Source organism: Kitasatospora sp. NPDC034023 (assembly GCF_055575795.1).
This window is the reverse complement of sequence record NZ_JBVIRY010000004.1, coordinates 170,407-228,077: the sequence shown is the minus strand read 5'-3', so window position 1 is coordinate 228,077 and position 57,671 is coordinate 170,407. Positions and strand designations below refer to the sequence as shown.

The following is a 57,671-nucleotide window of genomic DNA, read 5'->3' as shown; positions in this document are numbered from 1 at the left end:
AGATAGGTCTGCCGCAACCCCAACCGGGGCCCGCCGATCCAGTGCGCCGCGCGTACCGGACTGCCGCGACGGCGCAACAGTTCCAGTGCGTGGTCAAGGGTCGGGTCGCCGGTCGGCCGTGCGAGCACGACAGCGATCCGGTCTCCCTCCGGTACGATCCGTCCGGCCAGGGACAGCTCGACGAGCTGCGCCCCGGCGAGTCCGAGGTCGAGGGTCTGCGGCTGCGCCGTGGTACCCGTGGTCGGGTCCAAAGCGAGCAGCAAGAGTTCCTCGGGAACAGTTCTGCGGCTCTTGCCCATCCAAGCCTCCCCGCGTGGATGAGAGACAGGGTGACGCCTCTCACACGGGCTTGTCGAGTACGCCTCCGAATCGTGACCTTGCGGTGAAGGCGCGGAACCGGCGGTCGCAGGCCCGGCGTCTGATCTGTGAACAGACCGTGGTGCGCCCGAGCGCCGGCAATAAGCGCCGGTCGGGCGGGGTGTGCGCGGTGGGAACGGCCGTCGGTGGCGGAGACTGTACAGGTACACGGGGCGGGGCGTCGGCTTCCCGAAATCGGGTTCGCAGGTGCCCCGCCGGGCGTTGAGGAGGCTGGGATACGTGGGCGAGTCCCCCGACAGGGTGCTGAGGGACGACGAGCGGGAGGGGGGCCGGGAACGCGAACGGACCGGTGCGACGGCCAGTGCGACGGCCGATGCCGCCGCAACGGCCGAGTCCACCGAGTCCGCCGAGGGCGGTTCCGGCACGGCTGCTGCCGGGGCGTCAGCCGAGGCCTCATCGGACGATTCCTTGGACAGCTCTGCGGAGACCTCCGGCCAGGCGCCCGCGAAGGCGTCTCCGAAGCCGTCCGTGAAGCCGTCCGTGAAACCGTCTCCGAAGGCGTCCGCGAAGGCGTCCGACGACGCTCCGGCGGCGGGGGCCAAGGGCGGCTCGACCGTACAGCTCCGCGTCCGGGATGTGGACAGCAAGACGACGATGCTGCGACTGCCGGTGGACAACAGGACCACCGCGCTGCGGCTCCCCGACGAGCTGGTGAAGGCCGCCGGTAACGGGAGTTCCGGTGGTGAGGGGGAGAAGAAGGAGACCCCTTCGGCACCCGCCGGGGAGAAGGAGCCCGCCGAGCGCCCGTCCGGCTCCGACCCGCGTCTCGCCATGCGGACGGGTGCGGCGGTGGCGGAGAAGTCGGCCGGCAAGGCGAAGGACAAGGCGAAGGACGAAGCGGTCGAGCCCGCCGAAGCCGCAGCCGAGCCCGAGGCCGTCGTGTCCGAGGCCGCGCCGACCGGGAAGGCCGACAAGGCCGACAAGACTGACAAGACTGACAAGACTGACAAGACTGACAAGACTGACAGGCCCGAAAAGACTGACAAGCCTGAGAAGGCCGCGAAGGCCGAAAGCACCGGAGCCACCAAAAGCGCCGAGGGCACCGAGGACGCCTCCGCCGAGGACTCTCCCGACGCCGACGCCGACGCCGACCCCGTCACGCTGACCGAGACCGGGCAGCCCGGTCAGAAGTCGGGGCAGGCCGAGAAGCCGGAGAAGCCCAAGCCGCCGCGCGCCCCCGCGGCCGCCTCGGCCGGCACAGTGCCCGAGCCGCCGGCGCCGCGCCCGCTGCCGGAGCCGGACCCCGTCCCGGAGCCCGAGCCGACCCCCGGCCCGGAGCCGCTGCCGAAGCCGGCCCCCAAGCCCGCGCCCGGCCCCGGGCCGGCCCCGAAGCCGCTGCCCGAGCCCGACCCGCGGCCGGTGCCGCCGGTCCCGCCGCTGCCCCGGCCCGAGCCGCTGCCTTCGCCGGAGCCGCTGCCCTCGCCCGAGAACACCGCGGAGGCGATGGAGGTCCTGGCCTCCCTCAACTCCCGCCCGGTCTCGCCGCTGCGCCGCGCCGTCAAGCGGGTGACCATCTGGACGGTCTTCCTCGCCGTCGTGCTCGGCGCGGTCGTGGTGGCCCAGCTGCTGCGGCCGCTGCCGGACGCCACGGTGAAGATGACCGCCACGGGCAGCTACACCTTCAACGGTGACCAGCTCGACCTCGCCTGGCCGGCCAAGGGCCAGTCCGTTGCCGAGGTGGTCGGCGTCGGCAGCCTCGGCAGTTCGGGCCAGGAGACGCCGGCCTCGATCGCCAGTGTCACCAAGGTGATGAACGCCTACCTGATCCTGCAGAAGTTCCCGCTGAAGAAGGGGGAGAGCGGCCCGAAGATCACCGTCGACAAGCAGGCCGCGCAGGAGTCCGGCAACCTCGACGAGTCCCGGGTGGCCCTCACCGAGGGCCAGGTGCTCACCGAGTACCAGGCGCTGGAACTGCTGATGCTGCCCTCGGCCAACAACGTGGCCCGGCTGCTCGCCCGCTACCACTCCGGCTCCGAGGACGCGTTCGTCAAGCTGATGAACGACACCGCGGCCAAGTTCGGGATGACCAACACCATCTACGCGGACCCGGCGGGCTACAACACGGACACCAAGTCCACCGCCAAGGACCAGCTGAAGCTGGCCGAGCAGGTCATGCAGGACGAGATCTTCCGGCAGATCGTCTCCACCCCGGAGACCAACCTCAACAACCTGAAGATCCTCAACACCAACAACCTGATCAACCCGAAGACCGGCGTCATCGGCGTCAAGACCGGCTCCAGCACCCCGGCCGGCGGCTGCTTGATGTGGGCCGCCTACAAGGAGATCGGCGGCGTGAAGCGGCTGATCCTCGGCGTCACCCTGGGCCAGCCGGCCACGGGGCCCAACAAGGGCGAAGACATCCTGTCGACCGTGCTGAAGGTCAGCGGCAAGCAGATCCAGGCCGCCCAGAACGGCCTGACCGGCCAGACCGTGGTGAAGCAGGGCGACGTCGTCGGCTCGGTGGACGACGGGCTCGGCGGCAAGGTCCAGGTCGTGGCGACCAAGGACCTGGTGGTGGCGGGCTTCCCCGGCATCTCCGGCACGGTCACCCTGGACGCGTCGAAGATCGGCCACACCGAGAAGGCGGGCAAGGAGGTCGGCGTGCTGCGGGTGGGCGCCGGCGAGGACAAGGTGGAGGTCCCGGTGGCCCTCCAGTCGGACCTCAACCCGGCGTCCATCCAGTCCCGCCTGCTGCGCACGCTGTGAGCCGCCGAGGCGCTGAGTTGCCGAGGCACTGAGCCGCTGAAGCAACGCCGAAGCCACGCCGAAGGGGAGCCGGTCCGTACCGGCTCCCCTTCGGCGTTCGTTCCCCCGGTCCCCGTAGCCCCGGGGCTACGGCCGCAGCCCGGTTACGTGTCGCGGTCGAGCAGCGCGAGCGTGAACCCGCCGAGCGGCGTCACCTGGTCCGGGTCGCCGTACTGCGTGCGGAGCACCTGTGCCTGGTCGGTCGGCATGGCGCCCAGCGGGTCCGCGGTATCGCCGAGGACCAGCAGCCAGATCCGGGACACCGGGCCCAGGCAGGCCTCCGGCTTCGGGCAGGGCGTCGGTGACAGGTCCTCCGCGTCGTCGGCGCTGCGCGCGACGAACACCGGGTACGGGTGGACGTCCGACGGCAGGTAGTAGCTGACGCCCGGCCAGACCATCGCCCAGGACTGGTCGCCCAGCGGGGCCGCCAGCCCGTCCCCGGAGTGGTAGCCGGCGGCGATCGTCCGGGCGGCCGCCCTGAACGGCTCCTCCGAGTGGTTGTGCGAGTCCGCGTACCGCACGGCGGGCTGCTTGGGCAGCGCCGCCACGGCCGGTACGGCGAGCAGCCCCACCGCCAGCAGCCCGGCCGCCGCGGCGGCCCTGCGGGGTGCCGGGCCGCGCCGCGCGAGGGCCGCCACCGCGCCGTACACCGCCCCGACCCCGCCCCCGGCCAGCACCGCCCAGGCGGGCACCGTGAACAGCAGGTACCGGTCGATGAAGTACGAGGTGTCGCCCAGGCGCGACACCAGCCAGACGCTCACCACCGGCAGCTCGGCGAGCAGCAGCACCTGCCAGGCCTGCAGTCGTCGGCCGGGCAGGGCCAGCGCCGGGATCGCCAGCAGCACGAAGGCGTAGAACACGATGTTCGAGCCGAACAGGTACTCGCCGAAGGTGGCCAGCCGGCGGAGGGAGGGGGTCAGTATCCAGCCCAGCTGCCGGTCCGACTGGCGGCTGCCCAGCAGCACCACCGGCAGTATCGGAACCGCGGCCACCGCGACCGCCAGCGGGTACCGCCACAGCAGCCGTCGGTCCGCGGCCTCCCGGGTGCGCCACAGGTGCAGCGCGACCAGGGCGACCTGCCCGGCCACCGTGCTGAACGAGATCAGGTGCCCCGCGCCCGCCAGCGCCATGGCCGCGCAGTACGGCGCCCAGCGCCGCCAGGTCGGCCGCTCCAGCGCCCGCAGCAGGAAGTAGGTGGCGGCGGCGATCGCGCAGGTCACCAGCGCGTACGAGCGAGCCTCCTGCGCGTACCGGGAGACCAGCGGCGGCACCGTGAACAGCAGGCCCGCGCCGATCGCCGCGACCCGGCCGCCGAACAGCCGCCGGGCGGTGAGCGCCACGAACACGGCGGCCCCCGCCATCGCGAGCACGGACGGTATGCGCAGCGCCACCGTCGAGTCGCCGAAGACCGCGGTCCAGCCGTGCATCAGCAGGTAGTACGCGCCGTTGCTGGCGTCTATGTGCTGGAGCAGTCGCAGCAGATCGCCCAGTGAGCGGGTGGCCACCGTCGAGGTCGCGATCTCGTCCCGCCACAGGTCCGGCGTCCCCAGCCGGTACCCGCCCACCGCCAGCATCACCACCGCGGGCCACAGCCACACCTGCCCCAGCAGTCGGACGACCGGGCGCACCGCAGGTCTCATCGGGTCTTTCGTCTCCTTCGCGCGGTGTGCCGGGGCGGATCAGGCACTTCTTGGCAGGCTACTTGACCCGTCCTGACACCCCGTCGGCACCCGCACCCCCGTCCGCACCCCGTCCACCACCCCCCTCCCCACCCCCGATCCGGTACGCTGTGACCGGCCTCGCCACAGCTGGGCCGCGCCTCAGTAGCTCAGGGGATAGAGCACGGCTCTCCTAAAGCCGGTGTCGCAGGTTCGAATCCTGCCTGGGGCACAACGAGCACACGGGTCACAGGCCCCCGCCCACTCCGGGTCGGGGGCCTGTCCCGTTCCCCGGGCCCTGACCGGCCTGACCGGCCTCGCCGCCGCCGTCCTCCCCGCCCGCCGGGTCAGCCGGGCCGGCAGCAGGTCTCAGGCGAGCTTCACGTGGGCCCGTTCCCCGGCTTCGGCGGCGAGGGCGAGGTCGGCGAGCAGGGTCTCGGTCTCTCGGGCGGTGCGCAGGACCGTGGGGTCGAGGTCGACGACGACGACCTCGCGCCGGTCCTCGCTCGCCTCGGCGATCAGGCGGCCGTCCGGGCCCCAGACCGCGCTGCCGCCGCAGGTGTGCCAGGGGCCGGTGTGGCCGATGTGGTTGGCGAGCACCGTGTAGAGGGTGTTGTCGAGCGCGCGGGCGGGGAACCAGGTGCGGGACTCGTGGTAGCCGTGGCCCCTGCTGAACAGCGCGCCGACCAGGTAGGCGTGGCAGCCGTCGAGCGCGGCGGCGCGGGCGTGCTCGGGGAAGCCGGAGTCGTAGCAGATGCCGAGGCCGAGCCGCCAGCCGTCCAGCTCCAGCGTGCAGCCGGCCGTCCCGGGGCGGTAGAGGTCGCGTTCGGCCTTGAACAGGTACTGCTTGTCGTAACGGGTGACGAAGCCGCCGTCGGCGCCGATGACGAGGGCGGAGATCCGCAGGTCGGCACCGTCCTGCACGGCGGCACCGACGACGGCGACGGCCCCCGTCTCGCGGCACGCTTCGGCGATCGGAGCGAGGCGCGGATCGCCGGGCTGGACGGTGTACTTGAGCGGGTCGGCGCGGATCAGCTCGGGCTCGTACCCGGAGAGGAACTTCTCGGTGAACAGCACCAGGCGGGCACCGGCGCCGGCGGCCTCGCGGATCAGCTCGGCGGCCTGGGCGGCGTTGGCGGATATGTCGCCGGCCACGGCCTGGGTCTGGACGGTGGCGATCCGCAGCGGCCGCTCGGGGTATCCGGCGGTGACGGTGGGGACGGCGGGGGCGGGGGCGGTGGCGGTGGTCACGGCGGTCACGCTAGCGGACGACCTCGGACCGGTGACGTGGTCTCAACTGGCTCTCTTGTGCGGCCGGTCGGCAGTGTTGCTCAGGGTGTCGTCGTCCCGAACGCGGTGGTCCGGGACGGTGTGGTCCGGGACGGCGTGGTCCGGAAAGCCGTCGTCCAGCGGTACGTCGTCGTCCAGTGGCACGCCGTCGCCCGGTGCGCCGTCGTCCAGCGGGTCGGTGGGGTGGGGCGACCGGATGGAAGGCACGATGACCCGCTGAACCCTGGGCCTGGTGCGCCAGTTGACCCGCCGTACGTCGCGGGCCAGCGCGCCGGGGCGCCAGAGCTCGATCACGGTGGTCACGGCGCCCAGCACGATCCCGGCGGCCAGCCAGCCGCCCAGTACGTCGCTGGGCCAGTGCACGCCGAGCGCGACCCGGGTCCAGCCGATGGTCAGCACCGTCGCCGCCGCCACCGCGCAGGCCGCGGTCCGGCCCCGGCGGCGGACCCGGTACCAGACCAGGCCGACCAGGACGGCGCAGGTGATCGCCGAGGCCATGGCGTGCCCGGAGGGGAAAGCCGGTCCGCCGGCGTGCGAGACCGGGTCGGGGAAACTGGGCCGCCTGCGGTCGAAGGCCAGCTTCAGTGCCCATTGGGCGCCCCAGCCGACCAGGGTCTGGGCGGCCACCCAGCCGGCCAGGACCCGCGCACCGATCAACCAGAGCCAGACGGCGGCGATTCCGAGGAGTGTACGCATGGTGACGGTGCCGCCGATGTCCGAGAGCGTCTGCACCGCGGCGGTCCAGATCCGGTGCTCCCGGGCGTAGGTGTGCAGTTCGCCGATCCACTCCTGGTCGAAGCGGATCAGCGGGCGCCAGTGGCCCGTCACCAGGGCCGCCAGGAGGCCGAAGAGCGCGGCACAAACCAACACGACCGAGGCGTCCCGAAGGAGACTGCGGTTACGCGCAGTGACGGTGGTCGTGCTGTTGGTCAGGTGCATGGCTGACACCTTCCCAGTGTCCTGCGCCGATCAGGAGCTGGAGCGATAGCGATTTGGCATCGTTTGTGAGGAGGTCCTGCGTGCGCCGGGGCGTGGGCGCGGGCGGAAACCGGGAGTGTGCGGGAACGCGCGCGGCCGTTCGCCTGTTCAACGGGTAGGCGGCCGGCGCGTGAGGGTCGAGTGAAGAAATCACTCCCGGAACGGTCGCCCGAGGGCACGGGATGTACCCGGGTGGTCACCGAGCGTCCAAAGTCGGGGTGAAAACCGGCAGGATACTGCATCACGGGGAAGAATCTGAGTGACTTGGGAATGTTGTCCGGAATCTGTTCGTTGGATCGTTACGTGTGAGCCCCGGGGCGGGGCCCGCACTTCTTGCCCTCGGGGCAGGCAGGCAGACCTCGGCAACACCAGCAAAGGGAGCAAGCATGGCCACCCGTGCCGTCGTTCGCGACAGGGCCGACCGGACTCGCGCGGCCCGCCCGACCAACCTTGAGGCCGACCGTGACCTGGTCGGCATGTACCTCGACGAGATCGCCAGGACGCCCCTGCTCGATGCCGCCGAGGAGGTCGAGCTCTCGCTGCGGATCGAGGCCGGGGTGTACGCCCAGCACCTGCTGGACGAGGAGGGGCTCCCCGACGGCGTCACGCGCGAGGAGCTGGAGACGATAGCCGCCGACGCCGAGCGCGCCAAGGACGTCTTCATCCGCTCCAACCTCCGGCTCGTGGTCGCGGTCGCCCGCCGGTACCCGCGCAGCGGCCTCCCGCTGCTGGACCTCATCCAGGAGGGCAACGCGGGCCTGGTGCGCGCCGTCGAGAAGTTCGACTACGCCAAGGGCTTCAAGTTCTCCACGTACGCGACGTGGTGGATCCGGCAGGCGATCACCCGGTCCATCGCCGACCAGTCCCGCACCATCCGGCTGCCCGTGCACCTGGTGGAGGAGCTGGGGCGGATCCGGCGGGTGCAGCGAGAGAAGTCCAAGGAGCTGGGGCGGGAGCCCGAGCCGGCCGAGATCGCGGCCGAGTTGGACACCACCGAGGCTCGGATCAAGGACGTCCTGGACTGGGCGCGCGACCCGGTCAGCCTCAACATGTCGGTCGACGACGAGGGCGAGACCCAGTTCGGCGACCTGGTCGAGGACACCGGGGCGACGTCCCCGGAGGACGCCGTGATGGTCATGCTCCGCCGTGAGGAACTGGACGATCTGATCGGGCGGTTGGACGACCGCACGGCCTCGATCATCCGGTCCCGCTACGGGATGGAGGACGGTCGCGAGCGCACCCTCACCGAGGTGGGCAAGCAGCACGGCCTCACCCGCGAGCGGATCCGCCAGATCGAGAAGCACGCGCTGGCCGAGCTGAAGAAGATCGCCGACCACGCGGGCTTCGAAGCCGCCTGACCGGAAGGCCTGTCGAGCCCCCGACCGGGTCCTGGTGCGGAGCGCTCCGCACCAGGACCCGAGGCGTGCCACGGGGCTCTTAGGCTGGAGGGGCAGGACGAGGCGAGCAACGGAGTGGACAGGGTGAGCGAGCAGGAACAGGACCGGCCGACGGACCAGGCTCAGGACCGCCAGGCGCAGGCCCAGGACGACCAGGCCCAGGACCGGGACCGCGAGGAGCAGGACCGCCAGGGCCGGGGCCAGGGCGGGGAGTCGCAGAAGAAGCCCGCGGCCAAGGCCCGGCTGGTCTTCCGGGACCCGTTGGACCAGCAGTCCCGGGACGACACCGACGCCGGCTGGGGCGGGCGCTCCGGGGCGGGGGAGAGCGGCGGGCGGGGGCTGGACTGGTACCTGAGCCAGCGCCCGCCCCACCACGGGGACTGAGGACGGGCGAGCGCGGTCAGCGCAGCGGCGTGACCAGCGCGTCGCGGATCTCGGTCAGCAGTTGGACCTCCTTGGCCTCTGCCTCCGCCGCCGCCTCGGTGAAGGACTTGCGGCGGGCCGCCATCCTGTTCATGGGCACGATCAGAACGAAGTAGACGACGGCCGCGGTGATCAGGAACTGCAGGGCGGCGCTGAGCACCGATCCCCACAGGATGAGGATTCCGGACGTGACCTCACCGGTCGCGCTCACCTCGCAGGGCCCCTTGAGGCAGGAACTGTAGGAACCCAGGTCCTTCGTTCCGAACACACCGACAATCGGATTGATCACGCCTTTGACGAAGGCGTTGATGATATTGGTGAAAGCGGCACCGATGACCACGGCGACGGCGAGTTCGACGACATTTCCACGCAGCAGGAATTCCTTGAAGCCCTTCATGCCGCCTCGAACGACGAAGTCGTTTCCGGGTTACGGGTGATCTTCCGAAGCTCCGGATTGACAACCCGTCCGGCCCAGCGCGCCCCCGCCGGGCGGCGGCAGACCGGCCCGCGCGGGCCCGAGCGCGAGCGCGGCCGCCACCGCGAGCAGCACCAGCGCGGGCACCCCGGCCCGCCGCCGCACCGCGCTGCGCCAGCGGTGCCACCCGCCGCACCCGCGCCGGATCGGCGGAAAGCTCGGCACCTCCTGCCGGGGCGGCACGGCGGGCGCGGGCAGCGGGACGGAGAAGCTCACGGTCGTCATCGACGCACCTCCGAAAGGTCCGGCAGCCGACCCCCGGTGGACCGGCTGACGACCCCCACGATGCGCCGTCGGGGCGGACTCGGAAAGCGGTTTCCCTCAGGCTGTGGACAAACCCGCCCCTGTGGACAAGTTCGTACACTCGCGCGAGTGGATCCGACCCTTCCGCGGTGACGAAAGCGGTGTGAAAAGACGGCGAAAGACGCGGAAAGACGCGGAGAGACGGGGAAGAGCGCGAAAAGACCCGCCGCCCCCGCAGGAATGCGGGGCCGACGGGCCTTTCCGAGGACTGCTGGGCGCCCGGGTCGTTCCGTCCCGGGGCCGGGGATCAGCTCGCGGCCGGAGCCGGGCTGGACGGCGCCGAGGAGCCCGTGCTCGAAGTGGGCGCCGGGGTGGACGACGTCGACGAGGTCGACGAAGACCCGGAGCCGACCGAGCTGCTGGAGGAGGAGCGGCTGTCGGTCCGGTAGAAGCCGGATCCCTTGAACACGACACCCACGGCCGAGAAGACCTTGCGAAGCCGTCCCTGGCAGTCGGGGCACGTGGTCAGCGCCTCGTCGGTGAACTTCTGCACCGCCTCCAGGCCGTTGCCGCACTCGGTGCACTGGTACTGGTACGTGGGCACTTGTCTTCCTCCTGGCACTCTCGCCTTATGAGTGCTAACGATGGTCAATGATGCGGCATTCCGCTGGATCAGTCCAGCGACTCCGGTGTGAGATGCGACCGGCCTCGGCCTGGTCTCGGCTGCCGGACCACCGCTCGCTCAGCCCTTGGCCGTGCCCACCAGCTGCGCAGCACCCCCGCGCTCCCCGGAGGCCGCTTCGGAAGCCGACGCGGAGGCCGCTCCGGAGGTCGCGACGATCCGGCCGCGCCCCGCGCTCGGCGCCACCAGCAGGTGTCGCAGCGAGAACAGCGTGACCAGCCCCAGTCCGGCGCCGATCAACGGCACCAGGAAGCCGGTGGACGGCCCGTGCCCGTCGATCAGCTTCCCGGCCGCCATCGAGCCGACCGCCAGGCCCAGCCCGATGGCACCGGTCAGCCAGGTGAAGGCCTCCGTCTTGGCGCCGTCCGCGACCAGCGTCTCGACCAGGGTGTAGCCGCTGATCAGGGTCGGCGCGATGGCCAGACCGCAGACCAGCCCGGCCACGGTGAGAGCGACCAGGTTGGGCATCGCCCACAGCGTGGAGCAGCCCAGCACCAGCAGCGCGTAGCTGATCAGCATCCGCTGCTGGACGGGCCGGCGCCAGGCGATCACGCCGTACAGCACGCCGGCCAGCATGGAGCCGCCCGCGAAGATCCCGTAGACGGTGCCGCCCGCGGCGTGCTGTCCGACGGAGTCGGCGAAGGCGTTGACCGAGACCTGCATGCCGCCGAACACCGCGCCGACCCCGAGGAAGGTCCCGGCGAGCAGCCGGACGCCGGGGGAGGCGAGTGCCGAGGCGCGCTTGGTGCCGGGCTGCTGCACGATCCGGGCGGGGGCGGTGCGCCGCTGGGCGGCGAAGGCCAGGCCGCCGGCGACGGTCAGCGCGGCCTCGGCGACCAGGGCGGCCGCCGGGTTGGCGAGGGCGGCGATGCCGGAGGCCAGGATCGGGCCGATCACGAAGGTGAACTCGTCGGTCACGGACTCGAAGGCGAACGCGGTGCTCACCCGGGCCGCCGAGGCGTCGGAGGGGCCGTCGGCGGTGAACCGGGCGATCCAGCGGGCCCGGACCATCGCGCCGATCTGCGGCACGCTCGCACCGGCCGGCACGGCGGCCAGGAACAGGCTCCAGGCCGGGGCGTGCCCCAGTGCCAGCGCGATCAGGGCGCCGACCGAGGCCCCGTGCACGAGGACGGTCGGGACCAGTACCGCGGACTGCCCGTACCGGTCGGCCAGCCGCCCGGTCTGCGGCCCGATCAGGGCCTGGGCGACGGCGGCGACGGCGGTGACGGTACCGGCGGTGCCGTACGAGCCGTGGGTCTGGGTGACGAGCAGCAGGATGCCCATGCTGAGCATCGCGTAGGGCAGTCGCGCGACGAGGGCGGGGGCCAGGAAGGTCCAGGCCCCGGGGGTGCGCAGCAGCTCGCCGTACCCGACTCGGGTGGGGGTCCGGGCTGCGGTGGTGTCCGCGGTGGTGTCCGCGGCGCGGTCGACCGTTCGGCGGGCCGTCACGGTCGGTCCTTCCTGCTGCCTGGTAGCGCGGCAGGGCATGGGGTGGCCCCGACGGCGCCGAGAGTCGTCCTCTCGCGCGTCGACCGGGGTGATACCGGGTCGGCCCGGTGTGGTTGCCGGGGGTGGACCGCGGCCGCCGAGCGGTCGCGCCAACTCTGCGTCAGGCAGATGCTGGGGTGTTCTGAGCGGTGGTTATACGGCGTGGTCGAACCAGCATACAGTTACGCGCGTAGATCCCGCTAGTCCACCCCTTTCCCGGCGACCCCGGAACGCCCCGGGCACCCCGACCACCCCACCCGCTCCGAGCGCTCCGAGCGCCCCGAGCGCCCTGAGCACCCCCACCCGCCCCCAGTGCCCCGGAGGCATCCGGGCTCACCGCCCGTTGAGCCACCCCGCGAGCTTGCCGCCCCTGTCCACGGCCCGCAGCCGCCGCTCCGCCGCCTCGCCGACCTCGTCCGTGGTGACCACCAGCAGCTCGTCCCCGCCGCGCAGCACCGTCGCCTTGTCCGGCACGAAGGAGTTGCCCTCGCGCACGACGAGGGTGACCGCCGCGCCCTTGGGCAGCCGCAGCTCGCCGATCTCCACGCCGGACATCCGGGAGGTGGGGGAGAGCGCGACCGACAGCAGGTGCCCGTGCAGCTTCTCCAGCGGGGCGGACTCGATGCCGAGGTCCTGGCCCATCGCGCCCTCGCCGATCCGCAGCCGCTTGGCCACCCACGGCAGGGTCGGCCCCTGGAGCAGGGTGAAGACGACGACCAGGATGAAGACGATGTTGAACACGTCCGCGGCCTTGTGCGCGCCCGACACGACCGGGATGGTGGCCAGCACGATGGGCACCGCCCCGCGCAGCCCGGCCCAGCTCAGCAGCGCCTGTTCGCGGGCCGGCACCTTGAACGGGGTCAGTGACACCACCACCGACAGGGGCCGGGCCAGGAAGACCAGCACAGCGCCTGTGACGAGCGCGGGCACCACGGAGGAGCCCATGGTCGCGGGCGTGCAGAGCAGGCCGAGCAGGACGAACATGCCGATCTGCCCGATCCAGGCCAGCCCGTCGGCGAAGCCGCGGACGGCCGGTCCGTGCGGCAGCTTGGAGTTCCCGAGGATCACCGCACTGATGTAGACGGCGAGGAAGCCGGAGCCGTGCAGCAGGGCGCCGCCCGCGTAGGCGAGCACGGTGAGCGCCATCACGGCGATCGGGTAGAGGCCCGAGGAGGGCAGCGCGACGTGCTTGATCCCGTAGGCGCCGAGCTTGCCGACGGCGAAGCCGACCACCGCGCCGATCGCCAGCTCGGCGAGGATCGTGCCGACCAGGACGTACCAGGAGTCCAGTTCCCCGGTGGTGGCGAAGGCGACGACCAGGATGACCACGGGCGCGTCGTTGAAGCCGGACTCGGCCTCCAGCAGACCGGTGAGCCGGTGCGGCAGCGGGACCATCCGCAGCACCGAGAAGACGGCGGCCGCGTCGGTCGAGGAGACGATGGCGCCGAGCAGCAGCGAGGTCCGCCAGTCCAGGCCGACCAGCCAGTGCGCGCCGGCCGCGGTGGCGAACACGCTGACCGCGACGCCGGCGGTGGCGAGCACGGTGGCCGCCGGCATCACCGGCTTGATCTCCCGCCAGCTGGTCTTGAGGCCGCCCTCGGCCAGGATCACCACGAGCGCCGCGTAGCCGATCACCTGGGTCATCGCGGCGTTGTTGAAGGTGACGCCGATCCCGTTCTGGCCCAGCGCCACGCCGATCCCGAGATAGATCAGCAGGCTGGGCAGCCCTGACCGGGTGGAGATCCGGACGGCGACCACCGCGAAGAGCAGGATCACGGAGGCTTCGAGGAGGAGCTGGTTCAGGTGGGAGACGTTCACGCAGGGGCACCTCGGGCAGGCAGGGGCGGACGGGGTGTCTGGTGGTGCTGTGAGGGCGACCCGCGTTAAGGGGGCGTCAATGCTCCTCTTACGGATCGTTACTCAGTCTAACATTTTGCCATATCTTTAGCTTGGTCCCCCGTTCACGGTGCCCGGCCGACTCGGCCTAATGTGGTTCCCTGTCACGGCCGCAGGCCCTGGACACGCCCGCCCGCCCCGAAGTCAGGACCGCAAGGACCCAGATGCCCCGCTCGAAGAAGTTCCGGCGCGCCCGTCTGATCGTGATCGTGCTGGTCGTGCTGCTGGTGGCCGGCGTCGGCTACGGCGGCTACCGCGGGGTCTCCGCGGTCCGCGCGTCCTTCCCGGAGGTGGACGGCAGCGTCAAGGTGGCGGGCCTGACCGCGCCGGTCGACGTGAAGCGGGACGCCAACGGCATCCCGCAGCTGTACGCCGACACCCCCGAGGACCTGTTCCGCGCCCAGGGCTACGTCCAGGCGCAGGACCGTTTCTGGGAGATGGACGTCCGACGGCACATCACCGCCGGCCGGCTCTCCGAGATGTTCGGCGACGGCCAGGTCGACACCGACACCTTCATCCGCACCATGGGCTGGCGGCAGGTGGCGCAGAAGGAGTTCGACACCAAGCTGGCGCCGGAGACCAAGAAGTACCTGCAGGCCTACTCGGACGGCGTGAACGCCTGGCTCTCCGAGCACCCCGGCGGTGAGAAGGCCTCGCTGGAGTACGCCCTGCTCGGCGCCGTCAACAGCGGCTACACGCCCGAGCAGTGGAGTCCGGTGGACTCGGTGGCCTGGCTCAAGGCGATGGCCTGGAACCTCTCCGGGAACCTCCAGGAGGAGGTCGACCGCTCGCTGCTGGCCCAGGACTTCAGCCCGGACAAGATCGCCGAGCTGTACCCGGACTACCCGTACGCCCGCAACGGCACCATCGTGAAGACCGGCACCGTGAGCGGCGACAACTACCGCCCCGCCGACGGCTCCCCGCAGCCGGGCACCGGCAACGGCACCGCCACCACCCAGGGCGCGGCCACCACCAAGGCGCTGCTGCAGGGCCTCACCGACCGGATCGACGGGATGCCGCAGCTGCTCGGCCGCCCCGGCCAGGGCATCGGCTCCAACTCCTGGGCGGTCGCCGGCTCGCACACCACCACCGGCAAGCCGCTGCTGGCCAACGACCCGCACCTCGGCCCCGGCCTGCCCTCGGTCTGGTACCAGATGGGCCTGCACTGCCGGACCGCCTCCCCGGCCTGCCAGTTCGACGTCTCCGGCTTCACCTTCGCGGGCATGCCCGGCGCGGTGATCGGCCACAACAAGGACATCGCCTGGGGCTTCACCAACCTCGGTGCCGACGTGACCGACCTCTTCCTGGAGAAGGTCACCGGCCCGGACACCTACCAGGTCGACGGCAAGGACGTGAAGTTCGACCTCCGCAAGGAGACCATCAAGGTCGCCGGCGGGGAGGACCGCACCATCACCGTCCGCACCACCCAGACCGGCGCCCCGCTCATCTCCGACCAGCGCGACGAGCAGCAGAACGTCGGCAAGTACGCCCCCAACGGCACCTCCGCCCCCGACCGCGGCACCAGCGGCTACGGCGTCGCCCTGCAGTGGACGGCGCTCAGCCCCGGCAAGACCATGGACGCCGTCTTCGGGCTGGACAAGGCGAAGAACTGGGACGAGTTCCGCGCCGCCGCCAAGGACTTCGCCGTCCCCGCGCAGAACCTGATCTACGCCGACGCCAAGAACATCGGCTACCAGGCCCCGGGCACCATCCCGGTCCGCGGCAAGGGCGACGGCACCTACCCCGCGCTGGGCTGGGACTCCGCGTACCAGTGGAAGGACTCGATCCCCTTCACCGCGCTGCCGTGGAGCCTCAACCCCTCCTCCGGCTACATCGTCACCGCCAACCAGGCCGTGGTGGACCAGACCTACAAGCCCAGCCTGACCAAGGACTGGGAGTACGGCACCCGCGCCAAGGAGATCACCGACCAGATCGAGGGCCTGCTCAAGAACAACGGCAAGATCTCGCCGGACGACATGCAGACCCTGCAGCTGGACAACACCAGCATCATGGCCAAGACGCTGGTCCCGCTGCTGCTCAAGCAGCAGATCGACGACCCGTACGTGCGCGAGGCCCAGGACCTGCTGAAGGACTGGAACTACCACCAGGACGCCGACTCGGCCGCCGCCGCCTACTACAACGGCGTCTGGCGCCAGCTGCTCACCCTCGCCTTCGGCCAGAAGTTCCCGGCCGACCTCCGGGCCAAGGACAACTGCCTGCTGGTCCGCCAGCAGGACGACCCGACCAAGCCCGACAGCACCACCAAGATCGTCACCGAGTGCGGCACCCGCGACCCGGGCAAGGCCCAGCCGGACGGCGGCGACCGCTGGACCGAGGTCGTGCGCCAGCAGCTGGAGAAGCCCGACAGCTCGTGGTGGACCTACATCGACTCCCAGCACACCGTCCAGAAGGGCCTGGACAACCTGCTCAAGGAAGCGATGAAGAACGCCCGCCAGGAGCTGACCTCGCTGCTCAGCAAGGACATCTCCACCTGGAGCTGGGGCCGTCTGCACAAGCTGGAGCTGAAGGAGCAGACCCTCGGCACCGACGACTCCTCGATCGCCTCCGGCGTGCTCCACAAGCTGCTCAACCGCGGCCCGTACCGGCTCTCCGGCGGCTCGGCGGCGGTCGACGCGGCCGGCTGGAACGCGGCGGCCGGCTACCAGGTGGACTGGATCCCGTCGATGCGGATGGTGGTCGACCTGAACGACCTCGACTCCTCGCGCTGGATCAACGTCGGCGGCGCCTCCGGCCACGCCTTCAACGACAACTACAACGACCAGACCGACCTCTGGCTCAAGGGCAAGCAGCTCACCTGGGCCTACACCCCGGACGCGGTCGAGAAGGCCACCAAGCACAAGCTGGTGCTCACCACCGGCTGACGTCCGTACGGACACCCCGCGGCCCCGCCCCCTTCGCCCGAAGGGAGCGGGGCCGCCGCCGTTCACCCGCGTCACCCCAGCCGCCGCACCCCCGACGGCGTGACCGCCAGGTCCACCGGCCGGTCGTGCGGCTCGGCGGGCACCCGCTCCAGCAGCTCGTGCTCGTACAGCAGCACGGCCAGCACCGGCCGGACGCCCGCCCGCCCCAGCCGGGCCAGCACCCGGTCGTAGCTGCCGCCGCCCCGGCCCAGCCGCAGCCCGCCGCGGTCCACCGCCAGACCCGGCAGCAGCACCACCGAGGCCTCCGTCACCGCCTCCTGCCCGAGCCGCGGACCGACCGGCTCCAGCAGCCCGCGCCCGGCCGGGGCCAGCTCCCCGGCCCCCACGTACGCGGCCCAGTCCAGGTCGTTGTCCGCCAGCAGCACCGGCAGCAGCACCCGCACCCCGCGCGCCCGCAGCGCGTCCAGCAGCGGTCTGGTCCCGGGCTCGGCGCCCACCGAGACGTACGCGGCCACCGTGGCGCCCGGCCCGGCCAGCTCCCCGGCGTGCCCGGCCAGCGCGAGCGCCGCCGCCGCGCGCTCCTCGGCCGAGAGCGCGCGGCGCCGCGTCAACAGCCGTGTCCTCAGATCGTTCTTCTCGTTGTGCACCGGATCCTCCACGTCTCCAGACCGTCGACGCGCAGAGCCTGCCACGCGAAAGGACGCCCCGATGTCCACCCCGCTCCTGGTCCAGGCCCTGGCCTTGCTGAGCGCGCCCGCGCTGGCCGGCGCCACCGTCCTCGGACTGCGGGTGCGACGGGACCGGGCCGGGGCCGCCGCCCGGGCGGAGCGGCTGCGGGCGCGGATCGCCGAACTGGAGGACCGCTGCGCCGAGCTGGAGCGCACCGCCTCCTGCGACCCGCTCACCGGCGTGTGGAACTACCGCCACCTGCAGCTCACCCTGGACCGGGAGATCGAACGGACCCGCCGCGCCGAGCACGCCGACCAGGCCGACCGCCCCCGCCCGCTCGCCGTGCTGATGCTGGCGATCACCGGCTTCGACGCGGTCATCGCCGAGCACGGCCGCGGCCGGGCCGACGCGATACTGCGCGACCTCGCCCAGCGCCTCGCGATGGAGATCCGCCGGGCCGACACCCTCGGCCGCTACAGCGGCGAGGAGTTCCTGGTGGTGCTGCCCGACACCGGCGCCGAGGGCGCCGCGCAGGTCGCCGAGCGGCTGGTCTGGTCGGTCCGCCGCCACCTGCTGCTCGACTGGTCCTCCGGGACGCGCGAAGCCCGCCCGGCGCACGGCAACGGCCTCACCGCCGCCGCCGGCGTCGCCGTCCTGCCCGAGGACGGCACCCACGCCGCCGTCCTGCTGCGCGCCGCCGACACGGCGCTCGCCGAGGCGAGGGCGGCCGGCGGCGACTGCTGGCGGATCTCGCCGCGCCACCGCGACCGGCCCGCCACCGGGCTTCGCGAACCGGTCACTTCCGGTGCGGAGTACGGTCCGACTGCCGAACGTGACCGTTCGGAAAAGCCGGGTAGTCTGTCGCCCTGTGCCGGAGGGGACCCCCTCGCCCAGCCGGTCCCTTCCCATACGCCTGCCGCTGTGGCCGTGCCCCGAGACGTGCTGTCCTAGCCGTCCGAGCGCGCTCGGCCGGGCGAAAACGTGCCTGAGTAAGGTAAACGCATGACGACGACCAACTCCCGAGTTCCGGTAACCAAGGCCGTGGTACCCGCGGCCGGACTGGGCACCCGCTTCCTCCCGGCGACCAAGGCCACCCCGAAGGAGATGCTTCCGGTCGTCGACAAGCCGGCCATCCAGTACGTCGTCGAGGAGGCCTCCGCCGCGGGCCTGTCCGACATACTGATGGTCACGGGCCGTAACAAGCGCGCCCTGGAGGACCACTTCGACCGCGCCTACGAGCTGGAGGAGCTCCTCGCGCGCAAGGGCGACAAGCAGCGCCTGGCCCGCGTCCGCGAGTCCGTCGAGCTGGCGAACATGCACTACGTCCGCCAGGGCGACCCCAAGGGCCTCGGCCACGCCGTCTCGGTCGCCGAGCAGCACGTCGCCGGCCAGCCCTTCGCCGTCCTGCTCGGCGACGACCTGATCGACCCCCGCGACCCGCTGCTCTCCCGCATGATCGAGGTGCAGCAGGAGCTCGGCGGCTCGGTCGTCGCCCTCATGGAGGTCGACCCCTCCCAGATCCATCTCTACGGCTGCGCCGCCGTCAAGGCCAACGGCTTCGGCGAGGACGTCTTCCAGGTCACCGACCTGGTCGAGAAGCCCGAGCCCGGCGAGGCCCCCTCGAACTACGCCGTCATCGGCCGCTACGTCCTCGACCCGCTGGTCTTCGACGTCCTGCGCGAGACCCCGCCCGGCCGCGGTGGCGAGATCCAGCTCACCGACGCCCTGCGCGAGCTGACCACCCGCGAGCCGGAGACCGGCGGCCAGGTGCACGGCGTGCTCTTCAAGGGCCGCCGCTACGACACCGGCGACCGCGCCGACTACCTGCGCGCTATCGTCCGTCTGGCCGCCGAGCGCGATGACCTGGGCCCGGAGTTCCGCTCCTGGCTGCGGGAGTTCGTCGGCTCCGAGATGCAGGACTGACACGACAGAGAGCGAGCCGCCGATGACCGGGTCCACCGAGCACAGCACCACGCCCGCAGCCTGCTGCGACGCCGGATCGGACCCGGCACCGGCGGCCCCCCGCCTCTGGACGGTGGACGAGCACCTCGCCGACGTGCTGTCCGCCGTCGGCCCGCTGCCCGCGATCGAGCTCCAGCTGCTCGACGCCCAGGGCTGCCGGCTCGACGAGGACGTGACCTCCGACGGCGACCTGCCGCCCTTCGACAACAGCTCGATGGACGGCTACGCGGTCCGCACCGCCGACACCGAGGGCGCCACCGGCACCTATCCGTCGGTGCTCTCGGTGGTCGGCGACATCGCCGCCGGCGCGGGCGAGCTGCCCAAGGTCGGCCCCGGCCAGGCCGCCCGGATCATGACCGGCGCCCCCCTCCCGCCCGGCGCCCGGGCCGTCGCCCCGGTCGAGTGGACCGACGGCGGCACCGGCACCGGAGTGGCCGCCGCCGCGATGACCGCGCCGGTCCCGGACGAGGAGGTCCGCGTCCTGCGCCCGGTCGCCGAGGGCGCGCACATCCGCCGCCGCGGCAGCGACGTCGCGGCCGGCTCCACGGTCCTGGAGGCCGGCACCCGGCTCGGACCCACCCAGCTCGGCCTGCTCGCCGCGATCGGCCGGGCCACCGTCACGGTCCGCCCGCGCCCCCGGGTCGTGGTGCTCTCCACCGGCAGCGAGCTGGTCCAGCCCGGCGAGCCCGTCGGGCCCGGCCAGATCTCCGACTCCAACAGCTTCACCCTCACCGCCGCCGCCCAGGAGGCCGGCGCCATCGCCTACCGGGTCGGCGCCGTCCCGGACGACGCCGACCGGCTGCGCGCCGTCCTGGAGGACCAGCTCGGCCGCGCCGACCTGATCGTCACCAGCGGCGGCGTCAGCGTCGGCGCGTACGACGTGGTCAAGGAGGTCTTCGAGTCCTACGGGGGCGTCGACTTCCGCAAGCTGCGGATGCAGCCCGGCAAGCCGCAGGGTTTCGGCCGGATCGGCGGCGCGGCCGGAGTGCCACTGCTCGCCCTGCCCGGCAACCCGGTGAGCGCCTACATCTCCTTCGAGCTCTTCGTCCGCCCGGTCATCCGCACCATGCTCGGCGCCCCCGACGTGCACCGCCCGGTGGTCCGCGCGCTCTGCCCGGCGGCGCTGCGCTCCCCGGCCGGCCGCCGGCAGTTCCTGCGCGGCCGCTACTCGGCGGCCGACGGCACGGTCGAGCCGGTCGGCGGCGCCGAGTCCCACCTGGTCGGCGCGCTGGCCCGGGCCGACTGCCTGATCACCGTCCCCGAGGACGTCACCGAACTGCCCGCCGGCAGCGAGGTGGACGTGGTGTTGCTGGACTCCTGAACGCCCGGGGGGCCGCGGAGTTGTACGGTAGCGCGGTACTTCGACCTGCGCGCCCCTGGAGTTACCCGTGACGACACCTCCCCCCGGCGACCGCCTCACCCACGTCGACGACCAGGGCGCGGCCCGGATGGTCGACGTCTCCGAGAAGGCCACCACCGCGCGCACCGCCGTCGCCGCCGGGCGGGTGAGGGTCTCCGCGAAGGTGGTCGAGCTGCTGCGCGGCGAGGGCGTGCCCAAGGGCGACGCCCTCGCGGTGGCCCGGATCGCCGGGATCATGGGCGCCAAGAAGACCCCGGACCTGGTCCCGCTCTGCCACCCGATCGCCGTCTCCGGCGTCAAGGTCGACCTCGCCGTCGCGGACGACGCGGTGGAGATCACCGCCACCGTGAGGACCGCCGACCGCACCGGCGTCGAGATGGAGGCGCTGACCGCCGTCGCGGTGGCCGGGCTGACCGTGATCGACATGGTCAAGGCCGTGGACAAGGGCGCCGCCATCGAGTCCGTCCGGGTGCTCAGCAAGACCGGCGGCAAGAGCGGCGACTGGTTCGCCCCGGAGGTGGACGCGTGACGGCGCACGCCGGGAAGGCGCTGGCCGTCACGGTGTCCAACCGGGCCTCGGCCGGGGTCTACGAGGACAAGGGCGGCCCGCTGCTGGTGGCCGGCCTGACCGCGATGGGCTTCACCGCCGACGGCCCCCGGGTCGTCCCGGACGGCGAGCCGGTGGAGGCCGTGCTGCGCGAGGCCGTCGCGGCCGGCTACGACGTCGTGCTGACCACCGGCGGCACCGGCATCTCCCCGATGGACCTCACCCCCGAGATGACCGCCCGGGTGATCGACCGGCAGGTCCCCGGCATCGCCGAGGCCATCCGCGCGTACGGCCGGGAGAAGGTGCCCACCTCGGCGCTCTCCCGCGGGCTCGCCGGCCTCGCCGGACGTACCCTGATCGTCAACCTGCCGGGCTCGACCGGCGGCGTCAAGGACGGCCTCGCCGTCCTGGGGCCGCTGCTCGCCCACGCCGTCGACCAGCTCGGCGGCGGGGACCACCCCCGGTCCGACGCCCCGGCACCCGGGGCTCCAGCATCCAGGAGAGGGCACTGAACGCCGGCTGGCCGGTAGAACTCCACGAGGGGGAGGTCTCGCTGCGCCCGATCCGGGCCCGCGACCAGCGCGACTGGCAGGAAGTGAGCCGCCGCAACCGGGACTGGCTGCGCCGGTGGGAGGCCACCGTGCCGCCCGGTCCGCCCGGCCAGGCCGCCGGGCCCCGCCCGACGTACCGGCAGATGGTCCGCTTCCTGCGCGGCGAGGCCTCGGCCGGCCGGATGCTGCCCTTCGTCGTGCTCTACAAGGGCCAGCTGGTGGGCCAGTTGACGGTCGGCGGGATCACCTGGGGCTCGATGTGCTCGGCGAACATCGGGTACTGGGTCGACGAGGCGGTGGCCGGCCGGGGCATCATCCCGACCGCCGTGGCGCTTTCGGTGAACTACTGCTTCCGCACGCTCGGACTGCACCGGATCGAGGTCTGCATCCGCCCGGAGAACGTCCCGAGCCGGCGCGTGGTGGAAAAGCTCGGCTTCCGCTCGGAGGGAATCCGCCCGCGCTATCTCCACATCGACGGCGATTGGCGCGACCACCTCGTCTACGCGCTGACCGACGAGGAGGTTCCGGAGGGGATGCTCGAACGCTGGCGGGCGCTCAGTTCCGGGCGAGAACCGAGTAATTGAATATATGTTCGAAAGAAATATCGATATGGCATCGGCCCGGTGGCGGACCGTCACAAATACCGGCAAAATAGTCGGAGAATCAGCTTGATCACACGACACGCCGCGTCAAATTGCTGCCAGGCCTTCCCCGGCGCCCGTACGGTGTGAATCGTGAGCAGTAGCGGCCTTATCTACGCCGTCATCGTAGGGGCCTGGGCCGCCTATCTGGTGCCGATGTGGCTCCGCAGGCAGGACGAACTCAACGAGGCGCGCCCGACGGAACGCTTCAGCACCGCCATCCGCCTGCTGGCCGGGCGTTCGGCGCTGGAACGGCGGGCAGCCCGGGCCCTGGGCGACGAACCGCGTGACGACGAGCACAGCAACGACGGCCCTCCCGAACGGGACGAGGCCGCCTCCGGCGACCCCGCGGCGCGGGAGCCCGAACCCCCGGCGCAGCGCCCGGCCGAACGGCCCGCCCCGGCGCCGCAGGTCGGGGTCGAAGGCCGGGCGCGGCTGCTGGCCCGCCGGCGCCGGATGGTCACCGCCCTCTTCCTCTCCTTCGCGCTCGGCGCGGTGGTCGCGGCGGTGGCCGGACTGGCCTTCCTCTGGGTCCCGGCCGTCCCGGCGGCCCTCCTCACCCTGTACATCGGCCACCTGCGCAAGCTGGAGCGCCAGCGGTACGAGGTGAAGCTCGACCGCGTCCGGGCCGCCCAGGCGGCCGAGCGGCTGCGCAAGCGCGAGCAGCAGCGCGCCTCGGCCGAGGCGGCCGACGCGGCCCCGGCCGAGGCGCCCGCCGAGGCGGAGCCGGCTCCGCCCGCGCGCGCCCGGGCGCGGACCGCCGGCCGCCCGCACCTGCGGCTGGCCGCCGACCCGGAGGAGGCCACCGTCGTGGTGCCCTCCGCCTCGGCGGTGGCCGAGGCGACCGAGCACGAGGAGTGGGTCGACGGCATGCGTGAGCGCGGCGCGGCCGGCCCGGACTCCTGGGAGCCGGTGCCCGTCCCGCTGCCGACGTACGTCACCGCGCCGGTCGCCCCCCGGGTCTCCCGCGGCCTCGACCTGTCGGCGCCCGGCACCTGGACCGCGGGCCGTCCCGCCGAATCCCGCACCACCCCGCTCTTCGACCAGTACGCCGAGCCGCAGGCCCCCGAGGCCCGCCCCCGCGCGGCCAACGAATGACCGGTCCGCCCCCCGATCGGCACCGCTCCGGGGGGTGGTCACGGACCCCCTCCGAAAGGTGCTAGAGTTTCTTCTCGTTGGGGCTGTGGCGCAGTCCGGTAGCGCACCTCGTTCGCATCGAGGGGGTCAGGGGTTCGAATCCCCTCAGCTCCACCCAACGGATCGGCTCCGGCCGGTCCACCGAAATCCCGCCGGGAGGCAACTCCCGGCGGGATTTCGTGTTTTGTGGCGCCGAACCGAGTCCGAGCCGACCCGGAGACTCGCCGTGGTCGGGATCACAACGCCCTCCGGGGGCGGTTTCTGACGCGGTTTGGGCCTCAGGGGGGTCGGTTATGGTGGGTGGGCCCAGACGCTGACGACGGAACGATCTGGTCTATCTCAACGGGGTGCCATCGCGGTGCGCGAGTTCGGTCTGACACGGTGGGTGCGACGGTCCGGCCCGGACGAATCCGGCGGCACCCCGGCAACCGGAAGATCGAATTCCTGGACCCTCGCGGCGACCTGCGTGGCAGCGGTGTCACTGGCGGTGTTCACCTTCTTCCGGCACGCCCACGCGGCCACCATGGTCGACATGCTGGTCTACCGGGCCGAGGGCCAGGCCGTCGTCCGCGGCGAGGACCTCTACGCGATGCGGCTGCCCGGCTGGGACCTGCCGGCCACCTACCCGCCGTTCGCCGCGATGCTCTTCGTGCCGAGCACCTGGTTCGACGTGAGCACCCTGCGCATCCTGGTGATGCTCCTCAACTACGTGCTGCTCGCCGTGGCCGTACACCTGTCGCTCAAGCTGGCCGGGTGGCCTAAGCAGCACCGCCCCGCCGTGGTGATCCTGGCGACCGGCCTGGGCATCTGGCTGGAGCCGGTCTTCACCACCTTCCAGTACGGCCAGGTCAACCTCGGCATCCTCTGCCTGGTGCTGTGGGACCTGACCCGCCCGGACCGCAACCGGTTCAAGGGCGTGGGCATCGGCCTGGCCACCGCCATCAAGATCACCCCGGGCCTGTTCGCGGTCTACCTGTTCCTGACCGGCCGGGTCCGGGCCGCGCTGGTCTCGGCCGGGACGTTCCTGGCGGCGGGCCTGATCGGCTGGGCCCTGCTGCCCGACGCCTCGTACGGGTTCTGGACCAGGTACCTGTGGGACCCGAGCCGGGTCGGCGTGACCGTCCTGGTGGACAACCAGTCGCTGCGCGGCGCCGTCTGCCGGCTGCTCGACGTCAACGACCCGGGCCTGGTCGGACTGGCCGCCTCCGCGCTGGTCGGCGCCTTCGGGCTCGGGGTGGCGGTGCTGGCCGGGCGCTCGGCGCGGGTGCTGCGCCGGGCCGACGCCTGGGGCGGGGTCTGCGCCGCGTTCACCGCGCTGCTGGTCTCGCCGATCAGCTGGACCCACCACTGGGTCTGGTGCGTGCCGCTGATCGCCCTGCTGGTGGTCGAGGCCCGGACCAGGGCGCGCCAGGTCCTGCTCGGCGTGACCCTGCTGGTGTTCCTCTCCCACGTCATGTGGACGGTGCCGCACCGGTGGGGCCGCGGAGTCGACTGGTACTGGCAGCTGCCCGGCGCGATCTACCCGCCGATCGGGATCGCCGTCCTGGTCGTCCTGGGCGTGCGGGTGTACCGCGCCCGGCGGCAGGCCGTGGACGGGACCGGCGCCGGGGCCTGGGCGCTCCTGACCGCCAAGCCGGACCGCGATCCCGCGCTGACGAACCGGACCTGACGGACCGGACCCGACGAACCGGACCGACGGACCCCACACCGGACGGACAGACCTGACGTGACCACCCAGACCGCACCCCCGTCGCCGCCCGCCGCCGCGCCGGCCGCCCGGAACGCGGCCGCGGCCCTCCTGCTCGGCCCGGCCCGGCGCACCGCGCTGCTCACCGCGCTCTGCTTCGCGGTGATGTGCGCCATCGGCCTGCAGGGCTGGACGTCGGTGTCGCTCGGCGGCTTCGACCTCGGCATCTTCGACCAGGGCGTGCGCGGCTACGCCCACTTCGGGCTGCCCGTCTCCTCGCTGAAGAGCTACCACCACGAGTTCCCGCCCGGCTTCTCGCTGCTGGGCGACCACTTCTCGCCGGTCCTGGCACTGCTCGCGCCGCTCTACTGGATCTGGGACGACTCGCGCTCGCTGATCATCGGCCAGTCGCTGCTCTTCGCCGCCGGGGTGCCGCTGATCCGGCGGATCACCGCGCACGCCTTCGCCGCCGCCCAGCCGCGCACCGCCCGGCGGGCCGCCGACCTGGCCGGCCTGGCCTACGCGCTCGGCTGGTCGCTGCTGGTCGCCGCCCGGGTCGGGTTCCACGAGGTCGCCTTCGCCGTGCCGCTGACCCTGCTGATGCTGGAGCGCGGCCTGGCCCGCCGGTACGGCCCGGTGGTGCTCGCCGCCGTACTGCTGTGCTGCACCAAGGAGGACCTCGGCCTGATGGTCGGCGCGTACGGGCTGGTGCTGCTGCTGCGCACCCGCCGTACCGGGGACCGGGCGGGCCGCTTCACCGGCCTCGGGCTGCTGCTGGGCGGGCCGGTCGCCTCGGCCGCCGCGATCACGTGGCTGATCCCGGCGATGGGCGGGGAGCCCGGCTACTACTGGAACTACACGGCGCTCGGCGCGGACGGCGGGGACGCGCTGCGCCACCTGCTGCACAACCCGTTCCTGCTGGTGCAGACGGCCTTCGACCAGCCGCTCAAGCCGCTGCTGCTGCTCTGGCTGTTCGGGACGACGCTCCTGCTGCCGCTGCGCTCGGCCACCGTGCTGTGCGCGGTGCCGTTGCTGGCCGAGCGGATCCTGTCCAGCAACCCCAACCACTGGTCGATCGCCCGGCACTACGACTCGCTGCTCTGGCCGATCCTGCTCACCGCCGCCGTCGAGGTGCTCGGCCGGCTGAGCAGCGCCGAGCAGCCCGCGCGGACCGTCCGGCGGGCGCGGCGGCTCGGCCTCGGCACGGCCGGCATCGCGCTGGTGGCCGCCGTACCGATCGGGCTGCTGCAGCTGGCCGTACCGGCATCCTGGGAGGCCAAGCCGAGCGAGGCGGCGCTGGTGCGGGCGGCCGCGCTGATCCCGGACGGGGCCTCGGTGGAGGCGGACAACCAGATCGCGCCGCGGCTGACCGCCCGGACGGACGTGGTGCTGGTGGACGGCACGCCGCGCGGGCGCGAGTACGTGCTCACCCGGTCGAACAAGCGCTCCTTCCCGTTCGCCACGGACACCGAGCAGGCCCAGCGGATCCGGCTGCTGCTGGAGCACGGGTACCGGCAGCTCTGGGCCGAGGACGGCGTGGTGCTGCTGCACCGGGAGAGCGGCGAGCCCGTGCCCGGCGAGCACGTGCCCGGCCCGGGCAGCAAGCCGGTCCAGGACATGGTCCCGTCCGACGTGGGGCACGACCTCTTCCGGGGCTGACCTCTTCCCGGGCCGGCCTCCGGGCTGACACCGGACACGGCCGAGGGCCGGTCGGAGAACTCTCCGGCCGGCCCTCGGATCGTGTTGGGGCGCGGGTCAGGGGCGGTCGGCGTAGGAACCGCTCTGCTGCGAGCCCTGGGGCGGGACGGCGCCGTAGCGGCCGGGCCGCCGGCCGTGCGGGTGCCGGGTCAGGTTGTAGCCGAGGACGCCCGCCAGCGCGGCCAGGAAGCCGCCGCCGATCGTCCAGTACCAGCGGCTGTTCCAACCGGAGAACCAGCCGGTGTACCAGTGCTCCTCCTCCGCCACCGGGGCGGCGGCCCTGGCGGTGCTCGCGCCGCCGCCGACCGGCGGGACCAGCGGGGCCTTCAGCTCCCCGCCCTCCGGCTGGGCGTTGTCGGAGTCGCCCTTGGCGGCGACGTGCAGCTGGACGGAGGCGGCCAGGCCGAGGTCCGGCTGCGGGACGTCGGTGACCGACAGCCGCACGTAGTAGGTGCCGGGCAGCGGGTCGCCGGACCACGGCTCGGCCCAGGTGCGGACCTCGCGCAGGGCGCAGTCGAGGGCCACCGTGGTGGCAGCCTGGTCGGCGGTGGCGTTCTGGGTGCCCGCGGTGCAGGCCTGGCGGCGGCGCAGGCCGTCGAAGACCTCGACGGACCAGGTCTGCGGGCCGTGCCGGTCGGTCGCGGGGGCCAGATTGACGGACAGCTTGACCGTCGGGGTCTGACCCTCGGAGGCGCCGAACGCCCAGTACAGGTAGTCGCCGGTGGAGGCGGCGACGTTGGCGTCCTGGCCGGGGGAGAGGTTGACCGCGGTCAGGAAGGAGGTGCCGGCCTTGGTGGCCGGGGCCGGGGTGCCGCTCGCGCTGGCCGAGGGGGACGGCGCGGCCGTGGCGGCCGGCGCGCCCATGGCGAGGGCGGGCAGCAGGGCGAGGGCGGCGAGGGCGCCGCGAGTCGTCGTACGCATGGTCAGTTCTCCCGCCAGACGGCGATCCGCCACCGTGCGATCCAGCCGAACAGCAGACCGAAGACCAGGCCCGCCAGGGTGAGGGTGAGCAGCAGGATCCAGCCGCGGCCGAGGCCCATCGCGGCGCCCTCGGGGGCGGGCGAGGAGGAGGCCAGGTCGACGGTCAGCTCCAGCGGCAGGCCGGGGTCGGCCTGTACGCCGGCCTGCGGGGCCAGCGAGTTGCTGACGACCAGGCAGACGCTGGTCGCCGGCTTCTCCTTCGACTCCTTCGACGAGGAGGTCGGGCTCGCGGTGACGTAGCCCTTGGAGTCGTCGGTGGACCAGCGCAGGCCGGTGGAGATCACGTCGGTGCGGCTGCTGCCGGCGTCGGTGCCGCGGACCAGTTCCTGGCCGGTCGCGCTGGTGGCCTGCAGCAGGACGCCGTAGTCCCGGGCCACCGGGCGGTCCAGTGCGACGCTGACGGAGGCGCGCAGCTCCTGGCCGGCCTTGACCGGGACCTTGTAGACGCGGTGCTCGGAGAACTTCTCGCGGTCGGTGTAGACACCCGGGGCGAGCACCGGGGCGCTCTCGCACTTGTCGGTGCCGGAGGTCTTGACCGGGGCCACCGTGTAGGTGTCGTTGGAGCGGTCGACCAGCTGCTTCACCTTGTCGGTGAGCTGCTGCGGGGTGCGGACGTCGGTGTAGGAGCCGCCGGTCGCGTTGGCGATGCAGAGTAGCTGCTGGCGGGTCTTGTCGTCGTGGGCCAGGCCGAGGGTGTCGACCACCAGGTGGATGCCCTGGGAGGCGAGTTCACGGGCGACGTCGCAGGGGTCGGGCGGGGTGCAGGTGTCCTCGCCGTCGGTGATCAGCACCACGCGGCGGGTGGTCTCGCCCTTGCCGAGGTCCTGGGCGGCGCCGCGCAGGGCCAGCCCGATCGGGGTGAAACCGGTGGGCCGCAGGGTGGCGACCGCGGTCTTGGCCTCGACCTTGTCGGTCTTGCCGACCGGGAACAGCTGCTTGGTGTCCTGGCAGCCGAGGTTCTTGTCGTTGCCGGGGTAGTTGGCGCCCAGCGTGCGGATGCCGAACTCGGTCTCCGCGGGCAGCGCGTCGATCACCTCGTTCAGCGACTGCTGGGCCACCGAGATGCGGCTCTTGCCCTGGATGTCGGTGGCGGTCATGGAGCCGCTGACGTCCAGGACGAGGTCGACCCGGGGGGCCTCCTTCGGTGCGGGAGCGGCGCCGGCTGATGGTTCGTCGGCGTGGGCGGGCAGGCCGAGGAGCAGCGAGGCGCCCGTTATCGCCAGGGCGGCCAGCAGGCTGCCGAGCCTGGTCTGTGGTCGTCGTCCGGTAGTCACCCGGCCGATCCTAGGGATCATCAGTTCGCCATGGCGAAACGAGTCCGGACCGTACGTCGGTCCGATCCGGCGTGAACTCCGGCGCGCGGACGAGGAATCCGCACGCCGGCGCGGCCCGGAACCGGCCGGGCGGCGGCCGGGCGGCGGCTGGGGTGGGCACCCCGGCGGGTCCGGCAAAAACGGACACACCGCAGGTAACAGTCCATCCACACGGATAGTGCTCGTTAGGGTGACGAACCAGGGGTGCCGGCGCCGTCGCCTCGCAACGCCGCCGCCGGCTGACCCTCCCCGCCTGACAGCCGCCCCGATCGGCATCCCCCGGACGGCGGCACCGGGCACCCCGCGACCCCCAGGACGGTCCGTGGCGACACCCTCCGCCGTGACGAGATCCGCCGCCCGGCCGAGCCGGCCGGTGCCGACCAGGCGCACCACCGAGCTCGTCCTGGTGCTCGTCGCCGTCCTGACCGCCGTGTTCGGCTACGTCGAGGTCGGCGTCAACCTGGACGGCACGGCGCCGGCCGACGCGGCCGAGTACGGCGCCGCGCTCGGCGTGCTCGCGCTCGCGGCGCACGCCGTCGTCCGGTGGCGGGCCCGGTACGCGGACCCGCTGCTGCTGCCGATCGCGGTGCTGCTGAACGGGATCGGCCTGGTGGTGATCTACCGGCTCGACCGGGCCGCCCCGGGCCGCGCCGCCGCCTCCACCCAGCTGCTCTGGTCCGCCCTGGGGGTGGCGCTGTTCATCGCGGTGGTGCTGCTGGTGCGCGACCACCGGCGGCTGCAGCGCTACGCGTACATCGGGGCCCTGGGGGCGTTGGTCCTGCTGGTGCTGCCGATCTTCTTCCCGCCGGTGTACGGCTCCCGGATCTGGATCGTGATCGGGCCGCTCTCCTTCCAGCCGGGGGAGTTCGCCAAGATCCTGCTGGCGGTCTTCTTCGCCGCCTACCTGGCCGTGCACCGGGACGCGCTGGCGCTGACCGGCCGCCGGGTCCGGCGCCGGCAGCTGCCGCGCGGGCGGGTGATCGGGCCGGTCCTGCTGATCTGGGCGGCCTTCGTCGGCGTGCTGGTGCTGGAGACCGACCTCGGGACCTCACTGCTGTTCTTCGGCCTGTTCGTGGTGATGCTCTACGTGGCCACCGCGCGCACCGGCTGGATCGCGATCGGGCTCGGCCTGGCCGCGGTCGGGGCGGTGACGGTGGGCCGGCTCTCGCCGCACGTGCACAGCCGGGTCGCGGACTGGCTGGACCCGCTGGGCTCGATCGCGGCGGGCCGGGGCGCCAACCAGATCGCCCAGTCGCTGTTCGCCTTCGCCTGGGGCGGCGAGCTCGGCACCGGGCTGGGCAACGGGCACTCGGTGCTGATCGGCTTCGCCGCCAAGTCGGACTTCATCCTCGCCACCATCGGCGAGGAACTCGGCCTGACCGGGCTGATCGCGGTGTTCCTGCTGTACGCGGTGCTGATCTCCCGGGGCTTCCGGACCGGCATCGCGCTGCGCGACCCGTTCGGGCGGCTGCTGGCGATCGGCCTGGCCTCGATCGTCGGGCTGCAGGTGTTCGTGGTCGCGGGCGGGGTGCTGGCGCTGATCCCGCTGACCGGGATGACCATGCCGTTCATCGCCCAGGGCGGCTCCTCGGTGGTCACCAACTGGATCATCGTCGCGCTGCTGGTGCGCATGAGTGACACCGCTCGGCGGTCCCGCATGAGCGATGTCGCTCATCGGTCCCTCATGAGTGACACCACTCAGGGCCCCGCGCCCCATGAGGAGGTCTGATGGCGCGCCGACGGCCGAGGGGCAACGGACCGCAGGGACTGCCCGGCATCTCGGTCACCGGGCGCCGCGCGGGCACCTTCTGCCTGCTGCTGGTCGCGGCGCTGTGCGTCCAGGCCACCCGGGTGCAGGTGTTCCAGGCCGACGACCTCGACCACAACAGCGCCAACCAGCGGCTCACCGTCGAGCGGTACGCCCAGCCGCGCGGCGACATCCTCGTCGGCTCGGAGCGGGTGACCGGCTCCGAGCCCACCGGCGGCCGGTACGCGTACAAGCGCAGCTACACCGACGGCCCGACCTACGCGGCCGTCACCGGCTTCGCCTCGCAGGCGTACGGCAACACCCAGCTGGAGGGGACCGAGGACGACCTGCTGACCGGCACCGACGGCCGGCTGGCCGGCTGGGCGATCTGGGACGCCGTCGCCCGCAGGCAGAACCCCGGCGGGGACGTGTACACCACGCTGAACCGGGCGGCCCAGGAAGCTGCGGTGCGCGGGCTCGGCGCGCAGAAGGGCGCGGTCGCCGCGATCGAGCCCGCGACCGGGCGGATCCTGGCGCTCGCCAGCACGCCCTCCTACGACCCCGGCGCCTTCGCCGGCTCCGCCGCCGCCGACCAGGAGGCCTGGAACCGGCTGCAGGCCGACACCGACCAGCCGATGCTCAACCGGGCGCTGCGCCAGACCTACCCACCGGGCTCGACCTTCAAGGTGGTCACCGCCGCGGCCGCGCTCGCGAACGGCGTGGTCACCGACATCGACGCGCCGACCGGGGCGCCCTTCCCGTACGTGCTGCCCGGGACGACCACGCCGCTGGTCAACGACACCCCGGCCTGCGACCGGCCCGGACTGTCGCTGGACGCCGCGATGACCGCCAGCTGCAACAGCGTGCTCGGCTACCTCGGGGTGCGCACCGGCCTGGACCGGATGGTGGCGATGGCCGGGAACTTCGGCTTCAACGACGCGAAGCTGGACATCCCGGTGCGCGCGGCCCGGTCGAACGTCGACACCAGGATGGACGAGTCGCAGCTGGCGCTCTCCTCGATCGGCCAGTTCGACACGGCGGCCACCCCGCTGGTGATGGCGATGGTCGCGGCCGGGGTCGCCAACGACGGGACGGTCATGCGTCCACAGCTTGTGGACAAGCTGACGAAGAGCGACGGCACCGCGGTGCAGCTGATGAAGCCCGCGACGTACCGGCAGGCGATGACGCCGGCGGTGGCCGCGCAGGTGCGCAGGCTGATGACCGACGTGGTGGAGAACGGGACCGGGGGCAACGCCCGGATCGGCGGGGCGGTGGTCGGCGGCAAGACCGGGACGGCCCAGCACGGGGTGGACAACAGCGAGACGCCGTACGCCTGGTTCATCTCCTGGGCCGAGCCGGCCGGCTCGGACGCGGTGCCGCCGGTGGCGGTGGCCGTGGTGGTCGCGGACAGTGACGCCACGGATGTCACGGGTGGCGCCCTGGCCGCGCCGATCGCCCGCTCGGTGATGCGGGCGGTGCTCGGCGGCTGACCCCCCTCGGTGCCGCTGAGCTGCTGCTTTAGCGGCCCGATGGCAGATGCGCCGTTTGCGAAGTGTCCGGTTTGTACAGCGATATGCTCCGTTTCGTACAATGCGCTGATCCGGACTGTTCGTTTGCGACACTGGTGCTTTCGCCGGGTACTGTCCCATCTTTGTTCGGTTGGTCCCTGATGACACCCCCGGGTGTCCCGGGTGGCCGGCCGCCAGGACACCCTCCCCTGCCCAGAAGGACCGCGGTTTTGGCCAGCAACACCATTGGTGCGCGTCTGCTGCGACGCAAGCCCGTCTCGTCACTGATCGCGGAGAGCGAAGGGCGCGACGCCCTTCCGGCCGGCGCGCCCGAGGAGGGTGGACGCTCCGGCATCCACCTGCGCCGCTCGATCGGCCTCTGGCAGCTGTCCGCGATCGGCATCGGCGCCACCATCGGCACCGGCATCTTCTTCGTGCTGAACACCGCGGTGCCCTCGGCCGGCCCGGCCGTCATCCTGTCCTTCGTGATCGCCGCGGTCACCGCCGGACTCACCGCGCTCTGCTACGCCGAGATGGCCTCCGCGATCCCGGTCTCCGGCTCCTCGTACTCCTACGCCTACGCCACCCTCGGCGAGGGCGTGGCCTTCGGTGTCGGCATCTGCCTGCTGATGGAGTACGGCGTCTCGGCCTCCGCGATCGCGGTCAGCTGGGCCGAGTACCTGAACAAGTTCCTCGACCTGGCCTTCGGGTTCAAGATCCCGGAGCAGCTGTCCGGTGCGCCGGACGGCACCCACTGGTTCAACCTGCCCGCGCTGCTGCTGGTCGCGATGGTCTGCGTCCTGCTGATCCGCGGCGTCAGCGAGTCGGTGAAGGTCAACGCGGCCATGGTCGGGATCAAGATCCTCATCCTGCTGCTGTTCATCGGCATCGCGCTCACCGGCTTCCACTCCGGCAACCTGAGCCCGTTCATGCCGCTCGGCATCGGCGGCGTGCAGGTCGCCGCGTCCAGCATCTTCTTCTCCTTCATCGGCCTGGACGCCGTGTCCACCGCCGGCGAGGAGGTCAAGAACCCGCGCCGCACCCTGCCGATGGCGATCATCATCTCGCTGGTGGTGGTGACCCTGCTCTACATCCTGGTCGCCCTGGCCGGCATCGGCGCCCAGCCCTGGCAGAAGTTCGACGGCCAGGAGGCCGGCCTCGCCCAGATCCTCCAGGACATCACCGGCCAGAGCTGGCCCGCGATGGTCTTCGCGGTCGGTGCGATCCTCTCGATCTTCAGCATCACCCTCGTGGTGATCTACGGCCAGACCCGCATCCTGTACTCGATGGGCCGCGACGGCATGCTGCCCAAGCGCTTCGCCGAGCTCTCCCCGCGCACCGGCACCCCGGTCTGGAACACCCTCGTGGTGGGCCTCGGCGTGGGCGCGCTGGCCGCCTTCGTCCCGCTGAACGTCCTGGCCGACATCACCAGCCTCGGGACGCTCATCGCCTTCTCGGTGGTCTCGATCGGCGTGATCGTGCTGCGTCGCACCCAGCCCGACCTGCCGCGCGGCTTCAAGGTGCCCGGCTACCCGGTCGTCCCGCTGGTCAGCGTCGGCTTCTGCGTCTACCTGATCACCGGTCTGCACGCCGACACCTTCCGGGCCGGGGGGATCGCCCTCGCCGTCGCCGTGGTCGTCTACTTCGGCTACAGCATCAAGCACTCGCGGCTGGAGCAGGCAGAGCGGGAGGCCGTCCCGGCGGACCGCACCGCCGGCTGACCGGCAGACGAACCAGACGTGAAGGGCCGCCGACCGGTACGACATCCGGCGGCCCTTTTCGTGCCATCACCCGCCCAGTGCCCGACGCCATGGCGACAGGGCCGGGCCCGCACCCATAACCTTCCACCATGGTGAGCACCCGCACGCCCGGCTTCTCCCGCCCGCGCGGCCGCTTCACCGGCCGCCGCAGAACGCCGGCCCAGTCCATCGCGACCGAGACGTCGTCCAGACCCGGACGACCACCGAGAGGCTTCTCCGTCCGGCCGTTCCCCCGACAGCGTGGCGAGAGCACCTTTCCGCCCACGCCCGATCGACTGAATCCCGCCAAGCTCGCCTCGATGCGGACCGTCCAACTGCTCGGCTGCCTCATCGCGGCCGGCTGGGCCGGAGCCTTCCCGCTCGTCTCCGACCTGGCCAACCAGCGGCTGTGGGGCCTGATCGCGGCCCCCGCCTACCTCCTGGCCGGTCTGCTCTGCCTGACCCTGCCGCGCCGCTTCGCGGCCCACGCCGGCGCCGCCGTCGCCCTCGTCGGCGCCGTCCTCGTACCGCTCGGACTGCTCGCCCTGCACGGCCGCCACCAGTCCGAGGTCATGGTGGTCGAACGCTCGGCCCACCTGCTGCTCACCACCGGCGACGCCTACCTGCCCCACCCGGTGGTGGTCACCGACTACAACCCGTACCTGCCGGCGATGGCCCTGTTCGGGCTTCCGCGCCAGTTGCTCGGCGACTCCACCGCCTTCGCCAAGGTCGTCGGGGACGCCCGGATCTGGTTCGCGCTGACCTTCTTCGTCTGCCTGCTGGCCGCCTGGCGGCTGCTGCGGCCCGCCCGCCCCGTCGGCGGCGCCCCGCGCGCGCCCCTGCTGCCGCTGGCCGTCCTCACCGCCTCGCCGCTGATAGCGCTCGCCCTGGCGGTCGGCGGGGTGGACCTGCCGCTGATCGGCGTCTGCTGCCTGGCCATGGCGCTCGCCGAGCGGGACCGCACCGTCGGCGCCGGACTGGTGCTCGCCCTCGCCTGCACCCTGAAGTGGACGGCCTGGCCCGCCCTGCCGGTCGCCGTCCTGCTGCTCTGGCGGCTGTACGGGCGCCGGCCCGCCGCCCGGACCGCGCTGATCGGGGTCGGGGTGAGCGTGGCCGTGATCCTGCCGTCCGTCCTGACCCAGTCGGACGCGCTGCGCGAGCAGGTGGTGCGCTTCCCGCTCGGGATGACCGCGATCCGCACCCCGGCGGGCAGCCCGCTGCCCGGCAAGGTGCTGGCCGGCTTCGGGCCGACCGGGCACGCCATCTCGCTGGCCCTGATGACCGTGGCCCTGATCGCGGTGGCGATCTGGCTGCTGGCCCGGCCGCCGGTCTCCGCGATCGCCGCCGCCGACCTGCTGGCCGCCGGGCTCGCGATCGCCTTCATGCTCGCCCCGGCCGGGCGGTTCGGGTACCTGGCGCTGCCGGTGGTGCTGGTGATCTGGCCCCGGCTGGCGGCCCGGCGCTGGAGCAGCCGGCGCCCGGCGCCACCCGGCCGGGTGCCGGACGTGCCGGAGCCCGCCCTGCCGCGAGGCTGAGAGCGGGCTCCGTACGGGGGACCAGCCGTGGGTCAGTGGCCGGCGGCGGCCTTCAGGAGGGAGGCCACCGCCGGGCCCGCCGCGTCGACGCCGTGGCCGCCGCCCTGGACCTCGGCGGCCACCGCGATGTTGCCGCGGAAGGCGGTGAACCAGCTGTTGGTGGTGGACGCGCCCTGGACCTCGGCGGAGCCGGTCTTGGCGCCCGCGTTGTCGGTGATCCCGGCCATCACGTCCTTGGCCGTGCCGCCGATGGCGGTGGCGTTCATCATCGCGCGCAGCTTGGCGGCGACGTCAGGCGAGATCTGGCGGGCCGCCGCCTGCTGCGGCAGGCCGGCGACCAGGATGGGCTGCTTGAACGCCCCGCTCTGGACGGTCGCGGTGATCGAGGCGATCGCCAGCGGGTTCATCTGGACCTTGCCCTGGCCGATGTAGTTCATGGCCTGCTCGTCCTTGCTGCCCGGCGTCGCCGGCACCTTGCCGTCGGTGTTCGGCAGGCCGGTCTTCCACTCCAGGCCGATGCCGAACACGTCCTTGGCGGTGGAGGACAGCGTCTCCGGCTTGAGGCTGGTCAGGCCCTGGTTGATGAAGGCCGTGTTGCAGGACACCATGAAGTCCTGCTGGAGCGTGTTGTTCGGGAAGGCGCCGGGGAAGTCGTTCGGGATCGCCACCGAGTTGCTGCTCTTCTCCGGGCAGGGCACCACGGTGTCCGGGTTGACCCCGGCCTCCAGCAACGCCGCCGAGGTGACGATCTTCATCGTCGAGCCCGGCGCGAGCAGCCCGGCGAAGGCCCGGTTCTGGCCGTTGGCGGGCGAGTTGGCGAAGGCCAGCACCTGACCGGTGCTCGGCTCGATCGCCACGATGGAGGCGGGCTTGCCGCCCAGGTCGGTCATCGCCTTCTCGGCGGCGGCCTGGACGGTGTTGTCGAGGGTCACCTTGAACGGCTTGCCGGGCTTCGGCTCGACGATGGTGAACAGCTTGTCGGTGGCGCCCTTGCCGGCCGGGTCGCTGATCACCACGGCCTTGCCCGAGTCCTGGTCCTTGGCCGGGTCCGGCGGGAGCAGCTTCTGGGCGTTCTCCTGGATGCTGTTCATCAGCGCCGGGGTGAGCGAGGCGCCCTGCAGCGGCTTGCCGTTGCGGTCCACCACGGTGGACGGCGGGGCGAAGACCTGCTGGACGGCGATGGTCTCGTTGCCGGACAGGTGGGGGTGGATCACCGACGGCGCCCAGTGCACGGCCGGGGTGTTGTCGCTCATCTTCACGACGCCCAGGAAGCCCTGGTAGTCCCAGGCCCGGTTGGTGCCCTCGAACTCGGCACGGGCCTTGAAGCTCATCAGCGTGCCGGTGGGCCCGGGCGTGGCCGAGGCGGACGGCGAGTCGCCGGCGCCCGGGGTGCCGGCCGCGGACGGCGTCGCGGAGGCCCCGGCGGAAGGCTTGGCCGGAGCGGGGGTGCCGGTGGCGGCGGCGAAGACCTGCTGGGTGGTCGGACCGGTCGGGGCGAGCGTCAGCGCGCTCGGCTTCACCTGGTCCCGGAAGGCGGTCAGCGCGGTGGTGGCCGCGGCCGGGTCGTCGGTCAGCGAGGCCGCCTTGGCGATGTCGCCGGCCGCCCAGGCCGCCAGGAAGTCCTTCGCGCCCGACGCCGCCTGGTCGGCCGACGGCGGTTCGGCGACCACCGTACGGGCCTTCTTGCCCCCGGAGTCGGAGTCCGAGCCCATCAGGCTGTACGCGCCGTAGCCGCCGCCCGCGAGGACGGCGATGGACACGCCGGTGATGATGCCGATCTTCGCGCCACTGCGCATGGTGCAGGTCCCCCAGGGGTCTCGCGGCCGGGCGCAACCGGCCGGGGCCGGAAACGCGGTACGCCCCCACCCTAGGCAGGCGGAATCGGTGCGCCGACGAAACGCCCGGGACTTGTGACGGATCTGGTACGTGTCGTGCACCGCATACGGATGATTCGGGGGGACACGGTGTGTGCCGGACCGCGGGCCGGGTGGACCGGCCGTCGGGCCCGGCTGTCGGGCCCCGCCGTCAGATCCAGCTGTTGAACCACATCCGGCGGCGCCAGTCCTCCAGCGGGATGGTCTGGCCGGTGAAGAGCGGGAAGAAGAACAGGAAGTTCCAGACGATCAGCAGCACCAGCAGGCCGGCCGCCGCGGAGCCGATGATCCGGCGGTCCCGGGAGGCGCCGGGCGGGCCGATCAGGGCGCCGACCAGCATCGTCACCGCGAGCACCAGGAACGGGACGAAGACCACCGCGTAGAAGAGGAAGATCGTCCGCTGCTGGTAGGCGAACCACGGCAGGTAGCCCGCGGCCAGGCCGCACAGCAGCGCGCCGGCCCGCCAGTCCCGCCGGAACGCCCAGCGCCACAGGCAGTAGACCAGGGCCACCACGGCCGTCCACCACAGCAGCGGGGTGCCGATGCCCAGCACCTCGCGGGCGCAGTCGGCGGCGGTGCAGCCGGCCTGTCCCAGCTTGGGGGACTCGTAGTAGAAGGAGACCGGTCGGCCCAGCACCAGCCAGGACCACGGGTTCGACTGGTAGGTGTGCGGGTCGCTCAGGTGGGTGTGGAACTCGTAGACCGTCGAGTGGTAGTGCCACAGGGCGCGCAGGCCCTCGGGTATCCACGGGTAGTCGGTGGAACGGCCGACCGCCCAGTCCCGGCCCCAGCCGCCCTTCCCCGGGGCGTTGCTGCTGGCGAACCAGCCCCACCAGGACGCGACGTAGACCGCCAGCGGGACCACGACGACCGACACGAAGGCCGGCGCCACGTCCCGGGCCAGCACCGCGCGGTACGGGCGCGGGGCGCCGGCCAGGCGGCGGGCGCCGACGTCCCAGAGCGCGGTCATCAGGCCGAACGCCGCCATCACGTACAGGCCGCTCCACTTGGTGGCGCAGGTCAGGCCGATGCAGACGCCGGCCGCGATCCGGTACGGGCGCCAGCCCAGGCCCAGCCGCTGGGCGAGCTCCGGGTTCTCGACCCCGCCCAGCTTCTCGGCCAGCAGCGCCCGGGTGCGGTCGCGGTCCAGCAACAGGAAGCCGAAGGCGGCGACGATCCAGAACATCACCACCAGGTCGAGCAGGGCGGCCCGACTGAGGACCAGGTGCAGGCCGTCCACCGAGAGCAGCAGGCCGGCCACGCAGCCCAGCAGGGTCGAGCGGAACATCCGGCGGGCGATCCGGGCCAGCATCAGCACCGACAGCGTGCCGAGCAGGGCCACCGCGAAGCGCCAGCCGAAGGGGTTCATGCCGAACAGCTGCTCGCCCGCACCGATGATCCACTTGCCCACCGGCGGATGGACCACGTACGAGGCGGCCGACCGGTACGGGACGGCCGCGCCGGGCGTCATGATCGTCGCGTTGGCCTCCTCCGGCCAGCTGATCTCGTAGCCGCCGTGCCAGAGCGCGTAGGCGTCCTTGGCGTAGTACGTCTCGTCGAAGATGATCGCGTGCGGCTGGCCGAGGTTGGTGAACCGCAGGATCCCGGCGAACACCGCGACCGCGACCGGGCCCAGCCAGCCGGACCAGCGGCACAGGAAGTACCACAGGCCCTGCGGCAGCGAGACGCCCAGGCGCAGCAGCAGCGGCGACTGCGGCACGTCGCGCGGGGTCACCCGGGGGCCGTCCGGCATCGGCGGCACCAGGCGCTCGGCCAGCGGCGCGGTCGGGCGGGCGCGGTAGCCGTGCGCGGCCAGGCGCTCGCGCCAGGCCGGGGGTGCGGTCCGGGGTGAGCGGGGAGACGGCAGAACGACGCCGCCCCGCGCGGAGTGGTCCGTACCAGTGGGCGTCTGCGCCGCCGTGTCGCCGTTCATCCGCCACATCGTAGGGGCGCCCTTCGTACGCGTGTCCGCTCCCTCGGAAGCTGCCCGAATCGTCACCAAAAGCCCCCGGCGGCCGCAGCTGGAAGGATGGGGCCCGTGACAGGAGTACTCGTTCTCGCAGGCACCCCCATCGGCGACGTCTCGGACGCCCCGCCCCGACTGGTCCACGAACTGGCGACGGCGGACGTCATCGCCGCCGAGGACACCCGGCGGCTGCGCCGGCTCACCCAGGCACTCGGGGTGACCCCGGCGGGCCGGGTCGTCTCGTACTTCGAGGGCAACGAGGTCGGCCGCACCCCCGAACTGGTCGAGGCGCTGCTCGGCGGCGCCCGGGTGCTGCTGGTCACCGACGCCGGCATGCCCTCGGTCTCCGACCCCGGCTACCGGCTGGTCGCCGCGGCCGTCGCGGCGGACCTCAAGGTCACCGCGGTGCCCGGGCCGTCCGCGGTGCTCACCGCGCTCGCGCTGTCCGGCCTGCCGGTCGACCGCTTCACCTTCGAGGGCTTCCTGCCGCGCAAGACCGGCGACCGGGCCCGACAGCTCGCCTCGATCGCCGCCGAGCCGCGCACCATGGTCTTCTTCGAGGCGCCGCACCGGATCGCCGAGGCGCTGACCGCGATGGCCGAGGCGTTCGGGCCGGAGCGCCCCGCCGCCGTCTGCCGCGAGCTGACCAAGACCTACGAGGAGGTCAAGCGCGGGCCGATCGGCGAGCTGGCGGCCTGGGCCGCGGAGGGCGTCAGGGGCGAGATCACCGTCGTCGTCGCAGGCGCCCCGCCGGCCGCGCCGCAGGAACTGACCCCGGCCGAGCTGGCCCGGCTGGTGGCCGTGCGCGAGGAGGCGGGGGAGCGGCGCAAGGAGGCCATCGCGGCGGTCGCGGCGGAGCTCTCGCTGCCCAAGCGGGAGGTCTTCGACGCGGTCGTGGCGGCCAAGAGGGAAGGCTCGGCCGAGGGCCTGAAAAAGGGGTGAATTCCCGGGGGTTGCGTTGCGCACGGGGAGTCGTACCTTGGAGGGAAGGCCCCGGTAAACACCCGCTGAGCTGAAGTTTCGGTCGCGGTTTTCGGTCCGGGGGAGGCCCTTCGTATAGGGCTTCCCAATCCGCATCCAAGTCTTCACAAGTGGGGCATCGGCCGGGGCGGTCCGGGCATTTCCTGGAATGGAAAGACCCAGCCGGGCGAGCGCCCGGCGGGCGCTGGGAGACGGCTATGAGCGACATTGTCGGTAACCCCCGCGGTGGCAACGCGCTGAGCACGGCCGGACTGGCCGGGCGGGCGCACACTCCCGTCGAGACCGTCCGGGAGGCCTACTCCTTCGCGTGCCTGCGCTGCGGGTACGGCTGGGAGCAGGCGTACGACATCGAGCACCACGTGTCCAAGGACGGGCACGTCGTGTTCGAGTACCACGCCAACGGTGTCCGGGTGCCGTCCCCGCTGCTCAAGCCGACCTGCCCCGGGTGCGGTGGCCACACCGTCCGGATCATGCGCGAGGGCCGGGTGGCCTCCGCCGACCGGCCCTCGCACCACGCCCCCGGCTACCCGGCGCACGCCGAGCCGGCCGGGCCGCCCCCGGTGCCCGCGCCCGCCAAGCCGCGCGGACGCTGGGCCCGGTTCTGGTCGCGGCTGCTGGGCTGACCCCGGAGGCCGGCGGGCCGACCCCGGAGGCTGCCGCGCTGATACCGGAGGGCGCGGGGCTGACACCGGAGGACGCGGGAAGGGCCGCCCCCGGCCGGGACACAACTCGGTCGAGGACGGCCCGCGTCCCCGACTAAGCTTTCCGACCATGGCGGCCACTGCAGACCACAGCACCACCGGGACGAACGCCCCGGCGTACTACGTTTCCACCCCGATCTACTACGTCAACGATCGCCCCCACCTGGGCCACGCGTACACCACCGTGGCGGGCGACGTCCTCACCCGCTGGCACCGCCAGCGCGGTGAGAAGGTGTGGTACCTGACCGGCACCGACGAACACGGTCAGAAGATCCTGCGGACCGCCGAGGCGAACGGCGTCAGCCCGCAGGAGTGGTGCGACAAGCTGGTCGAGGAAGCCTGGAAGCCGCTCTGGGAGCACCTGGAGATCGCCAACGACGACTTCATCCGCACCACCCAGCAGCGGCACACCGACCGCGTGCAGGAGTTCGTCCAGGACCTGTACGACAAGGGCGAGATCTACAAGGGCGGCTACTCCGGCCCGTACTGCGTCGGCTGTGAGGAGTACAAGCTCCCCAACGAGCTGCTCGACGGCGCGAGCGAGGACGAGAAGCTCTGCCCGATCCACAAGAAGCCGGTGGAGTGGCTGGAGGAGGAGAACTACTTCTTCCGCCTGTCGGCCTACGGCGAGAAGCTGCTGGAGTTCTACGCCGAGAACCCCGGCTTCATCGCCCCCGAAACCGCCCGCAACGAGGTGCTGCGCTTCGTCGAGCAGGGCCTGCAGGACCTCTCGATCTCCCGCTCCACCTTCAACTGGGGCGTGCCGCTTCCCTGGGACGAGAAGCACGTCCTCTACGTGTGGGTCGACGCGCTGCAGAACTACATCACCGCAGCCGGCTACGGCAGCGACCCGGAGCGCTTCGCCGAGCTGTGGCCGGCCTCCGTCCACCTGGTCGGCAAGGACATCCTCCGCTTCCACGCGGTCATCTGGCCCGCCATGCTGATGGCCGCCGGCCTGCCGCTGCCCAAGCGGGTCGTGGCCAACGGCTGGCTGATGGTCGGCGGCGAGAAGATGTCCAAGTCCAACCTGACCGGCATCGCGCCCACCGACCTGACCTCGCACTTCGGCGTGGACGCGTACCGCTACTACTTCCTGCGGGCGATCCCGTTCGGCACGGACGGCTCGTTCTCCTGGGAGGACTTCACCGCCCGCTACACCTCCGAACTCGCCAACGACTTCGGCAACCTGGCCTCCCGGGTCGCCGCGATGGTCGGCAAGTACTTCGACGGGGTGCTGCCCGCGGCCACCGCGCCCGGCGACGCCGAGCAGGCCGTCGCCGACGGGCTGACCAAGGCCGTCGCGACGGCCGACCGGAAGATCGGCGAGGAGCTGGACTTCGCCGGCGGCCTCGCGGCGATCTTCGAGTTCGTCAAGCAGGTCAACGGCTACATCACCGAGCAGGAGCCCTGGAAGGTCGCCAAGGACGAATCGGCGGAGGGCCGGGCGCGCCTCGCGACCATCCTCTACACCGCCGCCGAGTCGCTGCGCGCCACCGCCGTCCTCCTCAACCCGGTGATGCCGACCACCGCCGAGAAGCTGTGGGACTCGCTGGGCGCCGAAGCCGCCGGGCTGGGCGCGCTGCCCGCGCAGACCATCGCCACCGTGGCCGACTGGGGCCGGCTGCCCGCCGGTGCCACCGTCACCAAGGGCGAGATCCTCTTCCCGCGCCTCGAAGAGAAGCCGGCCGCCTGACATGGCCGCCAAGGACGACGACCGGTCGACCCCGCCGCCGCTGCCGCAACCCCTGGCAGTGGCGGTGGCCGACTCGCACACCCACCTCGACATGCAGTCCGGCACCCCGGCCGAAGGCCTGGCCCGAGCCGCCTCCGTCGGTGTCGCCACGGTGGTCCAGGTGGGCTGCGACGTGCCCGGTTCGCGCTGGGCCGCCGAGCTGGCGGCCCAGTACGAGCAGGTGCACGCGGCCGTCGCCCTGCACCCGAACGAGGCGCCGCGGATCTTCCTCGGCGACGCGGACGGCTGGTCCGGTCAGCAGCGCAAGGCCGGCGGCGCCGCCGCCCTGGACGAGGCACTCGCCGAGATCGACCGGCTCGCCGCCCTGCCGCAGGTACGGGCGGTCGGCGAGACCGGGCTGGACTACTTCCGCACCGGGCCGGAAGGCGTCGAGATCCAGAAGGAGTCGTTCCGCCGCCACATCGAGATGGCCAAGCGGCACGGCAAGGCCCTGGTCATCCACGACCGCGACGCCCACGAGGACGTCATCGCCGTCCTGCTGGCGGAAGGCGCCCCGGAACGGACCGTCTTCCACTGCTACTCCGGCGACGCCGACATGGCCAAGACCTGCGCCCGGCACGGCTGGTACCTCTCCTTCGCCGGCCCGGTCACCTTCAAGGCCAACCAGCCGCTGCGGGACGCGCTGCTCGCCACCCCGCTCGACCGGATCCTGGTCGAGACCGACGCCCCCTTCCTCACCCCGCACCCCTACCGCGGCCGGCCCAACGCCCCGTACCTGATCCCGGTCACGGTGCGCTCGATGGCCGCCACCCTGGGGCTGCACGAGGACGAGCTGTCGGCGGCCATCGCGGAGAACACGGCGCGGGCCTTCGGGTACTGAGCGTTCGGTCGGAGTCGCCGGTCGGAGTCGCCGGTCGGAGTCGCCGGTCGGCGGGGCGGTCGGCGGGGCGGTCGGCGGGCCGGTCGGAGCGCCCGGTCGGTCCGGTGGGTCCGCCCGGTCGGGTCCGGCGCGTCGGGGCGGGCGCCCGCGCGCCCGTATCCTTGGCGCGTGAGCACCACCGACCCCACCCCTGACAGCCACCTGCTGGGCGCCGCCGACATCCGGGAGCTGGCGGCCGCGTTCGGCGTGAAGCCGACCAAGCAGCGCGGGCAGAACTTCGTCATCGACGGCAACACCGTGCGGCGGATCGTCCGGGCCGCCGGGGTGACGGAGCAGGACGCGGTGGTGGAGGTCGGGCCGGGGCTCGGCTCGCTGACGCTCGCGCTGCTCGAGGTGGCGCGGCACGTGACGGCGGTCGAGATCGACCCGGTGCTGGCGCAGCACCTGCCGGACACCGTCGCGGCCCGGATGCCGGGCAAGGCCGACGCCTTCGACCTGGTCTTCAGCGACGCCATGGAGGTCACCGAGCTGCCCGGGCCGGCGCCCACCGCGCTGGTCGCCAACCTCCCGTACAACGTGGCCGTGCCCGTCCTGCTGCACATGCTGGCGACCTTCCCCAGCATCGAGCGGACCCTGGTGATGGTGCAGAGCGAGGTCGCCGACCGGCTCGCCGCCAAGCCGGGCAACAAGGTGTACGGCGTCCCGTCGGTCAAGGCCAACTGGTACGCCGACGTGAAGCGGGCCGGCGCCATCGGACGGAACGTGTTCTGGCCCGCCCCCAACGTCGACTCCGGGCTCGTCTCCCTGGTCCGCCACGAGCCGCCGAAGACCACCGCCAGCCGCACCGAGGTGTTCGCGGTCGTCGACGCCGCGTTCGCCCAGCGGCGCAAGACCCTGCGCGCCGCCCTGGCCGGCTGGGCCGGCTCCGCCGCCGGGGCCGAGCAGGCGCTCGCCGCCGCCGGGATCGACCACAAGCTGCGCGGCGAGATGCTGACGGTCGAGCAGTTCGCCGCGATCGCCGAGCACAAGCCGAAGGCGGGCGAGGACAAGCCGAAGGCAGGCGACGAGTGATCACCGTACGGGTGCCGGCCAAGGTCAACGTCCAGCTGGGGGTCGGCGGGCTGCGCGCCGACGGCTTCCACGACCTGGCCAACGTCTTCTTCGCCGTCGCCCTCGGCGACGAGGTCACCGCCACCCCGGGGCAGGGCGTCACCCTGACCTGCTCCGGACCGGACGCCGCCGCCGTCCCGCTCGACGACACCAACCTCGCCGCCCGCGCCGCCCGCCTCCTCGCCGCCCACCACGGCATCGCCGACCCGGGCGTACACCTGCACATCGCCAAGGCCATCCCGGTCGCCGGCGGCATGGCCGGCGGCAGCGCCGACGGCGCCGCGGCACTGGTCGCCTGCGACGCGCTGTGGCAGCTGGACACCCCGCTCGGCACCCTGCTGGAGCTGGCCGCCGAGCTGGGATCGGACGTGCCGTTCGCCCTGCTCGGCGGCGTCGCGCTCGGCCGCGGCCGGGGCGAGATCCTCGAACCGCTGGCCGTCGAAGGCACCTTCCACTGGGTCTTCGCGGTCGCCGACGGCGGCCTGTCCACCCCCGCCGTCTTCCGCGAGTGCGACCGGCTGCGCGACGAGGCCGGCACCGGCTCCAGCGACACCGACGTCCCCACCCCCGACGCCGACCAGGCCCTGCTCGCCGCACTCGCCGAAGGCGACGCCGTCGCCCTGGCCGACGCGCTCGCCAACGACCTCCAGCCCGCCGCGCTCTCGCTGCGCCCCGCACTCGCGGACACCCTGCGGGCCGGCACCGAGGCGGGCGCCCTCGGCGCGCTGGTCTCCGGCTCCGGGCCGACCTGCGCCTTCCTCACCAAGGACGCCGACGCGGCCGCCGCCGTCGCCCAGGCCCTGCGGGCCTCCGGCACCTGCCGGACGGCGCACGCGACGTACGGGCCGGTGCCGGGGGCCGCGGTCCAAATGTAAGGCGCTGCCCTTGTGGTGGCGCCGTGCCGCGTCGCCCGGCGCGGTGCTGCGCCGTGGCGCGGCGCCGCGGGAGCAGTGCGGTGCTGCGCCGTGGGACGGTGCCGCGGGAGCAGTGCGGTGAGGGTGTCGCCGCTGGCGCATTAGGCTGGGGAGATCGGGGTGTCCCCGAGACAGGGGCGGCGGGCCGCCCCCGCGACCGCCGAACCCTGGAGCGCAGCACACGTGGCCGTCAACCTCGCCACCATCGAGTCCGTCACGAAGGTCTACGGCACCCGCACCCTGCTGGACGCGGTCAGCCTCGGCGTCAGCGAGGGCGACCGGATCGGCGTCGTCGGCCGCAACGGCGACGGCAAGACCACCCTCATCCGGATGCTCGCCAAGCTGGAGGAACCCGACAGCGGCCGCATCACCTGGAACGGCGGCCTCGAGCCGGCCGTCCTCACCCAGCACGACTCGCTCGACCCGAAGGCCACCATCCGGCACGAGGTGATCGCCGACCGGGCCGACCACGAGTGGCTCGGCGACGCCCGGATCCGCGACATCATCGAAGGCCTCTTCGGCGGCCTCGACCTGCCCGGCTTCGCCGACGGCCTCGACACCGTCATCGGCCCGCTCTCCGGTGGCGAACGCCGCCGGATCGCCCTCGCCAAGCTGCTGCTCGGCTCACCCGAGCTGATCATCCTGGACGAGCCCACCAACCACCTCGACGTCGAGGGCATCAACTGGCTCGCCGAACACCTGCAGAAGCGCCGCTCCGCGCTGGTCTGCGTCACCCACGACCGCTGGTTCCTCGACCAGGTCAGCACCCGTATGTGGGACGTCCAGCAGGGCGAGGTGCACGAGTACGAAGGCGGCTACTCCGACTACGTCTTCGCCCGCGCCGAACGCTCCCGGATCGAGGCCGTCGAAGAGCAGAAGCGCCAGAACCTGGCCCGCAAGGAACTCGCCTGGCTGCGCCGCGGCGCCCCCGCCCGCACCTCCAAGCCGCGCTACCGCATCGAGGCGGCCAACGCGCTGATCGCCGACGTGCCGGACCCGCGTGACAAGTCCGAGCTGATGAAGTTCGCCAACGCGCGCCTCGGCAAGACCGTCTTCGAGCTGGAAGACGTCACCGTCAAGGCCGGCCCGAAGCTCCTGCTGGAGAACCTCACCTGGCAGCTCGGCCCCGGCGACCGGATCGGCCTGCTCGGCGTCAACGGCGCCGGCAAGACCTCGCTGCTGCGCGCCATGCGCGACGCGTACGCGAGCGAGGGCGACGTGCAGCCCGCGTCCGGCCTCATCAAGGTCGGCAAGACCGTGCGGCTCGCCTACCTGTCCCAGGAAGTCGTCGAGCTCGACCCGACGACCCGGGTGCTGCAGGCCGTCGAACAGGTCCGCTCGCGCGTCGACCTCGGCAAGGGCCGGGAGATGAGCGCCGGCCAGCTGTGCGAACAGTTCGGCTTCGGCAAGGACAAGCAGTGGACGCCGGTGGGCGACCTGTCCGGCGGCGAGCGCCGCCGCCTCCAGCTGCTGCGGCTCCTGATGGACGAGCCCAACGTGCTGTTCCTGGACGAGCCGACCAACGACCTGGACATCGAGACGCTCAACCAGCTCGAAGACCTGCTCGACGGCTGGCCCGGCTCGATGATCGTCATCAGCCACGACCGCTTCTTCATCGAGCGCACCACGGACGTCGTCCACGCGCTGCTCGGCGACAAGAAGATGCGGATGCTGCCGAACGGTGTGGACGAGTACTTGGAGCGGCGGGCACGGATGGCCGCCCAGGCCGCCGCCGTCGCCGCCCAGGCCGCTCCTGCCGCGGCCTCGTCGGCCGCCGGGGCCGACGCCGCTTCCGGGCTGTCCGGCGGCGACCTGCGCGCCGCCAAGAAGGAGATGCAGAAGCTGGAGCGGCAGATCGCCAAGCTGGACCAGAAGGAATCCAAGCTGCACGCCCAACTCGCCGAGCACGCCGCCGACTTCTCCAAGGTCGCCGAACTGGACACGCAGCTGCGCGCGGTCCGGGAGGAGAAGGAGGAGCTGGAGCTGAGCTGGCTGGAGCTGGCCGAGCACGTCTGACCTCGCGGTTCGGCGCCGGTCGCGGTTCGGCGCCGGTCGGGGTTCGGTGCCGGTCGCGGTTCGGCGCCGGTCGGGGTTCGGTGCCGGTCGGGGTTCGGCTAGTCGCTCGCCAGAAGCGTTTCGAGTTCGTCCGCCGCACGGCCCAGCGCGCTGAGCGTGGGGTCGTGCGGCGTGGTCGGGCGATCCGTCGGTGCGGTTGGCCCGCTCGGCGCGGTCGGGTCGTCCGACGGTGCGGCCGGCGGACGGTGCGCGCGGGCAGCGGCGGTCAATTCGTCCAGCGCCCGGCGGACCCGATCGACCTCAGCCGGATCCGGCACCCGGCCGCCGAACCGGATCTGCGCCGCGAACGCCGCCACCGCACCACCCAGCCGCTCCAGCGCCGCCGTCGCCGGCAGCCACCGCTCGGCCGGCCGGCCCAAGGGCGGCGGCTCGACCAGCCCCTGCCGCACCTCCTGCCGGGCATCCGCCAACGCCCGGTAAGCCGTCCGGCGCAGCCACACCTGGGCCCGATCGGCACGACCGGCAGCCACCGCGTCGAGATAGGCCCGCAACGCCGTCGTCGCCTCCACCAGCCGGGGCTCGATCCGATGGCGCGGGCGCTCCGGCCACAACAGGTACCCGAAGAGCAGGACGATCGCACTGGCCACGACCGAGTCCAGGACGCGAGGCCAGAACTCCGCCGCACCGCTCCCGCCGCCGAGCTGCAGCAGGACCAGCGCCATCGGCGTCATCACCACGGTGTTCAGCCCGTAGTGCGCCGCCGTGGCATACGGCAACAGGGCCACGCACAGCACGGCCACAGCGGTCAGCGCCCACTCCTCGGTGGTCAACACCAGCAGCGCCGCCGCCACCGCCACCCCCAGCACCGTGCCCACCGAACGGCTCACCGCCCGCAGAAACACCGAACCGAGATCCGGCTTCAGGACGAAAGCGATCGTCATCGGCACCCAGTAGCCCTTGCTGAGCGGATAGTTGGCCGTCACCGCCGAGCCGACCGCGATACACAGCGCGACACGCAGCCCGTACCGGACCGACGCCCCCGACAACAGCCGCACCCGCAGCACCTGCAGTTGTCGGCGCACGGGCGCGGGCGCGACATCGAGCCGCGCGTCACGGCCGGCCACCCAATCGGCAGCGGCCCGCAGAGCCACGTCCAAGGCCTGCCGGGCCGGCGTATCCGGCCGCCACCCGGGAACCACGACCTCACCGCCACCCCGCCGCACGGCAGCCGCCAGACGACCCGGCACCGCGGCGACCTCCGGCGGCACCGGGCGCCGCGCCCACAACAGGCCAGTCGCCGCCTCGGTGACCGCCAGAGCGGCCTCGTACCCGCGAGCGACAGAAGGGCTCCCGCCAGGGAGGAGATCCTGCAGCTGGTTCAGACAGGCCGTCAACGCCTGGCGCGAGGCAGCCGCCCGCGACGTGCCCACGTCGGCCAAGGTGCGGCCCAGCGCCTCGTACACGGCAGCCAGCGCCCGACTGCGCGGATCAGCCCCCGGCCGGCCCGGCACCCCCACCGGCAACCCCAGCAACACCACCAACCCCGCACCGACCAACACCATCGGCGCCGCCGCCCACCACGGCCCCGGCAGCGGCATCCCGCTCCCCAACGCGGCCGACACCAACAGCAACAACCCCGCCGCCGACCCACGCGGACCCGTCGCACTCACAACCCCGGAAACGAAACCGGTCAACGTCAGCGCGGCCCCCAGAACGAGGCCGTCCGCATCGGCCCGCTGAAGACCCGTACCGACCAGCATGCCCAGCGCGGAAGCCGACACCGCGACCCCGATCCGCCCCGCCCGCAGCCACGACGGCTCAACCCGATCGTTCATCGTCGCGTGCATCGCACCGAGCGCCGCGAACACCCCCAGATCCAGCCGATGCACCGACAAGCCCACCACCAACGGCACCGCCACACCCACCGCCGCCCGGGACATCAACACCCACGGCAACGGCGACCACACCGGCCGCGCGGCACGAGCCCACCAGGGAACGGCCTTCGGAGAACCCATGCGAACACGTCCGTCCTGCGGCCTTGAGTCGCTGCTGTGCGACATTGCGCGGCAGATGGGGCGTACCGGGTCAGTCTACCCAGCGGCCGGGACGGCAGGCTGTACGTGTCAAGTTCGTACCGATCGCGTACGGGCCGGCCAAGGTCCCTGCCAGTCCGACAGGGGTGGTGGCTACGATGACGGAGGCGAAAACCGCCCACAGGGCGGTCGGTTCGCCGACCAGAACGGTACGACGACGGCACGACCCAGAAGTTGACGGTGTGTTGCGGCACGGACCACCCGGGACGCCCCGGGCAGCCAGCCGTACGGGGGAGAGGTGAACTGCTGTGGCAGACAAGAGTGCATCTAGTTCGGGGACGCCAACCCCTTCGGCGAGCCCTTCGGCCAGTCCGACTCCGAGTCCATCGGCGACTCCTTCACCGAGTCCTTCGCCCAGCCCGTCTCCGAGTCCTGCACCGAGTCCTTCGGCGAGTCCTGCACCGAGTCCTTCGGCAAGCCCTTCGCCCAGCCCGGCTCCGAGTACTTCGGCAGACCCCTCGGCTACCGACCCGAACAGCCCGGCGCCGCCGGACGACACGCCGTTCATGCTGAGCGACCCGTTCGGACCATTCGGGTTCGGGTTCAACCGGGTCGTCAGCACCGTGCAGACGAACTTCAGCGCCAACGACCTGGTGTCGGCCTTCGGCAAGCAGGACGTCAAGGTGGAGCTGCAGACGCTCTCCGCCTTCGCCGCCAAGGTCGAGGCGCTGCTCGCCGCGATGGAGGGATCGGCGGCTGCGCCGTACAAGCTCGAAGAGCAGAAGGTGGAAACCGCGCACTTTGCCAGCGCGAAGTTCGACGAGGCGACGGCCCTGACGACCGCCTACGGCAAGGTCCACACTCAGCTCGTCAAGTTCCACAAGGACTTCGTCAAGCAGGTCCAGGCGATGCAGGAAGCCGTCGCGACGACGCACGGCAACTACTCGACCAACGAGGACAACACGACCGCCGACCAGAACGCGGTCGCGAAGAATACGGGCGGGACCTCGCCGACGGCGGGATCGAACGGGTCGGCTCCGAGGTCCAACGCAGGCCTCTGACGGCGGGACGATGGGCCACAAACGGGGAGACGGGGAAGAGGCCATGGCAGGCGAATCCAAATACAACGACATGAAGCATCCCGCCCTCAGGGCGATGGTCGACAAGACAATGCCCGATGTGGTGCTGAGGCGGGCTGCTCAGCTTCAGGACGCTGGTCGCGTACTGGGGGAACTCAGCACCGCTCTCCAGTCACACCTCGGCCAGGTCCACTGGGAAGGGCCGGCGGCAGAGAACTTCAAGACCTGGGTGGGAAACCTCTACAAGTCCGCAGACATCATTGGTCAGCACTCGACGACCGCCGGTGGCGCGATGACCCAGGCCGGTGAAGCACTCAGCACGGCCAAGGTCGCGATGCCCCAGCTTCCGGCAGATGCGATGAAGGTGGTCGCCAAGTATGAGGGGCAGACCGTTCCCGCAGGTGTGGAGGCCAAGCTCGCCGTCGGCCAGACGGTCGACAGCTACATGAAGGGCCTTCCGGGCAGTCAGGACTGGGTGAGCTCGGCCGAGTACACACAGGCCAAGGCGACGGTCGAGAAGGAGCGGCAGGAAGCCGCGCATCAGGTGGAGAACCTGGCTCAGGCTTACAGCGCAGCGACGGCGACCCTGAACGGGATCCCCGACGATGTGACGCTGCCGGGGACGCCTGAGACCAACCAGAGCAGTTCCTCCTCGGCATCGAGTGGTGGTGCTGGTGGAGGCGGTGGCAGTTACGGCGGTTCCCACCGCAGCTCGTATTCGGGCGGCGGAAGCGTTGGAGGTGGCCACAACCCGTCCGGCGGCAGCTACGGCGGCGGCTCGGTCACCCCGTACAACCCGGGATCGGGGTCCACTGGTCCGTCCGGCCCGGGCCACACCACCCCGACCCCTCCGTACAGCGGAGGCCAGGTTCCGCCCCCGCCGCAGGACCCGGGCTCCTCGATCCCGCCGTCCCACCCGTCGGACCCGGTCAACCGTCCGGGCACCGGCCTGGACAGCCTGCCGACCGCGCCGACTCAGACCGGCCCGTCCGGCCCCGGCGGTGGCCCCCTGCCGACTGGCGGGCCGACCACCACCCCGACCTACCCGAGCGGCCCCAACGGCCCCGGTGGCGGGCCCAACGGCCCCGGTGGGGGTCCGATGCCCGGCTTCCCGGTCGGGCCTGGTGGCGGTTCGGTTCAGGCCAAGGGCGGTGGCCCCGGCTACCTCCCTGGCAAGGGTGGCAGCGTCAGCCCTCGCACGCCGTTGGCCGGCCAGACTCCGGGCAAGAGCGGGACTCCGGGGCTTCCCTCCGGGACGGTCTTCGGCCCTCGCGAAGCGGGGCCGGGCGGCGGCCGGGTCGGCGGACAGAACAGTGCGAACGGCATGGGCACGCACCCCGGCATGGGAGGCGGCCACGGCGGCGCCGTCGGTGCGGGCGGCAGCTCGCGTGGCCGGGGCCTGGCCTCGACCACCGGTGGCGCGGTCGGCGGCCGCAAGGGACCGACAGCCGGTGGAGAGTTCACCCCGGGCGGCACGGGCCTGCGCAACCGCGCCGCCGCAGCGGGAGCCGCCGAGGGCGGTGCCCGGCCCGGGCAGAACGGCATGATGGCCCCAGGTGCGGCGGGCCACGGTAGCCGGAAGGAACGGGACCGCCGCAACCGCGCGGACTACCTTCACGAGGACGAGGAGACCTGGACGAGCGGTACGCCGCACAGCAACCCGGACGTGGTTGAGTAGGACGGCAACGACTGCCCGGCCACTGGGCTCTCCCAGTGGCCGGGCAGGCTTGTTCGGGGCACGCTTCCCGGTCGGTCGAGAAAGTGACGAGGAGTTGTGATGGGGCGGACGAACACGCGCATGCGTTGGCGCGCGGCAGCTGCGGCGCTTCTGGCGGCGGGAGTCGTGGTCGGCCCGGTCGCAGCACCGGCGGTTGCGGACGAATCGGTCCGCGCGCGGCAATGGCACCTGGATGCCATGCACGCTCCGGAAATGTGGAAGGATTCCACGGGGCAGGGGATTACTGTCGCGGTGATCGACGGAGGGTTCAGGCTGAACCACCCTGATCTGATCGGGCAGTTCCTATCGGGCAAGGATTTCAGCGGCAGCCCTGGTGGCGTTGGAGCATTCAGTGATGGACACGGTACGGAGATCTCCAGCCTGATTGCGGGCACCGGAAAGGGTGTCGGGGGAACGGGCGCTTACGGGCTGGCTCCGGGGGTGAAGATTCTCCCGCTCAAGATCAATAATGGATCTGTCGGTACCGTTATCTCCAGCGACTTCCTGGATCAGATCGGACAGGCCGTCAACTATGCGGTCGACCAGGGCGCAAAGATCGTCAACATCTCGCAGGGGATGGCTGCGGTGACGACTTCCCCCAGTGACGTGTCCAAGCTGAACAATATTCTCGCTACGGCGCGATCCAAGGGTGTTCTGGTCGTGTCCAGTGTCGGGAATAAGGCGCAATCCGGAAACCTGGTGTCGTACCCGGGTGGGCTGCCCAACGTCGTGGGTGTAGGAGCCATTGATCGTCAAGGGACCGTTACGGCTGAATCGGAAACCGGTCCTCACGTCGCCCTGGTCGCGCCGGGTGATGAAATTCTCGCAGCTTGCACCTCGGAAACCGAATATTGCAAGAGCCATGGGACGTCGGATGCGGCGGCCTTGGTTTCCGCTTCGGCGGCGCTGGTTTGGGCCGTCCACAAGGACTGGACGGCGGACCAGATTCTGCGGGTGCTCATCAACACCGCAGGCAGGCCGAATGGCGGGAACAGTCGCACGGATGATGCAGGGTGGGGCGCGGTCCGGCCGCGTATCGCGCTGACTGACCCCGGTGATCCTGGTCCGGCGGATGTGTCGCCGCTCCCGGCTGACGCGGCTTCGCCTTCGGCCGCGCCGTCGGCTTCGGCGAGTGCGTCCGCGCCTGCGTCGTCGGCGCCGAGCCCGGCTGCGAGTCCGACGGATGTAGCGGTTGGTGCGCCGTCGGTGCAGCCGAAGGCTGATGGGTCGTCCGGGTCGGGCGGCGTGCTTCCGGTTGTGGCTGGGGTGGTGGCCGGGTTGGTGTTGGTGGCTGGGGTGGTGTTCGTGGTGGTGCGGCGGCGGAAGTCGGCTGGGGAGCCCGGGGTTCAGGTGCCGACGGTGCCGGTGCAGCAGCCGATGCCGCCGGTTCCGCCGTCGTATCAGCCGCCGGTGCCTCCGGGGGACAACCCGTACGCGAAGTAGTTCAGGCCGTTTTGTGTGGTGGGGGGACCGGGTGGAGAGCCGCTGGATGTGGGTGCGGCGGCTTGTGGCCGCTGGGATTGCGAGCCTCTGCGTGGCGGGGGTTGCGGCGGTGCCGGCCGTCGCGGATGGCTCGATCCGAGCCGATCAATGGCATCTGGATGCCATGCACGCCCCGGAGATGTGGAAGGTCTCAAAAGGGGAAAACGTCACCGTTGCGGTGATCGACAGCGGATTCAAGCTGGACCACCCGGATCTGGCCGGACAGTTCCTTCCGGGGAAGGACTTCAGTGGGAGCCCAGGCGGGGTCGGTTCCTATAGCGATCCGCATGGCACGCAGATGACTGGGCTTATTGCAGGGACAGGAAAGGCCAATGGGGGAAACGGAGCCTACGGGCTGGCGCCGGGAGTAAAGGTCTTGCCGCTGAAGATCAATAATGGCTCCGTGGGGACATTGGCCTCGAAGGACTTCCTCGACCAGATCGGACAGGCTGTCACGTATGCTGTCGATCAAGGGGTCAACGTCATCAGCATTTCCCAGGGAGTGAATTCGGTTACCACATTCCCGGAGGATGTGGATCGGTTGAACCGAATCCTGGCGGCTGCGAGGGCGAAGGGCGTATTGGTTTTCGCTGCCGTGGGGAATGAAGCAAAGTCGGGAAATCCTGTCGACTATCCCGGAGCCCTTCCTAACGTCGTCGGCGTTGGGGCCATTGACCGAAACGGAACCGTGACGGATGAGTCCGAGGTCGGGCCGCAGGTCGCCCTTGTTGCCCCTGGTGCCGACACGATCGCGGCCTGCACGGCCCCGTCCGGATATTGCAAAGGACACGGCACCTCCGATGCGACCGCTCTAGCTTCCGCTTCGGCGGCGCTGATTTGGGCGATGCACAAGGATTGGACGGCGAATCAGATTCTGCGGGTTCTCCTCAATACGGCTAGTAAGCCGAAGGACGGGTCCGACCGCACTAATGACGGAGGATACGGCGCGGTTCGGCCGCGAATCGCCTTGACGTCTCCCGGTGACCCTGGCCCTGCAGACCAGTCGCCGCTTCCGGCCGATGCGGTATCGCCGTCTGCCGTCCCGTCCCCTGCCGCAAGTTCGCCTGCCCGCCCGTCGTCGGTGCCGAGCCCGGTCGGCGGAGCGGTCGGCGCGCCGTCGGCGCAGTCAAAGGCTGATGCGTCGTCCGGGTCGGGCAGCGCGCTTCCGGTCGTGGCTGCTGTGGTGGCTGGGTTGGTGTTGGTGGCCGGGGTGGTGTTCGTGGTGGTGCGGCGGCGGAAGTCGGCTGGGGAGCCCGGGGTTCAGGTGCCGACGGTGCCGGCGCAGCAGCCGATGCCGCCGGTTCCGCCGTCGTATCAGCCGCCGGTGCCTCCGGGGGACAACCCGTACGCGAAGTAGTTCAGGCCGTCTTGTGTGGTGGGGGGACCGGGTGGAGAGCCGCTGGATGTGGGTGCGGCGGCTTGTGGCCGCTGGGATTGCGAGCTTCTGCGTGGCGGGGGTTGCGGCGGTGCCAGCCGTCGCGGATGGCTCGATCCGAGCCGATCAATGGCATCTGGATGCCATGCACGCCCCGGAGATGTGGAAGGTCTCAAAAGGGGAAAACGTCACCGTTGCGGTGATCGACAGCGGATTCAAGCTGGACCACCCGGATCTGGCCGGACAGTTCCTTCCGGGGAAGGACTTCAGCGGAAGCCAGGGTGGTGTCGGATCCTATGCCGAGGGCCACGGCACGCAGATGGCCAGCCTCATTGCGGGCACCGGGAAATCGGATGGTGGCAAAGGGGCCTACGGCCTTGCCCCTGGCGCCAAGATCCTTCCTCTGAAGATCGCCAACGGATCCGAGCGGTCGGTCATTTCGGCTGACTTCCTGGACCAGATCGGGCAGGCCGTGACGTATGCGGTCGAGCAGGGCGCCAAGGTCATCAACATTTCGCAAGGGACCGCTGCCGTCACGACTTCCTCGGCGGATGTGGAGAAGCTCAACAAAATCCTGGCGGGAGCTCGGGCGAAGGGATCGCTGGTGGTCGCCAGCGTCGGAAACTCTGCCGAGCAGGGGAATATCGTCGAATACCCGGGTGTCCTTCCCAATGTGGTTGGAGTGGGGGCCTCTGACCGGAACGGCACGGTGACTTCCGAGTCCGAACGCGGACCGCAGGTTGCACTTGTGGCCCCCGGTATGGACATGATCGAGGCCTGCACAGGCCCCACTGGGTACTGTAAAAGCCACGGCACGTCGGACTCGACAGCCCTGGTCTCCGCCTCGGCGGCGCTGGTGTGGTCGGTGCACCCGACCTGGACGGCGAACCAGGTCCTGCGGGTCCTAATCAACACAGCCGGTAAGCCGGCCAACGGCGCGGATCGTACCGACAGTGCGGGATACGGCGCGGTGCGGCCGCGCATTGCGTTGACGGATCCGGGCGATCCCGGTCCGGCGGATGTGTCGCCGATTCCCGTTGCGACGACCGTGCCTTCGGCCGCGCCATCGGCTTCGGCGAGTGTGTCCGCTCTTGTGTCGTCGGTGCCGAGCCCGGCCCCGAGCCCGACGGATGTGGCGGTTGGCGCTCCGTCGGCGCAGCCGAAGGCTGATGGGTCGTCCGGGTTGGGCGGCGCGCTTCCGATTGTGGCTGGTGTGGTGGCCGGGTTGGTGCTGCTGGCCGGGGTGGTGTTCGTGGTGGTGCGGCGGCGGAGGTCAGCGGGGGAGCCCGGGGTTCAGGTGCCTCCGGGGGACAACCCGTACGCGCGGTAGGCCGGGAACCGGCTTGTCTTCGCCCGGTCGCTGGTGGTGTCGGCGGCCGGGCGGCGTCGTTTCGGGTGGGATCGCGCGTCCGGCTGGGGGTGGTGGGGGAGTGCGGCTCGGGCGTGGGGTTGGTGGGTGTGCGCCGGGGTCACTCGGGTGGGGGCTGGTGGGGGTGGGGGCGGGGTGGTGAGGGTGGTGGTATGGACGCGGAGGGTGCTTGGCGGGTAGGGCAGTTGCGGCGGGCGGCGGCTGCGGCGTTGATCGGGACGGCGATCGAGTTCTACGACTTCTTCATTTACGGGACGGCTGCCGCGTTGGTGTTCGGGCCGGTGTTCTTTCCCGGGTTGGGCGCGGTGGGGGCGCTGTTGGCGGCTTTCTCGGTGTACGCGGTGGCGTTCTTGGCCCGGCCGTTGGGGGCGGTGGTGTTCGGGCACTTCGGGGACCGGGTGGGGCGGAAAACGACGTTGGTGGTGTCGCTGTTGTTGATGGGGTTGGCGACGGCGGCGGTGGGGGTGTTGCCGGGGTTCGCGGCCTGGGGGTGGTGGGCGCCGGTGGTGTTGGTGGTGCTGCGGGTGTGCCAGGGCGTCGGGTTGGGTGGGGAGTGGGGTGGGGCGGCGTTGCTGATCGCGGAGAATGCGCCAGCGGAGCGGCGGGGGCGTTACGGGGGGTTCCTGCAGTTGGGGCCGACGTGCGGGTTCGTGTTGGCGAACGGGGTGTTCCTGGCGCTTCAACTCGGGCTGGATGAGCGGGCGTTCCGCGCGTGGGGCTGGCGGGTGCCGTTCTTGGCCTCGTTCGCGCTGGTCGTGGTGGGGTTGTTCGTGCGGCTGCGGATCGAGGAGTCGCCGCTGTTCCGGTCGGCTGGGCGCGGGGAGCGGCCGCCGGTGCTGGAGGTGGTGCGTGAGCACTGGCGTCCGGTGTT

The 57,671-nt window shown here is 72.0% G+C and carries 46 protein-coding genes and 2 tRNA genes (2 of these 48 only partly in view); 32 read left to right on the top strand and 16 right to left on the bottom strand.

Features of this window, described 5'->3' with window-relative positions:
- A protein-coding gene (locus tag ACZ52R_RS08105) for a GOLPH3/VPS74 family protein (RefSeq protein WP_360494350.1) crosses the window boundary here: on the bottom strand, window positions 1–299 show its 5' portion. The gene continues 466 nt to the left of window position 1, outside the view; only the first 299 of its 765 coding nucleotides appear in the window; it begins with the start codon at window positions 297–299; the stop codon falls past the left edge of the window.
- A gap of 559 nt (window positions 300–858) precedes the next feature.
- Between ACZ52R_RS08105 and ACZ52R_RS08100 the strand changes: the two genes are divergently transcribed.
- Window positions 859–3,084 (top strand): D-alanyl-D-alanine carboxypeptidase family protein, encoded by a 2,226-nt coding sequence (locus tag ACZ52R_RS08100; RefSeq protein WP_465753135.1) that lies wholly within the window; start codon window positions 859–861, stop codon window positions 3,082–3,084.
- Window positions 3,085–3,227: 143 nt separating this feature from the next.
- On the opposite strand, the gene ACZ52R_RS08095 is transcribed toward ACZ52R_RS08100, so the two are convergent.
- The gene (locus tag ACZ52R_RS08095; protein WP_465753133.1) at window positions 3,228–4,763 is read right to left on the bottom strand and encodes a glycosyltransferase family 39 protein; all 1,536 of its coding nucleotides are present in this window, start codon (window positions 4,761–4,763) and stop codon (window positions 3,228–3,230) included.
- Between the two features lie 177 nt (window positions 4,764–4,940).
- On the opposite strand from ACZ52R_RS08095, the gene ACZ52R_RS08090 reads away from it, so the two are divergent.
- Window positions 4,941–5,013, top strand: a tRNA-Arg gene (locus ACZ52R_RS08090).
- Between the two features lie 137 nt (window positions 5,014–5,150).
- Here the strand turns inward: ACZ52R_RS08090 and ACZ52R_RS08085 are convergent.
- Entirely contained in the window at window positions 5,151–6,032 is an 882-nt protein-coding gene (locus tag ACZ52R_RS08085; protein ID WP_465753131.1) for a carbon-nitrogen hydrolase family protein, read from the bottom strand.
- A 42-nt stretch (window positions 6,033–6,074) separates the two neighbouring features.
- Window positions 6,075–7,010 (bottom strand): phosphatase PAP2 family protein, encoded by a 936-nt coding sequence (locus tag ACZ52R_RS08080; RefSeq protein WP_465753129.1) that lies wholly within the window; start codon window positions 7,008–7,010, stop codon window positions 6,075–6,077.
- A gap of 425 nt (window positions 7,011–7,435) precedes the next feature.
- On the opposite strand from ACZ52R_RS08080, the gene ACZ52R_RS08075 reads away from it, so the two are divergent.
- Together ACZ52R_RS08075 and ACZ52R_RS08070 are read left to right on the top strand one after the other, a co-directional pair.
- Window positions 7,436–8,407 carry a sigma-70 family RNA polymerase sigma factor gene (locus ACZ52R_RS08075; protein WP_360494337.1) on the top strand — a complete coding sequence of 324 codons (972 nt, stop codon included), beginning with the start codon at window positions 7,436–7,438 and terminating at the stop codon, window positions 8,405–8,407.
- 123 nt (window positions 8,408–8,530) lie between these two features.
- Complete coding sequence (locus tag ACZ52R_RS08070) at window positions 8,531–8,830, top strand: hypothetical protein (RefSeq protein ID WP_465661349.1); 300 nt, start codon at window positions 8,531–8,533, stop codon at window positions 8,828–8,830.
- A 16-nt stretch (window positions 8,831–8,846) separates the two neighbouring features.
- On the opposite strand, the gene mscL is transcribed toward ACZ52R_RS08070, so the two are convergent.
- From mscL to ACZ52R_RS08045, 5 genes are all read right to left on the bottom strand, one after another.
- Window positions 8,847–9,266, bottom strand: coding sequence for a large conductance mechanosensitive channel protein MscL (mscL, locus tag ACZ52R_RS08065; RefSeq protein WP_465661347.1), 420 nt, complete (start codon window positions 9,264–9,266; stop codon window positions 8,847–8,849).
- A 30-nt stretch (window positions 9,267–9,296) separates the two neighbouring features.
- Complete coding sequence (locus ACZ52R_RS08060; protein ID WP_465616638.1) at window positions 9,297–9,569, bottom strand: hypothetical protein; 273 nt, start codon at window positions 9,567–9,569, stop codon at window positions 9,297–9,299.
- Window positions 9,570–9,894: 325 nt separating this feature from the next.
- Window positions 9,895–10,191 (bottom strand): FmdB family zinc ribbon protein, encoded by a 297-nt coding sequence (locus tag ACZ52R_RS08055; protein ID WP_465616640.1) that lies wholly within the window; start codon window positions 10,189–10,191, stop codon window positions 9,895–9,897.
- A gap of 138 nt (window positions 10,192–10,329) precedes the next feature.
- The gene (locus tag ACZ52R_RS08050; protein WP_465616642.1) at window positions 10,330–11,718 is read right to left on the bottom strand and encodes an MFS transporter; all 1,389 of its coding nucleotides are present in this window, start codon (window positions 11,716–11,718) and stop codon (window positions 10,330–10,332) included.
- 372 nt (window positions 11,719–12,090) lie between these two features.
- The gene (locus ACZ52R_RS08045) at window positions 12,091–13,575 is read right to left on the bottom strand and encodes a potassium/proton antiporter (RefSeq protein WP_465753128.1); all 1,485 of its coding nucleotides are present in this window, start codon (window positions 13,573–13,575) and stop codon (window positions 12,091–12,093) included.
- A gap of 242 nt (window positions 13,576–13,817) precedes the next feature.
- Between ACZ52R_RS08045 and ACZ52R_RS08040 the strand changes: the two genes are divergently transcribed.
- Complete coding sequence (locus ACZ52R_RS08040; RefSeq protein WP_465616646.1) at window positions 13,818–16,535, top strand: penicillin acylase family protein; 2,718 nt, start codon at window positions 13,818–13,820, stop codon at window positions 16,533–16,535.
- A gap of 71 nt (window positions 16,536–16,606) precedes the next feature.
- Here the strand turns inward: ACZ52R_RS08040 and ACZ52R_RS08035 are convergent, their stop codons facing one another.
- Window positions 16,607–17,182 (bottom strand): 5-formyltetrahydrofolate cyclo-ligase, encoded by a 576-nt coding sequence (locus ACZ52R_RS08035; protein ID WP_465753126.1) that lies wholly within the window; start codon window positions 17,180–17,182, stop codon window positions 16,607–16,609.
- Between the two features lie 61 nt (window positions 17,183–17,243).
- Here ACZ52R_RS08035 and ACZ52R_RS08030 point away from each other — a divergent pair, with 61 nt between their 5' ends.
- From ACZ52R_RS08030 to ACZ52R_RS07985, 10 genes are all read left to right on the top strand, one after another.
- On the top strand, window positions 17,244–18,155 hold the full coding sequence (locus ACZ52R_RS08030; protein ID WP_465753124.1) for a GGDEF domain-containing protein: 912 nt from the start codon (window positions 17,244–17,246) through the stop codon (window positions 18,153–18,155).
- A 51-nt stretch (window positions 18,156–18,206) separates the two neighbouring features.
- The gene (galU, locus tag ACZ52R_RS08025) at window positions 18,207–19,127 is read left to right on the top strand and encodes a UTP--glucose-1-phosphate uridylyltransferase GalU (RefSeq protein ID WP_360494310.1); all 921 of its coding nucleotides are present in this window, start codon (window positions 18,207–18,209) and stop codon (window positions 19,125–19,127) included.
- A 22-nt stretch (window positions 19,128–19,149) separates the two neighbouring features.
- Window positions 19,150–20,487 carry a molybdotransferase-like divisome protein Glp gene (gene glp, locus ACZ52R_RS08020; RefSeq protein WP_465753122.1) on the top strand — a complete coding sequence of 446 codons (1,338 nt, stop codon included), beginning with the start codon at window positions 19,150–19,152 and terminating at the stop codon, window positions 20,485–20,487.
- A gap of 127 nt (window positions 20,488–20,614) precedes the next feature.
- A complete protein-coding gene (gene moaC / locus ACZ52R_RS08015) occupies window positions 20,615–21,055 on the top strand; it encodes a cyclic pyranopterin monophosphate synthase MoaC (RefSeq protein WP_360494812.1) in 441 nt (146 codons plus the stop codon).
- Window positions 21,052–21,585 carry a MogA/MoaB family molybdenum cofactor biosynthesis protein gene (locus ACZ52R_RS08010; protein WP_465753120.1) on the top strand — a complete coding sequence of 178 codons (534 nt, stop codon included), beginning with the start codon at window positions 21,052–21,054 and terminating at the stop codon, window positions 21,583–21,585. Before moaC ends, ACZ52R_RS08010 begins: the two co-directional genes overlap by 4 nt.
- The gene (locus ACZ52R_RS08005; protein ID WP_360494809.1) at window positions 21,582–22,208 is read left to right on the top strand and encodes a GNAT family N-acetyltransferase; all 627 of its coding nucleotides are present in this window, start codon (window positions 21,582–21,584) and stop codon (window positions 22,206–22,208) included. The genes ACZ52R_RS08010 and ACZ52R_RS08005 overlap by 4 nt, the downstream gene beginning before the upstream one ends.
- 150 nt (window positions 22,209–22,358) lie before the next feature.
- Entirely contained in the window at window positions 22,359–23,363 is a 1,005-nt protein-coding gene (sepX, locus tag ACZ52R_RS08000) for a divisome protein SepX/GlpR (protein ID WP_465616654.1), read from the top strand.
- Between the two features lie 79 nt (window positions 23,364–23,442).
- Window positions 23,443–23,516: transfer RNA gene (locus ACZ52R_RS07995), tRNA-Ala, on the top strand.
- Between the two features lie 352 nt (window positions 23,517–23,868).
- Entirely contained in the window at window positions 23,869–25,071 is a 1,203-nt protein-coding gene (locus ACZ52R_RS07990; RefSeq protein ID WP_465753118.1) for a glycosyltransferase 87 family protein, read from the top strand.
- A gap of 57 nt (window positions 25,072–25,128) precedes the next feature.
- Window positions 25,129–26,748, top strand: a complete 1,620-nt coding sequence (locus tag ACZ52R_RS07985; protein WP_465753116.1) for a DUF2079 domain-containing protein — start codon at window positions 25,129–25,131, stop codon at window positions 26,746–26,748.
- 96 nt (window positions 26,749–26,844) lie between these two features.
- Here the strand turns inward: ACZ52R_RS07985 and ACZ52R_RS07980 are convergent, their stop codons facing one another.
- Entirely contained in the window at window positions 26,845–27,708 is an 864-nt protein-coding gene (locus ACZ52R_RS07980; RefSeq protein ID WP_465753114.1) for a peptidase, read from the bottom strand.
- 2 nt (window positions 27,709–27,710) lie between these two features.
- Complete coding sequence (locus tag ACZ52R_RS07975) at window positions 27,711–29,042, bottom strand: VWA domain-containing protein (protein ID WP_396287947.1); 1,332 nt, start codon at window positions 29,040–29,042, stop codon at window positions 27,711–27,713.
- Window positions 29,043–29,421: 379 nt separating this feature from the next.
- On the opposite strand from ACZ52R_RS07975, the gene ACZ52R_RS07970 reads away from it, so the two are divergent.
- The 4 genes from ACZ52R_RS07970 (at window position 29,422) to ACZ52R_RS07955 (ending at window position 35,610) form a co-directional block, all read left to right on the top strand.
- Entirely contained in the window at window positions 29,422–30,810 is a 1,389-nt protein-coding gene (locus ACZ52R_RS07970) for an FtsW/RodA/SpoVE family cell cycle protein (protein ID WP_465753112.1), read from the top strand.
- Complete coding sequence (locus tag ACZ52R_RS07965; protein WP_465753110.1) at window positions 30,810–32,318, top strand: penicillin-binding transpeptidase domain-containing protein; 1,509 nt, start codon at window positions 30,810–30,812, stop codon at window positions 32,316–32,318. Before ACZ52R_RS07970 ends, ACZ52R_RS07965 begins: the two co-directional genes overlap by 1 nt.
- 179 nt (window positions 32,319–32,497) lie before the next feature.
- Window positions 32,498–34,057, top strand: a complete 1,560-nt coding sequence (locus ACZ52R_RS07960) for an amino acid permease (RefSeq protein ID WP_465616668.1) — start codon at window positions 32,498–32,500, stop codon at window positions 34,055–34,057.
- A gap of 338 nt (window positions 34,058–34,395) precedes the next feature.
- Entirely contained in the window at window positions 34,396–35,610 is a 1,215-nt protein-coding gene (locus ACZ52R_RS07955) for a glycosyltransferase family 87 protein (protein ID WP_465753108.1), read from the top strand.
- Window positions 35,611–35,642: 32 nt separating this feature from the next.
- On the opposite strand, the gene ACZ52R_RS07950 is transcribed toward ACZ52R_RS07955, so the two are convergent.
- Window positions 35,643–37,406 (bottom strand): penicillin-binding transpeptidase domain-containing protein, encoded by a 1,764-nt coding sequence (locus ACZ52R_RS07950; RefSeq protein WP_465616672.1) that lies wholly within the window; start codon window positions 37,404–37,406, stop codon window positions 35,643–35,645.
- 229 nt (window positions 37,407–37,635) lie between these two features.
- On the bottom strand, window positions 37,636–39,426 hold the full coding sequence (locus tag ACZ52R_RS07945) for a dolichyl-phosphate-mannose--protein mannosyltransferase (RefSeq protein ID WP_465616674.1): 1,791 nt from the start codon (window positions 39,424–39,426) through the stop codon (window positions 37,636–37,638).
- A 96-nt stretch (window positions 39,427–39,522) separates the two neighbouring features.
- On the opposite strand from ACZ52R_RS07945, the gene rsmI reads away from it, so the two are divergent.
- The 7 genes from rsmI to ACZ52R_RS07910 all read left to right on the top strand — a co-directional run bounded on the left by rsmI (window position 39,523) and on the right by ACZ52R_RS07910 (window position 47,745).
- Window positions 39,523–40,392, top strand: a complete 870-nt coding sequence (gene rsmI / locus ACZ52R_RS07940) for a 16S rRNA (cytidine(1402)-2'-O)-methyltransferase (protein WP_465616676.1) — start codon at window positions 39,523–39,525, stop codon at window positions 40,390–40,392.
- Window positions 40,393–40,628: 236 nt separating this feature from the next.
- Window positions 40,629–41,054 (top strand): hypothetical protein, encoded by a 426-nt coding sequence (locus ACZ52R_RS07935; protein WP_360494266.1) that lies wholly within the window; start codon window positions 40,629–40,631, stop codon window positions 41,052–41,054.
- 148 nt (window positions 41,055–41,202) lie between these two features.
- A complete protein-coding gene (gene metG, locus ACZ52R_RS07930; protein ID WP_465616678.1) occupies window positions 41,203–42,825 on the top strand; it encodes a methionine--tRNA ligase in 1,623 nt (540 codons plus the stop codon).
- 1 nt (window position 42,826) lies between these two features.
- Window positions 42,827–43,705: a TatD family hydrolase gene (locus ACZ52R_RS07925; RefSeq protein ID WP_465616680.1), complete on the top strand. Its 879-nt coding sequence runs from the start codon at window positions 42,827–42,829 to the stop codon at window positions 43,703–43,705.
- A gap of 168 nt (window positions 43,706–43,873) precedes the next feature.
- Window positions 43,874–44,776, top strand: coding sequence for a 16S rRNA (adenine(1518)-N(6)/adenine(1519)-N(6))-dimethyltransferase RsmA (rsmA, locus tag ACZ52R_RS07920; RefSeq protein ID WP_465616682.1), 903 nt, complete (start codon window positions 43,874–43,876; stop codon window positions 44,774–44,776).
- Window positions 44,773–45,690, top strand: coding sequence for a 4-(cytidine 5'-diphospho)-2-C-methyl-D-erythritol kinase (locus ACZ52R_RS07915; RefSeq protein ID WP_465753106.1), 918 nt, complete (start codon window positions 44,773–44,775; stop codon window positions 45,688–45,690). Before rsmA ends, ACZ52R_RS07915 begins: the two co-directional genes overlap by 4 nt.
- Window positions 45,691–45,912: 222 nt before the next feature.
- Window positions 45,913–47,745: an ABC-F family ATP-binding cassette domain-containing protein gene (locus tag ACZ52R_RS07910; RefSeq protein ID WP_465616891.1), complete on the top strand. Its 1,833-nt coding sequence runs from the start codon at window positions 45,913–45,915 to the stop codon at window positions 47,743–47,745.
- A 98-nt stretch (window positions 47,746–47,843) separates the two neighbouring features.
- Here the strand turns inward: ACZ52R_RS07910 and ACZ52R_RS07905 are convergent, their stop codons facing one another.
- Together ACZ52R_RS07905 and ACZ52R_RS07900 are read right to left on the bottom strand one after the other, a co-directional pair.
- Complete coding sequence (locus ACZ52R_RS07905; protein WP_465753104.1) at window positions 47,844–49,760, bottom strand: FUSC family protein; 1,917 nt, start codon at window positions 49,758–49,760, stop codon at window positions 47,844–47,846.
- 345 nt (window positions 49,761–50,105) lie between these two features.
- Window positions 50,106–50,240 (bottom strand): hypothetical protein, encoded by a 135-nt coding sequence (locus ACZ52R_RS07900; protein WP_465616688.1) that lies wholly within the window; start codon window positions 50,238–50,240, stop codon window positions 50,106–50,108.
- Between the two features lie 104 nt (window positions 50,241–50,344).
- Here ACZ52R_RS07900 and ACZ52R_RS07895 point away from each other — a divergent pair, with 104 nt between their 5' ends.
- The 6 genes from ACZ52R_RS07895 to ACZ52R_RS07870 form a co-directional block, all read left to right on the top strand.
- Window positions 50,345–50,839, top strand: coding sequence for a hypothetical protein (locus ACZ52R_RS07895; RefSeq protein WP_360494249.1), 495 nt, complete (start codon window positions 50,345–50,347; stop codon window positions 50,837–50,839).
- Window positions 50,840–50,849: 10 nt separating this feature from the next.
- Complete coding sequence (locus ACZ52R_RS07890) at window positions 50,850–52,535, top strand: WXG100 family type VII secretion target (RefSeq protein WP_465753102.1); 1,686 nt, start codon at window positions 50,850–50,852, stop codon at window positions 52,533–52,535.
- Between the two features lie 99 nt (window positions 52,536–52,634).
- Complete coding sequence (locus ACZ52R_RS07885) at window positions 52,635–54,017, top strand: S8 family serine peptidase (RefSeq protein ID WP_465616692.1); 1,383 nt, start codon at window positions 52,635–52,637, stop codon at window positions 54,015–54,017.
- 31 nt (window positions 54,018–54,048) lie between these two features.
- Complete coding sequence (locus ACZ52R_RS07880; protein WP_465753099.1) at window positions 54,049–55,413, top strand: S8 family serine peptidase; 1,365 nt, start codon at window positions 54,049–54,051, stop codon at window positions 55,411–55,413.
- Window positions 55,414–55,444: 31 nt separating this feature from the next.
- A complete protein-coding gene (mycP, locus tag ACZ52R_RS07875) occupies window positions 55,445–56,761 on the top strand; it encodes a type VII secretion-associated serine protease mycosin (RefSeq protein ID WP_465616696.1) in 1,317 nt (438 codons plus the stop codon).
- A gap of 191 nt (window positions 56,762–56,952) precedes the next feature.
- Window positions 56,953–57,671, top strand: partial view of an MFS transporter gene (locus ACZ52R_RS07870; protein ID WP_465753097.1) — the 5' portion only. 616 nt of this gene lie beyond the right edge of the window; 719 of the gene's 1,335 nt are visible here — the first part of the coding sequence; the start codon lies at window positions 56,953–56,955; its stop codon lies off the right edge, out of view.

What these genes read in the sequence shown, in the direction of transcription:
- ACZ52R_RS08080 (WP_465753129.1), bottom strand. Translation starts at nt 7,010, where the DNA reads ATGCACCTGACCAACAGCACGACCACCGTCACTGCGCGTAACCGCAGT.
- metG (WP_465616678.1), top strand. Translation starts at nt 41,203, where the DNA reads ATGGCGGCCACTGCAGACCACAGCACCACCGGGACGAACGCCCCGGCG.
- ACZ52R_RS07965 (WP_465753110.1), top strand. Translation starts at nt 30,810, where the DNA reads ATGGCGCGCCGACGGCCGAGGGGCAACGGACCGCAGGGACTGCCCGGC.
- ACZ52R_RS07885 (WP_465616692.1), top strand. Translation starts at nt 52,635, where the DNA reads ATGGGGCGGACGAACACGCGCATGCGTTGGCGCGCGGCAGCTGCGGCG.
- ACZ52R_RS08095 (WP_465753133.1), bottom strand. Translation starts at nt 4,763, where the DNA reads ATGAGACCTGCGGTGCGCCCGGTCGTCCGACTGCTGGGGCAGGTGTGG.
- ACZ52R_RS08030 (WP_465753124.1), top strand. Translation starts at nt 17,244, where the DNA reads ATGTCCACCCCGCTCCTGGTCCAGGCCCTGGCCTTGCTGAGCGCGCCC.
- ACZ52R_RS07945 (WP_465616674.1), bottom strand. Translation starts at nt 39,426, where the DNA reads ATGTGGCGGATGAACGGCGACACGGCGGCGCAGACGCCCACTGGTACG.
- ACZ52R_RS07895 (WP_360494249.1), top strand. Translation starts at nt 50,345, where the DNA reads ATGCTGAGCGACCCGTTCGGACCATTCGGGTTCGGGTTCAACCGGGTC.
- mscL (WP_465661347.1), bottom strand. Translation starts at nt 9,266, where the DNA reads ATGAAGGGCTTCAAGGAATTCCTGCTGCGTGGAAATGTCGTCGAACTC.
- ACZ52R_RS08075 (WP_360494337.1), top strand. Translation starts at nt 7,436, where the DNA reads ATGGCCACCCGTGCCGTCGTTCGCGACAGGGCCGACCGGACTCGCGCG.
- ACZ52R_RS07935 (WP_360494266.1), top strand. Translation starts at nt 40,629, where the DNA reads ATGAGCGACATTGTCGGTAACCCCCGCGGTGGCAACGCGCTGAGCACG.
- ACZ52R_RS07980 (WP_465753114.1), bottom strand. Translation starts at nt 27,708, where the DNA reads ATGCGTACGACGACTCGCGGCGCCCTCGCCGCCCTCGCCCTGCTGCCC.
- ACZ52R_RS07905 (WP_465753104.1), bottom strand. Translation starts at nt 49,760, where the DNA reads ATGGGTTCTCCGAAGGCCGTTCCCTGGTGGGCTCGTGCCGCGCGGCCG.
- ACZ52R_RS08060 (WP_465616638.1), bottom strand. Translation starts at nt 9,569, where the DNA reads ATGACGACCGTGAGCTTCTCCGTCCCGCTGCCCGCGCCCGCCGTGCCG.
- ACZ52R_RS07950 (WP_465616672.1), bottom strand. Translation starts at nt 37,406, where the DNA reads ATGCGCAGTGGCGCGAAGATCGGCATCATCACCGGCGTGTCCATCGCC.
- moaC (WP_360494812.1), top strand. Translation starts at nt 20,615, where the DNA reads ATGGTCGACGTCTCCGAGAAGGCCACCACCGCGCGCACCGCCGTCGCC.
- galU (WP_360494310.1), top strand. Translation starts at nt 18,207, where the DNA reads ATGACGACGACCAACTCCCGAGTTCCGGTAACCAAGGCCGTGGTACCC.
- ACZ52R_RS07960 (WP_465616668.1), top strand. Translation starts at nt 32,498, where the DNA reads ATGACACCCCCGGGTGTCCCGGGTGGCCGGCCGCCAGGACACCCTCCC.
- glp (WP_465753122.1), top strand. Translation starts at nt 19,150, where the DNA reads ATGACCGGGTCCACCGAGCACAGCACCACGCCCGCAGCCTGCTGCGAC.
- ACZ52R_RS08040 (WP_465616646.1), top strand. Translation starts at nt 13,818, where the DNA reads ATGCCCCGCTCGAAGAAGTTCCGGCGCGCCCGTCTGATCGTGATCGTG.
- ACZ52R_RS07890 (WP_465753102.1), top strand. Translation starts at nt 50,850, where the DNA reads ATGGGCCACAAACGGGGAGACGGGGAAGAGGCCATGGCAGGCGAATCC.
- ACZ52R_RS07955 (WP_465753108.1), top strand. Translation starts at nt 34,396, where the DNA reads ATGCGGACCGTCCAACTGCTCGGCTGCCTCATCGCGGCCGGCTGGGCC.
- ACZ52R_RS07925 (WP_465616680.1), top strand. Translation starts at nt 42,827, where the DNA reads ATGGCCGCCAAGGACGACGACCGGTCGACCCCGCCGCCGCTGCCGCAA.